This window comes from Massilia sp. CFBP9026 (genome assembly GCF_034045165.1).
GTDB classification, from domain to species: domain Bacteria; phylum Pseudomonadota; class Gammaproteobacteria; order Burkholderiales; family Burkholderiaceae_D; genus Telluria; species Telluria arenae.
Map to the genome: position 1 here is coordinate 398,126 of NZ_JAXCWH010000006.1, position 43,842 is coordinate 441,967.

A 43,842-nucleotide genomic window follows, 5' to 3' on the forward strand; every position below is an offset into this window, starting at 1 on the left:
ACCAGGTCGAACGCAAGGGCCAGCAGGTGATCGCGCCGTCGCGCCTGGGCTTCGTGCTGGGCAGCGACAAGCCGCTGGACTCGGGCTTCAAGATCGAGCGCCAGGTCGTCACCGACCATGACAGCAGCTGGGAACAGCCGTGGGGCGAGCGCCGCACTGTGCGCAATCACTACCGCCAGATGCGGGTCGACGTGAAGAAGAACGACGGCCGCCGCCTGGCGATCGTGTTCCGCGTGTTCGACGACGGCCTGGGCTTCCGCTACGAATTCCCCAAGCTGCCGAACAACCGCGCCACGCACATCGCCGACGAGCTGACCGAGTTCGTGGTGGCCCAACCCGCCACCGCCTGGTGGCAGCAGGCCGGCGAAGTCTGGGCGCTGGAATACCCGATCCAGAAGTCGCCGTTGCGTGAAGTGGGCATGGCCAACACCCCGATGACGGTGCGCATGGAGAACGGCACCCACATCGCCTTCCACGAGGCGGCCCTGGTCGACTACGCCTCGATGTGGCTGCGCCGGGTCGAGGGCCAGCGCCTGCGCGCGCACCTGACCCCGTCGGCCACCGGCAACCCGGTGGTGCGCACCGGCGCCTTCACCACGCCATGGCGCACGATGCAGATCGCCGACGATGCGGCCGGCCTGTACATGTCCGACCTGGTGCTGAACCTGAATGAACCGAACAAGCTGGGCGACGTCTCGTGGGTCAAGCCGTCCAAATATGTCGGCGTGTGGTGGGACATGCACCTGGAAACCAAGTCGTGGGCCTCGGGTGCGAAACACGGCGCCACCACCGAATACACCAAGCGCTACATCGATTTCGCGGCCAAGCACGGCTTCCGCGGCGTGCTGGTCGAGGGCTGGAACCCGGGCTGGGACAGCGACTGGGCCGGCAATGGCCTGGACATGGACTTCACCAAGGCGCATCCGAGCTTCGACATCGCCGCCGTGACGGACTATGGCCGCAAGAAGGGCGTGCACCTGATCGGTCACCACGAGACCGGCGGCAACGTCGCGCACTACGAAAAGCAGATGGACGCGGCGTTCAAGCTGTATGCGAAACACGGCGTGGACAGCATCAAGACCGGCTACGTGACCGACGGCGGCGCGGCCCAGTTCATGGGCAAGAACGGCAAGGTCCATTTCGGCTACACCGACTCGCAAGAGGGCGTGCGCCACTACCAGAAGGTGGTCGAGGAGGCGGCGCGCTACAAGATCGCGATCAACACCCACGAACCGGTGAAGGACACCGGCCTGCGCCGCACGTATCCGAACTGGATCTCGCGCGAAGGCGCGCGTGGCGTCGAGTACAACGCCTGGGGCAATCCGGTCAACACGGTCGACCACGAGGCCAACCTGGTGTTCACCCGCATGCTGAGCGGTCCGCTCGACTACACGCCGGGCATCCTGAGCCTGGAAGGCAAGGACAAGCGGCCGTTCAATTCGACCCAGGCCAAGCAGCTCGCCAACTTCGTGGTGATCTATTCGCCGGTGCAGATGGCGGCCGACCTGATCGAGCACTACGAGCGCTATCCGGGCCCGTTCCAGTTCATCAAGGACGTGCCGGCCGACTGGGAAGACACCCGCGTGCCGCACGGCGCGGTGGGCGAGTACGTGACCATCGTGCGCAAGGACCGTCATTCGGATGCCTGGTACGTCGGCTCGGTGACCGATGGCACGAAGCGTACCCTGGACCTGAAGCTGGACTTCCTGGACGCCGGCAAGACCTATGTGGCCGAGATCTACCGCGACGGCGACAACGCCGACTACCGCGACGACAAGCGCCGCTTCGACATCGCGATCGAGAAGCGCAACGTCACCAGCGCCGACACCATCAACATGGTGCTGGCGCCGGGCGGTGGGCAGGCGATTCGCCTTGTGCCGCGGTAGGGTGGACGGGTTCCCCGTCCACGCGGTGATGGTTAGCGGTTCGGGTATCGAGCCGGATGATCCCGCCGTCAACCATCAGCGCTGAAGTAACGGAACGACGCGGGCGCGCATGGGCCGGAAGCACCGGCCCTGCGCGTTCGGCGGATTTGGCATATGCTGTTGGATTGTCCATACCGCGTTGACGCAATTCGAGTCCGTCGTCCCATGTCCACATCACCGTCTTCACCTTCCACGATTTCCCCCGCCGCTTCCGGCACCGTCATGCAAATCCTGTTCTCGGTGGCCTTCGTTCACCTGCTGAACGACTGCGTGCAGGCCGTGCTGCCGTCGATCTACCCGCTCCTGAAGCATGAATTCGACCTGACGTTCACCCAGGTCGGCCTGATCACCCTGACCTTCCAGTGCACCGCCTCGCTGCTGCAGCCCTGGATTGGCCTGTACACCGACAGGCGTCCGATTCCGTTCCTGCTGCCGGCCGGGATGTGCGTGACCCTGGTGGGCGTGGGCCTCCTGGCCTGGGCCGACAGCTTCGCGATGCTGCTCACCGCGGCGGCGATGATCGGCGTCGGTTCGTCGACCTTCCACCCCGAGGCCTCGCGCGTGGCGCGCCTGGCGTCCGGCGGGCGCTTCGGCTTTGCCCAGTCGCTGTTCCAGGTCGGCGGCAACGCCGGCTCGGCGCTCGGCCCGCTGCTGGCGGCGGCCATCGTGGTGGGACGCGGCCAGGGCGAGATCGCCTGGTTCATGCTGCTGGTGCTGGTCGCGGTGGCGGTGCTGGTTGGCGTGAGCCGCTGGTACAGCAACCACCTGACGAATATGATCAAGAAGGCCGCGCAGCACGCAGGTCCGGCGCTGCCGCGCAAGAAGGTGATCCAGGCCCTGGTGGTGCTGGCGCTGCTGGTGTTCTCCAAGTACATCTACATGGCCAGCCTGCAGACCTATTACACCTTCTTCCTGATCGAGAAATTCCACCTGCCGGTCGGCACCGCCCAGCTCTACCTGTTCCTGTTCCTGGCCTCGGTCGCGGCAGGCACCTTCGCCGGCGGCCCGATCGGCGACAAGATCGGCCGCAAGCGCGTGATCTGGTTCTCGATCCTGGGCGCGGCGCCGTTCACCATCATGCTGCCGTACGCGAACCTGTTCTGGACCGGCGTGCTGTCGGTCGTGATCGGGCTGGTGATGTCGTCGGCCTTCTCGGCCATCGTGGTCTTCGCCCAGGAGCTGGTGCCGGGCAAGGTCGGCCTGATCTCGGGCATCTTCTTCGGCCTGATGTTCGGCATCAGCGGCGTGGGCGCCGCGGCGATGGGCCATATCGCCGACATCCACGGCATCGACCAGGTGTACCGGATCGCGTCCTTCCTGCCACTGCTGGGCATCATGGCGGCGCTGCTGCCGAAGGTCGAAGGGGCGAAGCGCTAGCGCCGCGTGCATTCATAAGGATAGTCTCCATGGACTTGAACGATATCCAGCGCATCGCCGCCTTCGACGACAACGGCCAGGGCGGCAATCCGGCCGGGGTCTGGATCGGCGCCGCCTTGCCGCCGGCCGGCGAGATGGCCCGGATCGCGCACGAGGTCGGGTTTTCGGAAACCGCCTTCGCCACGCCGGAAGGCGAGGCTTGGCGGGTGCGCTATTTTTCACCGGAATCCGAGGTGCCCTTCTGCGGGCACGCGACCATCGCCCTCGGCGCCGCGCTGGCCCGCGCCCATGGCGACGGCCGCTATGCGCTGACCCTGACCGCGGCCAGCATCACGGTCGAGGGCCGGCGCGACGGCGAACGGGTGCATGCGGCGCTGCAGTCGCCGCCGACCCGCAGCAAGGCGGCCGACGCGGCGCTGGTCGATGCGGCGCTGGCGCTGTTCGGCTACACCCGGGCCGATCTCGACCCGCGCATTCCGCCGGCACTGGCCCACGGCGGCGCCGACCACCTGGTGCTGGCGCTGTCGAGCCGAGCGCTGCTGGCGGCGATGCGCTACGACCTGGATGCCGGCCGGGCGCTGATGCTGGAACACGGCCTGGTGACGGTCGTGCTGGCCTGGGCCGAGCATCCGCAGTTGTTCCATACCCGCAATCCCTTCGCCTCCGGCGGCGTCTATGAAGATCCGGCCACCGGCGCCGGCACCGCGGCACTGGCCGGCTACCTGCGCGACATCGGCTGGCTGCATGGCGGACGCATCGAGATCGTCCAGGGTGAAGACATGGGCGTGCGTTCGCGTTTGACGGCCGAAATCGGCGAGGAGGCGGGCGGCTCGATCCGCGTGTCAGGAACGGCGCGGTTGATGTAAAGCAATATTCCTTTAACTTATGGTAGTTGGTTGGACAAAACCGACAACTTTGTCATAAAACCACTAGTGTACTTACTAGCAAACAGAGGGCTAAAAGCACGCCTGCTCAACAGTTCGATTTTCCGTGAGCGGATTGATAATTTGATCCAGACCAACCCTGTTTCAATCTTATCAACCCAGGAGTACCGCCATGGAGCTGTTTCCAGCAGCTGTGTTCAACCCCTCGAAAGCGTCCCCACCGCGCACCGCGCGCGGTCCCGTCGCTGGAGGCGCGATCGAGCGTTTGCCGTTCACTATCCGCCGGGTAGAAACCGAAGCGGATTTACTCAAGGCCGTGCGCATCCGCCACGCCGCCTATGCCCGCCATGTCCCGGATTTCGCCCGCAGCCTGGCGCAACCCGAGGCAGCCGACTACGACGCCGACACCATCGTCCTGCTGGCCGAGTCCAAGCTGGACGGCACGCCGATCGGCAGCACCCGCATCCGCACCAACCTCTACCGCCCGCTGGGCGTGGAAGAGTCGATCGTCCTGCCCGACTGGCTGCAGGACAAGCGCCTGGTCGAGGCGACCCGCCTCGGGATCGACGAGGGTCGTGTCGGTCGCATGGTCAAGATTGCACTGATCAAGGCCTGCTTCATGTATTGCGAAGACAACGCCATCGACTATTCCGTGGCGACCGGCCGTCCACCCGTGGACAAGCAATACGATCAGCTGATGTTCGTCGACGTATTCCCTGAACTGGGCCTGGTGCCGCTGCGTCACGTGGGCAATATCCCGCATCGCGTGATGGCATTCGAGATCGCCACCTTCCAGCAGCGCTGGGCCGAGGCGCGCCATCCGATGCTCAACTTCTTCTTCAATACCCACCACCCGGACATCGACGTCGGTCCGATTGCGCCGCCATCGTTGGCGCTGCCGCAACGCCCCGTGCCGCCGGCCGTGCGGCCACGCGTCGAACTGGCGTTCGCTTGACGTTCTCCTGATCGTCATCCGGGATCGTCATCCGGGATCGCGGGGCGCAGCCTGAACGGGCTGCGCCCCTTCGCGTTTCTGCTCGGCCAATTCACGTTCGCGGGCCCGCGCCAGGTCGTGGTCCAGGAAATAGGTGAGGAAGGTCCGGATGGCGGCGATCGCCGCCAGCCGTCCCAGCTCGTCCCAGCCGGGCGCGATCGTGGTGCCGACGATGTCGGCGGCAAGCTGGAAGGTGAGGGCGACCACCAGCCAGTCGCCGAAGCCGATGAAGGCCGCGTGCACCCGCGCCGGCGTGGCCGCGCCGCGCAGGCATAGCGCCACCACCCGCGCCAGCGCCTCCAGGGCGCCGGCGGCCACGGTCAGCACCGCGAGCGCGTCGAGCGCCAGCGCGATCCAGCCGGCGGCCGCATGCACCAGCGCATCCATCCTGTCCCCCCGTCCGGAGCCAGTCATCATCCTAAGCACGTTCCAGGTATGCGCGGTACTGGACCTTGGTCGTAGCGCTGGGGCGTCAGTGCCAGGGCAAGGCCGGAGCGCACGACGTTTTTGACGAGATATGGCACAAAACGCGGCGCGGACTGTCTACACAGTTCCGGCAATGCGAGGCGCAGCAGTGAATGGCGCCGGCGCGGCCCCGATGTCCCAACCCCTAGCTCCGAGAGGTCAGTCATGAAGACGTTCACGCACAGCCCCCGCAGCCAACCCGTCCACCGCAGCCTAGCCATCGCCGCAGCGCTGCTCTGTTCACCGCTCGCCGCCGCGCAAGACGTGCTCCCGGTCGAGTTGCTCGAAGAACGCAACCTGGTGGGTCTGGGGGTGTTCGCGGTGCCCGACTATTACGGCTCCGGCGATTACCAGGCCGCCGTCGCCCCGGTACTGCACTACAACTTCGGCGAAGACCGCTACGTGCGGGTGCTGGGTCCCGAGATCCTGGCCAACCTGGTGCCGCGCAAGGATTGGCGCGCCGGGCCATTGATTCGCTGGCGCATGCGGCGCGACGACGACGTCGACGACGAGGTCGTCAAACGCATTCGCCCGGTCGCCACGGCCACCGAGATAGGCGCCTTCGTCGCCTATCACATGCCGCTGACGCAGGGCCAGCCGATGCACAAGCTGGTGTTCAGCGCCGACGTGGTCGGCAACACCAATAATGTGTACGACGGCGCCACCGGCAATATACGCGTCAACTACGTCCATCCCTTTCCGCAGCCGGTCGCCGGCCAGCAGCTGATCGGGAGCATCGGCTTTGGCCTGTTCTTCGCCAGTAAGGACTTCAACCGCAAGTATTTCGGCATCAGGGATACCGACGAGGTCCTGTTCCCGGAGCGGGGCGGCCTGATCTACGACCCCGACCCATCGGTCACGTCGATCAAGATTCCCTTCAGCCTGACGACCCAGCTGAACCCGGAATGGCTGATGACGTTCGGTGGGCGTTATGAGCGGCTGCTGGACGACGCCAAGGACAGCCCGGTGGTGGAGGGGCGCGGGGACGCCGACCAGTGGACGGTGGGGATTGCGTTCTCCTACCTGTTCTGACAGGGGCGGGCCGGCGTCGCCTATCTGGCAAACAGGAAGGTCACGCTCAGGCGCACGCCCCAGTCGCGCGGCCCGCCGGGCGGGCTGTCGGCCCAGTAGCGCAGGCCGCCGCCGATCGACATCGGCTGGCGGCCGAACTTGATCAGCTTGCTGGCGGTGAGATTGACCGGCACCGACCACTGCTCCTGTTTCCAGTCGTAGCTCGATTCGGTGTTGATGCCGAAGGTCCAGGCATCTTTGGTGGTATAGCTGAGGAAGGGCTGGAGGAAGGTCGCGCTGACGTTCGGCCGGTCGTCATGGCCGGCGAACGACCAGATGTGGTTCGCCAGCGCCCATAGGTCCACGGTCCGTGCTGGCGGAGCACGACCCCGGTCGGGCCGATTCCCCACTGGCGTGCGCTGAGCGCGCTCTCGCTGCCGGTGGGCAGCAGGAAGGCCGGCCCGGCGCCCCAGACGATGCCGTTGGCGCCGGGGCGCGAAGGCGAGATGAAGAAACTCTGCGTGACGTCGCCGATGCCGTGCTGGTGGCCGGCGCCGGGAGTCAGTTCGTGCTGGCTGATTACCGGCAGGATGGTGCGGCTGATCAGGGTCCAGTCGGGATTGAGCGTGACCGGCACCACCGGCTGCACGTTCAGGGTGAACCTGTGGCCGTCGCGTGTGGGGCCGTAGCGGCGGTCGTCGTTGGCCTGCAGCGGCACGCTGATCATCGCGGCCACCGGATTGGCCAGCTTCTTGGCCAGCTCTTGCGCGTCCTGCGCGTGGACGGGCTGGCAGCAGAGCCAGGCCAGGCCGGCCGCCGCGGCGCAGGCGCGCCTGCTGTTCGTCGCCACGGGCTCACCCCGGAGGCGCGACCACGACATAGTTCACGCTGGTGCCCGCATATTGCGGCTGGTACCAGGTGCTGCCGCACTGCTGGTACGTAACGCCGGCCCGGACCACGGCAACGCAGGACGGCGGGATCGAATAGGCGATCGAACCGATCGCCGCTGCCGTCACCGCCACCGCGCCGGCCACCGCCAGCCCCGCGCCGGGGCGGTAGTAATCATGGTCGACGTCCACATTGATATTGCGGTTGACGTTGACGTTGCGGTTGACGTTGCCGTAGCCATTGACCGAGGTGCGGCTGACGTTGCGCGAGGCCTGGTAATTCCCGCCATAGGCGCCGCGATGCGCCTGGACGCTGCCGCTGCGGCTGACCGCCGCCGCCCCGCCGACGCGTCCCGCGCCACGCTGGGCGGCGGCCTCGTAGGCGATGACGACGACGGCCAGCGCGAGCAGCACACCGATGACGCGCCGGTGTCCTGGAGTGAGCGGCATGGTTTCTCCCCCGTTCATTTGATCGACGCGACCTTGCCGTCGGCCGTCTGCAGCGCGATCTTCATCGCGCCCGACGGCGGCCGGAAGGAAAAAGTGGCATCGGCGAAGCGCGGCGCGAGGTTCCAGCGCAGCCACGCCGTGTGGGTCGGTTCGCCCGGCTGGGCGATGGCCGTGACCGTCAGTTTGAGGGGCAGCGGCGTCTTGCCGGCCTGGATCCACACCTGCCAATCCACGCCTTCCTGGCGGTAGGCGTAGTGCTCGGCCTTCAGGCTGCCGACCGTCGCCGGACCGATGTAGTGCGCGGCGCGGATGTCGGACACCGGAGCTTGTTCCGTCCCCCAATAGAACAGGTCGGCCAGCGGCAGTTCGATGCCGTACTTCGCGCCCAGCGCATCGACGGTTTCGCGCAGGGTCGGCGGGGCCGCGACGGTGGCGTAGTACTTCAGGCGCGGGCCGTAGACGGTCACCGACTTGCCGTCATAGAAAATCTGGCGCTGCTTGCGGTCGTTGGCGATGTCGACCTGCAGCCGGTCGGGCCGGCGCACCTTGAGGTTCGCCGTGCTGTCGAACTGCAGTTTCATGCCGTCGTCCATCACGGTCTCGGTCGTGGCGCGGCCAAGGACCTCGAAAGAGGGCAGGGTGCGCAGGTAGGCGCCCATGGCGGACAGGGCCGAGATTGCTTCGGGTTCGATATCGGGCTGGGCGGCTTGTGCCGGCTGGTCGGTCGGGGCCGGCGCCGGCGGCGCATTCTGTGGCGCATCCTGTGGCGCCGCCAGGCAGGCCAGCGGCACGCAGGCCGCGGCGCAGAGGAGTCGGATCGGGACGGCCCGCATATGCCTTCCTTTCGTTTGCGAACAAACCACGCCGGGCCGTTCGATGCGCTGCGCGACCGGCCGCCATGGGTACCAGTGGGCCATCGGCGCGGCGGGCGCGCAATCGGACCTTGGCCCTACTGTCAATGCCAAACCGTTGTGAATTGGTCTTTTCTGGCCCAATAATTGCATGACGGCACTAGCGTTAAGCTGTATCCTTGCGCTTTAATGCCCGGCGTCCGTCGCGCAGCGTCACCTGTTCCATCCAAGATCGTCCATGCCCAACGTCAAACATCAGCTCCGTGCAACGCTGCCGGCCGCGCTCCACGCGGCTGTCGAGCTGATACTGAAGATCTTTGCCTATTACCTGATCCCGGTGGGGATCGGCATCGTTTCGCTGATCGCGCTGGTGTTCTGGCATGACGAATACCGCACCAGCGGCGACGTGCCGCTCGCGATGCACGTCACGATCGACCAGTCCGCAACGCTGGCTCCAGGCGATGCGCTGGCGCTGGCGCGCGCCACGCCGCTGACCAATGGCCACGACACCCACCTGTCCGAAGCGCCGGTATGGTTCGCCTTCGAGCCGATGCCGCGCGCCGGCGAGCAGGTGATCGAATTCCCGTCGCGCCACGCGCTCGACATCGCCTGCTGGGATGCGAGCAGCCTGAACCCGCTCGGCGCCGCCACCCGCAGCACCGACCACGGCGTGCTGCAGGCCGACAAGGCCGGCTTCGCGATGCGCCTGGCGCCGCTGCCGCGCCAGCTGCTGTGCCGCGCCACCTTCTCGGGCCCGGCGCGCCTGTCGGTGCTGCAATGGCCGGCCGATCAGTTCGCCTTATCGGTCAAGCAATACCACCGCAAGTCGGGCCTGCTCGACGGCGGCATGATCGTGCTGGCCCTGTTCATCATCATCACGGCCCTGATCAACCGCCAGCCGGTCTACGTGCTGTTCGCCGGCTGGCTAATCCTTAACCTGCGCGTGGGCGCGCTGTCGGCCGGCTGGGACATCCAGTGGCTGGGCCAGACCGTGCCGTCCGAATGGCTGCTGCGCAGCCGCGCCGTGACGATCACCCTGTACGGCATCGCCACGCTGACCCTGTACCAGGCGCTGCTCAAGGAGCACCTGGCCGAGATGCGCTACCTGCTGCCGATGCGCGTAATGCAGTGGCTGTGCATGCCGATGCTGGCCGCGGCCATGCTGCTGCCGTATGGCATGTACCTGCCGCTGCTGTGGGGCATCCTGGTGTGCTGCTTCTCGCTGATGACGATCGGCCTGTTCAAGATCATCGTGGAATCGCGCACCCGGGTCGCGGCCTGGTTCGCGGCCTCGTTCGCGGTGACGTTCCTGGCCTCGCTGGCCGAGGTCTTGTCGGCCGCGCTCGGCATGCGCGAACTGCTGGGCGTGATCAACAGCGTCACCGCGGCGCTCGCATCGAGCCTGCTGGCGGCGCTGGCCGTGGCCGAGCAGATGCGCATGGAAACCGAGAAGCGCCAGGAAGCCCAGGAAGAGCTCGAGCACGCGTACCAGGCGATGCCGGTCGGCCTGTTCACCCTCGATATGTACGGCCACTTCCTGAGCGTCAATCCGGCGCTGCAGAAAATGCTGGGCATGAGCGGCTTCACCCCGGGCCGCACCGCCTGGCGCCAGTTCTTCACTGAAGCCAGCTGGGCCAACCTGCACGAGCAGGTACACGCCAAGTCCGAGGCCGAGATGGAGCTGGCCAGCCGCGACGGCAACCAGCGCTTCCTGGTCAGCGCCACGCTGGCGCGCTCGCGCATCGAGGGCGTGCTGCAGGACACGACCGAAAAACACAAGGCCACCGAGCAGCTGCGCTTCATGGCCAATAACGATCCGCTGACCAAGGTCTACAACCGGCGCGGCATCGAACGTGAATTCTCGAGCGCCGCCGCCAGCCTGGCCGCGGGGCGGCCGATGGCGCTGGCCTATGTGGACCTCGACCGCTTCAAGCTGATCAACGACCTGTTCGGTCATGCGGCGGGCGACGAAGTGCTCAAGCAGGTATGCGAGCGGATGGGCACGATGCTGGCCGGCGGCCAGCAGATCGGGCGCGTGGGCGGCGACGAATTCGTGATCGTGATGCCCGAGACGGCGATCCCGCTGGCCTCGATCATCTGCCGCGGCATCGTCGACCGCCTCGGCAATACCCCGTACCGGGTGGGCGACAAGGCCTTCCATGTGCGCGCCTCGGTCGGCCTGATCGAGGTGGTGCCGGGCATGCCGATGAAGGATGCGGTATCGACCTCGGACCGCGCCTGCCGCGAAGCCAAGACCGGCCTGGGCGACGGCCTGGTGGTGTATGAACGCGGCGCCGATGCCTTCCGCCAGCGCGCGGCCGAACTGGACCTGGTCGAGCGCCTGTCCGGCCCGGACGCGACCGACAACCTGCTGCTCGAGATGCAGCCGATCATGTCGCTGCGCGCGCCGCACGAATCGCTGAACTTCGAGGTCTTGCTGCGCATGCGCGAGCCGGATGGCCGCGTGGTGCCGGCCGGCGCCGTGATCGCCGCCGCCGAGAAGAGCGGGCGCGCCAGCATGATCGACCGCTGGGTGCTGACCACGACCCTGGCCTGGATCGCCGAGCACACCGAAGACCTGGTCAATACCCGTTTCGTGTGCATGAACCTGTCGGGGGCCTCGCTCAACGACGAGCGCTTCGTGCAGGACACCTTCGACATCCTGGGCCGCTACGTGCACGTGGCGAGCCGCCTGTGCCTGGAAATCACCGAGAGCGTGGCGCTGCACGACCTGGACAACACGCGCCGCTTCATCGACCAGGTGCGCAGCTTTGGGGTGAAGGTGGCGCTGGACGACTTCGGCGCCGGTTATACCTCGTTCTCGTACCTGAAGGAACTGCCGGCCGACGTGCTGAAAATCGACGGCAACTTCATCGTCAACATCAACGCCCACCCGGCCAATGTGGCGATCGTCGAGGCGATCGTGAGCCTGGCCGTGAACCTGGGCATGAAGACGATCGCGGAATGGGCCGAGGACGCGGCCACCGTGCAGACGCTGCACGAGATCGGCGTCGACTACGTGCAGGGCTATGTGGTGGCGCGCTCGATGCCGCCCGAGCGTTTATTGGAAGGACGCTCGAGCGCCGGCTTCATCAAGGACGAAGAACTGCTGGAACTGCTGCGCGAGCTGGAGAATCCTCCGGCGCCGCACCTGGCGAGCGTCAGCCGGCTGCACTGAGCCGGCTGCACTAAGCTTATTCCAGACCCGCGAGGGTTTCCTTGCTGCCCACATCGCCGATCAGGAATTGCGCGCGCGCCGCCTTCAGGGTGGCGACGTCGCTGGCCAGCGGCGTGGCTTTCACCCGTGGCATCGGCGCGGCGCTGCGCTGCAGTGCGCGCGCGGGCGGCAGCACGTCTTCCCGGGCCGCCAGCGGATAGGCTGCGATCCTCGTCACCCCTTCGCTGGACGGCATGCTGGCCATGCGCACGGTGGCGGCGCCCGCTTCGCAAGGGCGGTCGGTGAAAGTGACGCGGCCGGCGCCGTCGATGCACTTGACAATGACGGTGTCGGAATAGGCGCTCGGCGCGGCGATCGCGGCGGCGGCCAGCAGGCAGATGCTCAGTTGACGCTTCATGGTTGGCTCCTGGACGGATCCGTATTCAGGAATTTCATTGTCTTCCTTGCATCAATACGCTTCTGTTCGCCACTTCACGTGGGCGTGTAGGCCTGCGCGCCGTCGTTTTTTACAGAACCGCCAGTCTTGGATAAAATGTCCAATATGACCAAGACATTGCCAAGCAAGGAAGAATCCGCGCTCATCGAGCAGGTGCGGCACATCGCCGAGGGCCTGGCCCAGACCTTCGCGCCTTTCTGCGAGGTCGTCGTGCACGACCTGCGCGACCCCGGCCACGCGGTGTTGGCTATCCACAACAATCTCTCCAGCCGTGCGGCCGGCGATCCGGCCACCGAGCTGGGACTGGCGCGCATTGCCGACAGCGCCTATCCGCAGGTGCTCGCCAACTACCCGAACCAGTTCCCGGACGGCCGCCCGGCCAAGAGCACCTCGATCGGCATCAAGGATGCCGACGGCAACTACGTCGCGGCCCTGTGCCTGAACGTCGACCTGACCCTGTTCCGTTCGATGCAGGGCATCCTGGAACAGTTCAATGCGTTGGGCGAGGCGCCGCTGGGCGAGTCGCTCGATCCGGCCAACGCCGACGGCATCCGGCGCCGCATCGACGCCTATGCAGCGCGGTTGGCGTCCTCGCCCCAGCTGCTCAAGGCGCACGAACGGCGCGCGCTGATGCGCGAACTGAAGGAGGGCGGTTTTCTCGAAGTGCGGCGCGCGATGGAAGTGGCGGCCTCGCACCTCGGCATTTCTCGGGCGACTGCCTACAACGACATCAAATAGAATTGAGCGGTACCGTTTATCAGAGGAGTCAGTCGTGAAGACAGCCGTGTACAGCGCCCGCCGCTACGACAAGACCATGCTGGCCCAGGCCAACGCCGACGCCGGCCATGAATTGCGCTTCCTCGAAGACCGGCTAAGCCGCGAGACCGCGATCCTGGCCGAGGGCTGCGCGGCGGTCTGCGTCTTCGTCAACGATACCGTCGACGCCGAGGTGCTGGGCATCCTGGCAGGGCAGGGCACGCGCCTGGTGGCGACCCGCTCGACCGGCTACAACCACGTCGATGCCCACGCCGCGCGTGAACTCGGCATCGCGGTGGTGCGCGTCACCGACTATTCTCCCAACTCGGTCGCCGAGTTCGCGGTCGGGCTGTTGCTGGCGGTGAACCGCAAGATCGCCCGCGCCAGCGTGCGCACGCGTGAAGGCAACTTCGACCTCGACGGCCTGATGGGTTTCGACTTGCATGGCAAGACGGTCGGCGTGATCGGCACCGGCAAGATCGGCACCATCTTCGCCCGCATCATGGCCGGTTTCGGCTGCACCCTGGTCGGCTATGACCGTTATCCGACGCCGGCCTTCGAGGCCCTGGGCGGACGCTATATCGGCGTCGACGAGCTGCTGGCCTGCAGCGACGTGGTGTCCTTGCACTGCCCGCTGCTGGAAGAGACCCACCACATCGTCAATGCGGCGGCGCTGGCGCGGGTCAAGCGCGGCTGCGTGCTGGTCAATACCAGCCGCGGTGGCCTGGTCGACACCGAGGCGGCGGTGCAGGCGCTCAAGAGCGGCCAGCTGGGCGGCCTGGCGATCGACGTCTACGAGCAGGAAGCAAGCCTGTTCTTCCAGGACCTATCGTCGACCATCATCACCGATGACGTGATCCAGCGCCTGGTGTCGTTCCCGAACGTGATCGTGACCGGCCACCAGGCCTTTTTCACGGTGGAGGCGATCGGGCAGATCATGCGTACGACCATCGACAGCATCGGGGCCTTCGAGCGGGGCGAGGAACTGGTCAATCGGATTCCGGATTGATGCAAGGTGCATGACTTGGTCCGTGGGCTGGACAGGCGATGCTCGCCTGCGGTACGGTTCTCGGCATTGCCAGTGACCAGGAAAGCCAGATGCACGTAGAGCGAATTCGTTTCGACCGGGTGTTCGATGTCCGGGAGCGCGTCAAGGAATTCAGTTTCGAGGAGGGCGGCTGGCCTGTCTACGGCGTCAGCGCCCTCGGCTTGGGCATTCCACGTGAAGGCGCGACCTATGCCGTCGCTTTTCAGGAGCGTGGCAACTGGGGAACGGTGGTCGGCTGGCGTGAACTGTCCACGTCGAAGGTAGTCCTGCGGCGTAGCTCGCTGGCGGCCATTACACAGCCACTGCCTTTCGTGGCCCCGCTACTACCTGGTGTGTTCGCCGTTGTGGATAATCCTGGCGCCTCGAAAGCCTATCTCTCCCTGGCGGCGCTGGTGTTGCTAGGCGCTTTTGCCTATACCGTGCGGGCCGTAGCGCGTAACCGGCGGGCCGCCAGGGTCTTGCGGGATGCCGATGTATTCACCGGTACGGAGGTCATGCCATGAATGCCCGACTGGAAGACTTCGCGTGCATCGTGCTAGTGACGTTCGACCGCGTGTTCGACGTGCAGGGAGGCACCTTCAGCTTCGAAAGCGGCGGCAGGAAGGAGTATGGCGTCAACTTCTCCGACGGCACGGTTCCGCGCGACGGCTCGCGCTATGCGATCGCCCTGGTCGAACAGGGCAACTGGCAAAAGGTCGTGGGTTGGCGCGACCTCTCCACCCCGGACGTCGTGCTTGCCGAATCGGCCTGGGACGTCGCACTGGCGCAGGCATGGATCGTGTACTGGTTCGGGCCGTTCTTCGTTTTCGGCGCGCTGCTGTTCTTTGGCGGCTGGGCGGCGCTCGCGGTCTTGCTGCTGTTCCTGTGGGCGGCGGTGTACTTCGTGCGGCAGGCGCGCGAGCGCAACCGGCTGGTCGACCAGGCGTTGCGCGACATTCCGCCGGCCGCGCCGCCGGGCAATGGACCCAGGATCGGGAAGACCGGGAAAACGTGGCTTACCGGCGTGCTGAACATTGTCCGCTGGTGGCCATAGCAAGGAGGTGACCCGGCATCGCTGCGGTTTGACGCTTCATCCAGAATTGGATAATATGTCCAATATTGGATGAATCGTTAAACCGACCGCAGTGAACTGAAAGGATAGCGCCATGACCGCAGCATCGCTCCCCACTTACGAAGACGTCGCCCAGGCCGCCGAGCGCATCCTGGGCGCTGCCCACCGCACGCCGGTGCTGACCTCGCGCACCGTCAACGAGGAATTCGGCGCCGAGGTGTTCTTCAAGTGCGAGAACATGCAACGCATGGGCGCTTTCAAGTTCCGCGGCGGTTATAACGCGCTGGCGAAGTTCAGCCCCGAGCAGCGCCGCGCCGGCGTCGTCGCTTTCTCGTCCGGCAACCATGCGCAGGCGATCGCGCTGTCGGCGAAGATCCTGGGCATGCCGGCCACGATCGTGATGCCGCAGGATGCGCCGGCCGCGAAAGTCGCCGCCACGCGCGGCTATGGCGCCACGGTGGTGACCTATGACCGCTATACCGAAGACCGCGAGCAGATCGGCCGCGAGCTGGCCGACAAGCACGGCCTGACCCTGATTCCACCCTACGACCACGCGGACGTGATCGCGGGGCAGGGCACGGCGGCCAAGGAGCTGTTCGAGGAAGTCGGTCCGCTGGACGCCTTCTTCGTGTGCCTGGGCGGCGGCGGCCTGCTGTCCGGCTCCGCGCTGGCCACGCGCGCGCTGTCGCCGGGCAGCATGCTGTACGGCGTTGAGCCGGAAGCCGGCAACGACGGCCAGCAATCGTTCCGCACCGGCGAGATCGTCCACATCGACACGCCGCGCACCATCGCCGACGGCGCGCAGACCCAGCACCTGGGCCAGTTGACTTTCCCGATCATTCGGCGCGATGTGAACGACATCCTCACCGTCAGCGACGAGGAGCTGGTGGCTTGCATGCGCTTCTTTGCCGAGCGCATGAAGATCGTGGTGGAGCCGACCGGTTGCCTGGGGTTTGCCGCTGCGCGCCGGATGAAGGATCAGCTGAAAGGGAAGAAGATTGGGGTGCTGATCAGTGGCGGGAATATCGATCTGGGGCGGTTTGCGAGCTTGATCGGCGATTGATCGACTTCTGGGAAGCGGTCATGCGCCTGGCTGCAAATCAGGCCCTACAAAAAAAGAGGGAGCATCTCTGCTCCCTTGGCGATCAGTAGTGGTAGCGGCAGGACAGGATAATCAACTCTTCATCCTGTACTTCGTAGACGAGGCGATTTGTCTCATCTATTCGCCGCGACCAGCACCCACTGAGGCTGTGTTTCAAGGCCTCGGGCTTGCCTATTCCCGCAAAGGGGTCTCTCTGAACATCCTTGATTAAATCATTGATGCGCTTGAGCGTCTTCTTGTCCTGCGTCTGCCAGTAAATATAGCTTTCCCAGCCCTCATCCGTGAACTTCAAGTGGCGCATGTTTTGATTCCTCAGCGTCGGATATGTCGAGTAATTCCCGATGCTGTGCTCGACCAGAGCGGGCCTGTGCAATCGACTTGGCGAGGTGGGCTGCGTTCGCCGGCGAGCTTAACAGGTGCACAGTCTCCATGAGACTGCTGTAGTGATCGAATGACATGACGACTGCATCAGGCGCGTCGCGGCGCGAGATGACGGTGACGTCAGCATCTTCAACTACCTGGTCGATAACAGTCCGAAGACTGTTTCGGGCATCGGAAAAGTTGATGATTCTCATGTATCACTCCATTCGCTCAATAGTCGTAGTCATTAGCAATAGTCGCAGGCGTAAGCAATGATCGCGGGCGTTAGCAGTTGTCGCAGGCGTTAGCAATGGTCGTGGTTAGCATTAATCGCTGGCGTGAGCAATAATCGCGGGCGTCAGCCGTTGTCGCAGGCGTTAGCAGTAGTTGTAAGCGTGTTATCGAAAGGATATACATGTACGATAAGCCGTACATGTATCAGTATAGCGCGGTTCACCGGTTCGGCAAGCGAAATGAGCAGATCACGCCGCCAACGGCAACGCCACCTGCAGCATGAACCCACCCCCTTCGCGGTTACGCACTTCCAGCCCCGCATTATGCCGGGTCAGCACCCGCTCCACGATCGCCAATCCGAGCCCGGCGCCATTCGCCTGGCCGCGCGCGCTGTCGAGCCGCGTAAAGGGCTTCATCAGCTGCGCGATCTGGTCCGCCGGCACCCCGACCCCATGGTCGCCGATCTCGATCACGGCGCGCCGGCCGTGGCCGGTGGCCTTCACGCGCAGCACGATGTCGATGTCGGTGCAAGAGGTGCCCGGCGTATTGCCGTAGCGGCGCGCGTTCTCGATGATGTTGTTGATCACGCGCCGCAGGTCGGTCGCGTTACCCATCACGTGCACGCCCGGCATCAGGTCGGTCTTGACGTGCAGGTCGGGGATGCGGGCCGCTTCGCGGCCGACGTCGGACAGCATCTCGGACAGGTTCACCGGCACGAAGGTTGCCGCCTCGGTCGGCTTGGCGTAGTCCAGGAACTGGCCGATGATGGCGTCCATCTGCGCGATGTCCGACTGCATGCCTTCGCGCGCGTCCGTCGACAGGTTCGCCATCTCGACTTCGAGCCCCATGCGCGCCAGCGGCGTGCGCAGGTCGTGCGAGATGCCGGCCAGGATCACGGCGCGGTCCTTTTCCACCTGCGCCAGGTCTTCCACCATTTGATTGAAGCTTCGATTTGCCTCGATGATCTCCTGCGAGCCCTTCTCGGGCAGGCGCACCGGGCGCTCGCCCTTGGCGATGGCGCGCGCGGCGGCCGTCAGGCGCGCCAGCGGGCGGTTCACCAGGCTCGAGATCAGCGCCGCGCCGACCACCGACAGAAGGCCCACCAGCACGGCCCAGCCCAGCCACTGCACGCGGGTGAGGCCGGCCAGGCGCTCGCGCTCGAGCATCAGCCAGTATTTGTCGTCCTCGATATTGAAGCTGATGTAGAAGCCCGGCACGCCGTTCACGCCGCTCGAGAAGCGCGTGTCGGCGCCCAGGCGTTCGCGCACGATGGCCGCGATCTCGGGCATCAGGGGATTGTGCGGCGGCGGGTCGATCACGTCCGTGTCTTCAAGCGTGAAGATGCGGATGCCTTCGTTCGACACCAGTTCGAGCAGCAGCTCGCGCCGCAGGTCGGGCGCGGAGTGGGTCAGCGCGGCCTTGGTGATCGTCACCACCGACACCACCAGCTCCGCCGTCTGCTGCACCTGCTTGTCGCGCTGGAACACGCTGATCATGCCGATCCAGGCCAGCATCGAAGCCGCGGTGAGCACCGACATCAGGAAGAAGGTGCGCCAGAACAGGCCGCTCTTGAACCAGGCGAAGCGCAGGGCGCGCCGCGCTTGGGCGATTGGGGTGAACACTAGCGCGGCTGGCCTTCAGGAATGAACACATAGCCCAGGCCCCACACGGTCTGGATGTACAGCGGGCTCGATGGATCGGGCTCGATCAGCTTGCGCAGGCGCGAGATCTGGACGTCGAGCGAGCGGTCGAACACTTCGTATTCGCGGCCGCGGGCCAGTTCCATCAGCTTCTCGCGCGACAGCGGCTGGCGCGCATGGCGCGCGAACACCTTGAGTACCGAGAATTCGCCGGTGGTCAGCGGCACCGTTTCGCCATTCTTCTTGAGCGTGCGCGTGCCCAGGTCGAGCACGAAGTCGCCGAACTCGAAGGTCTGCGGGGTTTCGGACGGCGCGCCCGGGATCTCGTCCGGGCCCTTGCGGCGCAGGACGGCGCCGATGCGGGCCACCAGTTCGCGCGGGTTGAACGGCTTGGGCAGGTAGTCGTCGGCGCCCATCTCGAGGCCGACGATGCGGTCGACGTCCTCGCCCTTGGCGGTCAGCATGATGATCGGGGTCTGGTCGCCGGCGCCGCGCAGGCGGCGGCAGATCGACAGGCCGTCTTCGCCGGGCAGCATCAGGTCGAGCACCAGCAGGTCGTAACGCTCGCGCAGCCACAATTTGTTCATCGCCGGCGCGCTTTCGGCGGTCACGACCTGGAATCCCTGTTCGGTCAGGTAACGGCGCAGCAGGTCGCGCAGGCGTACGTCGTCGTCCACGACCATGATCTTGGCGGAGTGGCCCGCTGACGCGCCCGTACCCGCATTATTGTTCGAAGTCGTTGAAGTCATAGAGCTGTCCAGAATTGTCAGATGAATGTCGCTATGGTAACTTCTTATGGCTGGAGCAGAAGCACGACTCAGCTCAGCCATTACAATGTGTTACAAACTTTACCCAATTAGTCTTACTCCACTTTCGGTATGCACCTACACTGGCGACAAGTGATCAACACAGCTTATCCGTTTATCAGGCATCGCGGAAGAGGAACACCATGAACCACGCGCACAACGACAAACCAGCAGGATTCGGCGCCAATGGCGGCCGGCTCGCCCGGCTTGCGCGCCTTGGTGTCATCGCCTGTGTACTGGCAGGCACTGGAGCCAGCGCATTGGCGCAAAACCAGGAGCGCGATCCACGCCGCGATGAAGCGGCGATGCGCGACCGTTACCAGATGCAGGCCCAGCAGGATCCGCGCGTCTACGAGATGCGTGACCAGGACCGTCGCGCCATGGAGGCGCAATCCGACGCGGCGCGCGAAGAGCGCCGTCGCGGCCGGCTGTCGCCGGACGAGCGGCGCGACCTGCGGCGCCAGATCAAGGAAGGTTCGGAACTCTATCCGAACACCCGCCGCCGCTGAAATGCGGTCGGCAATGTAAAACGACGGCGCCGATGGCGCCGTTGTCGTTTCTGGAATTTGACATTTCCCAAGTCGCCGCGCTGGCGTATCTGGCGCGTTTTTGCTGGATTTCGCCGCAAATGCCGTCTGTCGCAACCGTGTCGGCCCCGTAACAAATTTTCTTTTTAGAAATCTAGTTGCCATATGTTCATTTAGCTTGCGCAACATGCTATGTTTACGTCCACCTTACTGTTGGCAGGGTATTTGTCGCCAACATACTTCCCTAAGTGGAGCGTGAACGTGTCCGACCTTGCCGTACCACCCGACGCCGTGTCTGTCGCGTCCACCGCCGTCCGCTTCGAATCCACCGGGCCCGAACACTGCATCGCCAGGCACGACGATGGCGTGTATGCCGATCCCGAAGTGCTCGGCACCACGCTGGCGGCGGCGGTCGACGGCATCCTGCGCTCTAATCACTACCTGGCCGGCCTCGATTACCCGGTCCTGGTCAAGGCCCTGTACGGCCATGGGCCGGACCTGCCGCGCGATGCGTCCGGGCGGGCCGTGGTGCGCATCGCGGCCGACATCGTACCGTTCACGCCGCAGCGCCAGGCCCTGTACCGCTCGGTCAAGATCGCCGACGGCCAGGCCGAATACTATTTCGAACCGGTGTTCGAGCGCGACGAGGAAGGCAATGAGCGCCCGACCCGGCTCGACGCCGACGAGTTCGTCGCCGACATGTGGGTGAAGGGCATCCGCTTCGGCGCCGAGGTCGAGGCCATTCGCAGCCACATCGCGAGCGGCGCGGCCGGTCGCTACGTGGTGGCGCGCCGCCTCGAGCCCTTGCCCGGCGTGGATGCCGGCGTCGAGGAAGTCGCCAACGAGCTGCATCGCAGCGATGCGCCGCGCCAGCTCGCCAACGGCAAGCTCGACCTGATGAGCTTCCAGAACCGTTTCCCGCAGGTGGCGGCCGGCACGCGCCTGCTGCGCAAGGTGCCGCGTACCAGCGGCAGCCCGGGCTTCGACCTGAACGGCATCCCGATCGCGCCCGAGGTGGCGAAGGACCTCGACCTGGCCACCTATGCGGCCGACGGCACGGCGGTCGACCTGGCGCCGGAAGGCGAGTTCCTGGTGGCGCGCCAGGACGGCTTTTTGAGCGTCGACCCCAAGAGCAGCCGCATCGCCATCACCGACAAGATCGTCAGCCGCGACGGCGTCAGCGCCAAGACCACCGGCAACCTGCACCTGGCGGGCGACTACGAGGAATTCGGCGAAGTGCAGGAGCAGCGCATCATCGAGGCCGAGAGCATCACCGTGCACGGCGACGTGTATGGCCACCTGGTCTCGCGCGGCGGCGCCATCCTCCTGCGCCACAACCTGGTCGGCGGCAGCGCGCGCAACCTCGATGGTGGGGTGCGGGTGCTGGGCGTCGCCTCCCAGGCGACGATCCAGGCGCCCAAAGGCGAGATCCGGCTCGAGCGCGCCGAGAACTGCGTGATCTCGGGCGCGCGCATCCGGATCGAGACCGCGATCAACTGCGAGATCATCGGCGACGAGGTCGAGGTGGCGCATGCCGAGGGCAGCGCCATTGCCGGGCGGCGCGTGGCGATCGGCCGCGCCGCGCCGTGGAAGCAGGGCGAGATGCTGGTCTGGCTGCTGCGCCCGGATTGCGCACGCGTCGACGCGGCGATGGCGCAGGTGCGCGAGCGCATGGACCAGTTCGCCCAGCTGGCGGCGCAGCGCCGCAGCGCGATGGAAGCGCTCACCGGCCAACCTGAGATGCGCAAATACCTGTTGATCGCGCCGCGCCTGCGCAAGGGTGAGCTGGTGCTCACGCCGGAACAGGAACCGCAATTCCGGCGCCTGGCGGCCAGCGTGGCGCCGGCGCTCAAGGAACTGGGCCGGCTGTCGCAAGAAGCCAAGTCGCTCGACGCCGAGCGCCAGGGCGGCATGGAACTATTGAAACGGTTCGAGGCCCAGCGCTTCGAGCGGGTCGGGTCGGCCGGGGTGGCGATCGGGATGCTGGCGGGCGAGGTGCAGGTGCTGGCGCTGCCCTACGAACCGGACTTCGGCTGCGTCTGGGACATGACGGCGCGCGACGTCAAGCTGCGCCTGCGCGACACCAAGGGCAGGGAAGTGCTGTATGCGGGCTGCGAGGGCGCGTGGTCGTGGGACACGTCCACGGCGGCTGTGGAGGCGCCGGCCGCGTCCTGAATGTGACCCGTGGCGCGGGGTAGGTCCAAGGCTGGAGTTGACTACAGTCAACATCGGCGCCGGGGACGCGGCATACGATGGTGATCGCACCCATAAAGGATCCGCCATGGTCACCTTGCCCAGCATGCCCCACGCTTCAGTCCCGCGCGCTTCTGTTTCCCGGTACCCGGCGCCGCGCAGTAGCGCCTCGCGGGAATTCCTCAGCTTCATGCTCGACGGGCAGGAATACGGGCTCGATTGCGCGCGCGTGCAGGAACTCAAGCTGCTGGGATCCCTCGAGCGCTTCGCCACCGACGGCGAAATCATCGGCGGCGTGGCGCTGTCGCACGGGGTGATCATGCCGGTGGTCGACATGCGCGCGGCCACGGGGCCGGGCCGATCGGCGCCGGATACCGACGTGATCATCCTGCGCCTGTCGAGCGGGATCGTCGGCATGGTGGTGGAGAGCGTGACCGGCATCGTGCACGTGCGGCCTGAAGCCGTGCAGCCCCTGCCGGGCGCGCCAGGCGCGGGCTACCTGATCGGCATCGCCCGCATCGATGGACGCAAGGTGGTGTTGATCGACATCGATCGGCTGATGTCGCTGTCGCCGAGGCGGCCGCTGCGGGCCGCCTGACCTTACGCCGTCAACGCCTCCAGCTGCTCCTGGAGCTCCAGCCACTCAACCTCGAGCGCTTCCAGGTCGCGCACCGCGAAGGCCTGGTCGGCCACCAGCGTCTTGAGGCGATCCTTGTTCTCGGCTTCGTAGATCGCCGGGTCGAGCAGCTCGGCGTCGATCGTCGCTTTCTTCGCACTCAGCTTGGCCATCTGCTCGTCGATGCGCTTGACCCGGTTTTCCAGGGGCTTGCGCTGGGCCGCCATGCGCTGGCGCTCTTCGGCTTCGACGCGCTTCTGTTCCTTGCGCTCGGCCGGCGACACGGTGACGACAGGCGCAGGTGCGCTGGCCTTGGCGGCCGGCTGGGCTGCCTTGGCTGCCTGGCCGGGCAGGGCGTCGCCGCCCTTGCCCAGCTTGGTCTTGAACAGCCAGTCCTTGTAGTCGTCCAGGTCGCCGTCGAACGGCTGCAGGCGGCCGTCGGCCACGATGATGAACTGGTCGGTGGTGGCGCGCAGCAGGTGGCGGTCGTGCGAAACCACGACCAGCGTGCCCTCGAACTGGGCCAGCGCCATCGTCAGCGCTTCGCGCGTTTCCAGGTCCAGGTGGTTGGTCGGTTCATCGAGCAGCAGCAGGTTGGGGCGCTGCCACACGATCAGGGCCAGCGCCAGGCGCGCCTTTTCGCCGCCCGAGAACGGCTTGATCGGGCTGGTCACCATCTCGCCCGGGAAGTTGAAGCTGCCCAGGAAGTTGCGCAGCTCCTGCTCGCGCACCGTCGGCGCGATCTTCGCCAGGTGCCACAGGGGCGATTCGTCGTGGCGCAGCATCTCGACCTGGTGCTGGGCGAAGTAGCCGATCGACAGGCCCTTGCCGATCGTCGCTTCGCCGGTCAGCGGTTTCAACTCGCCCGCCACGGTCTTGATCAGGGTCGACTTGCCGGCGCCGTTCACGCCCAAGAGGCCAATGCGCTGGCCGATCGTGAGCGAGAAATCGATGTGGTTGACGATGGTCTTGGCGCCGACCTTGTCGCCGTGCTCGTCGAGCAGCGGATAGCCGGCGTCCACGCCGTCGAGCACCAGCAGGGGATTCGGCGCGGCCAGTGGCTCGCGGAACTCGAACGAGAATTCGGCGGCGGCGCGCAGCGGCGCCAGTTCTTCCATCCGCGACAGCGCCTTGATCCGGCTCTGCGCCTGGCGCGCCTTGGTGGCCTGGGCCTTGAAACGGTTGATGAAGGATTCGAGGTGGGCGCGCTGGCGATTCTGCTTCTCGATGGCCGACGCCTGCAGCACCATCTGGGCGGCGCGCTGGCGCTCGAAGCTCGAGTAGTTGCCGCCGTAGCGTTTCAGCTTGCGGTCGTCGATGTGCACGATCACGTTCACGATCTCGTCGAGGAAGTCGCGGTCGTGCGAGATGATGATCAGGGTGCCCGGATAGCGCTTGAGCCAGTCCTCGAGCCAGATGATCGCGTCCAGGTCCAGGTGGTTGGTCGGTTCATCGAGCAGCAGCAGGTCGGAAGGGCACATCAGCGCCTGCGCCAGGTTCAGGCGCATGCGCCAGCCGCCCGAGAAGCTGGCCACCGGCTGGTTCATCTGGGCCAGCGAAAAGCCCAGGCCCAGCAGCAGCTGTTCGCCGCGCGACTGCACGGTGTAGGCATCGGCGTCGGCCAGCATCCCGTGCAGTTCGCCCAGGCGCATGCCGTGGGCGTCGGCGTCTGGGTGCGATTCCAGTTCTTCCAGCTCGGCCTGGAGCTTGCGCAGGCCGACGTCGCCGTCGATCGCGTAATCGAGCGCGGCGCGCTCGAGCGGCGGGGTCTCTTGCGCCACATAGGCCATGCGCCACTTGGCGGGGAAGTCGATCTGCCCCTGGTCCGGATGCAGCTCGTTACGCAGCATGCCGAACAGGCTCGATTTGCCGGCGCCGTTGGCGCCGATCAGGCCGATCTTGTCGCCCGGGTTGAGGGTCAGGTCGGCGTCGACGAGCAGCGGCTTGGTGCCGCGCATCAGGCTGACGTTCTGGATTCGGATCATGGTGGGGACTATCGTAAATTCGGATTACATCGTTGGCTTCAGAACGTCGTCCCCGCGAAGGCGGGGACCCAAGTTAGCCTGCATCTCCACTACCATGAAACCTTGGTGGCAGCGCATGCAACTTGGGTCCCCGCCTGCGCGGGGACGACGTTTCAGCGCCGGCGCAATGAGTCAGCACCGGCGATTCTCGCATTTTATTACTGCGCGGTCTGCAACTGCTCGGCCGTCAGCAGGAACACCGCATCGTCGCCGATGCTGGTGGTCAGCCAGGTCAGGCCCAGGTGGCCGAACGCCGCTTCGGCGAACTCGCGCTCGTTGCCGATCTCGACCACCAGGATGCCTTCCGGCGTCAGGCGTTCGGCGGCGCCGGCGATGATCTTGCGCACCAGATCCATGCCGTCTTCGCCGCCCGCGAGCGCGATCTGCGGCTCGTTCAGGTATTCCGGCGGCAGGGTGCGCATCGATTCCGAGTTCACGTACGGCGGATTGGTGATGATCAGGTCGTACTTCTTGAACGGCACGTTCTCGTACAGGTCGGACTCGATCGGGTTCACCCGGCCTTCCAGCTTGTATTCGCGGATGTTGTGCTCGGCCACGGCCAGCGCGTCCTTCGAGATGTCGACCGCATCGACCACGGCGTTCTCGAAGGTGTCGGCCATCATGATCGCCAGGCAACCGCTGCCGGTGCACAGTTCGAGCACATTCTCGACGCCTTCCGGATTGGTCAGCCATGGGCTGAATTGCTGCGGGATCAGTTCGGCGATGAAGGAGCGCGGCACCAGCACGCGTTCGTCGACGTAGAAGCGGTATTCGCCCAGCCAGGCTTCCTTGGTGATGTAGGCGGCCGGCACGCGTTCGGTGACGCGGCGCTCGATCACGGCCAGCACCTGCAGCACTTCGTCCGGCAGCAGGCGGGCGTCGAGGAAGGGCTCGAGGCGGTCCAGCGGCAGTTTCAGGGTGTGCAGGATCAGGTAGGCGGCTTCGTCGAAGGCCTCGGCGCTGCCGTGGCCGAAGAACAGGCGGGCAGAGTTGAAGCGGGTGATGGCATAGCGCAGCAGGTCGCGCGGCGTACTGAAGGTGGTGTTGGTCATGGTCTTGTTCTCGTATTAGTTCAGCGCCCCGATCAGGCAGCCAGCAGGCATTGCAGCGTGCGGCGGTAGATATTCTTCAGGGGATCGATGTAGCGCAGCTCGATGTGTTCATCGATCTTGTGGATGCTGGCGTTCGGTGGCCCGAATTCTATCACCTGAGGGCAGATGCGGGCGATGAAGCGGCCATCGGAGGTCCCGCCGGTGGTCGATAATTCGGCCTGCACGCCCAGCTCTTCCTTGATGGCGCCGCAGATGGTGTCCGACAGGGTCCCCTTCTCGGTCAGGAAAGGCTGGCCCGACAGCGTCCACTCCAGGTCGTAATCCAGGCCGTGGCGGTCGAGGATGGCGTGCACCCGCGCTTCCAGGCCCTCGGCCGTGCTGGCGGTCGAGAAGCGGAAGTTGAAATCGATCGTCAACTGGCCGGGGATCACATTGTTGGCGCCGGTGCCGGCCGCCATATTCGAGATCTGCCAGCTGGTCGGCGCATAGTACTCATTGCCTTCGTCCCAGACCTCGGCCGTCAGCTCGGCCAGCGCCGGCGCGGCCTGGTGGATCGGGTTTCGCGCCAGCTGCGGATAGGCGATATGGCCCTGGATGCCCTTGATGACCAGGTGGCCCGACAGCGAACCGCGGCGGCCGTTCTTGATCGTGTCGCCCAGCACGTGGTTCGAGGTCGGCTCGCCGACCAGGCAGTAGTCGAGCGTCTCGCCGCGTTCTTCCAGCAGGTCGACGACGACCGCGGTGCCGTCGACGGCCGGGCCTTCCTCGTCGCTGGTGATCAGGAAGGCGATCGAGCCCCGGTGGTCGGGGTGGTCGGCGATGAATTCCTCGCAGGCGATCACCATGGCCGCGATCGAGGTCTTCATGTCGGAGGCGCCGCGTCCATACAGCTTGCCGTCGCGCTGGGTCGGCACGAAGGGCGCCGACTCCCAGTGGTGCAGCGGGCCGGCCGGGACCACGTCGGTATGACCTGCGAACACGAACAGGGGCGCTTCAGTACCCTTGCGCGCCCACAGATTGGTTACGCCGTTCGACTCGATCGTCTCACAGCGAAAGCCCAGCGGCGCCAGCAGCTCGATCAGGCGCTGCTGGCAGCCCTTGTCGTGCGGCGTGATCGAATCGAGCGCGATCAGCTCTTCGGTCAGCAGCAGGGTGCGCGAAGGCTTCACTTGGCGCTCGCGAACTTGCTGGTGTAGGCGTCGCTCGAGAAACCGACCGAGACCGGGCCGACGCCCTGCAGGACCGGGCGCTTGATGACGGATGGGTTTTCCAGCATCAGCTCGGTCGCGCTGTCCGCATCATTGACTTGCGCCTTGCGCTCGTCGGAGAGGTTACGCCAGGTCATCCCTTTGCGGTTGACCAGGGTTTCCCAGTCGAGGTCCTTCAGCCAGCCCTGCACCAGTTCGCGGCTCAGGCCTTGTTTCTTGAAGTCATGAAAGGTGAAGTCGTGGCCGTTGTCCGCCAGCCAGGTGCGGGCCTTCTTGACGGTGTCGCAGTTGGGAATTCCGTAGAGAGTCGTAGTCATGGGCAATCTTGGCCGCCGGGGCGGCGTGGTCGTTCGAAAAGGCGTGAGGATAGTGTATGCGTGCCGGGACGCACAAGGTCATTCAGGGCCGATTGTACACAGATGAGGCGCACGGGTGCGCCGCCTGGCGCTGGGTCAGGAATTGAGCGTGAATTCGGTGAACGAGGCGCCCTGCGGCTCGCTCGGCTTCTTTTGCTCTTCCTGCTGGACCTGGCTGTCCGGCCCATTGTTGAGCAGCCAAAGCAGGTTGGTGGCCGAATCGGCATTGGCCAGCGCCTCATCCTGCGTTATCAGGCCGTCCTTGACCAGCTTGAACAGCGCGCCTTCGAACGATTGCGAGCCGGGCGACAGGCTCTTGTCCATCGCTTCCTTGATCTGGCCGATCTCGCCTTTTTCGATCAGGTCGGCGATGTAGCGCGTGTTGAGCATCACTTCGACCGCCGCCTGGCGCGCACCACCCGCCGCGGACTTCACCAGCCGCTGCGAGACGATGGCCTTGACGCTCGACGCCAGGTCTTGCAGCAGGGCGCCGCGGTTTTCCATTGGGTAGAAGCTGATGATGCGGTTCAGCGCGTTGTAGCTGTTGTTGGCGTGCAGGGTGGCCAGCACCAGATGGCCCGACTGGGCATAGGCCAGCGCCGCGGCCATCGTCTCGCGGTCGCGGATCTCGCCGATCAGGATGCAGTCAGGCGCCTGGCGCATCGAGTTCTTCAGCGCGATGCCGAAGCTGCTGGCGTCGCTGCCGATCTCGCGCTGGTTGACGATCGATTTCTTGTTTTTGAAGAGGTATTCGATCGGGTCTTCGAGCGTCAGGATGTGGCCTGCGCGGTGCTCGTTGCGATGGTCGAGCATGGCGGCGATGGTGGTCGACTTGCCGGAGCCGGTGGCGCCGACCACCAGCAGCAGGCCGCGCTTTTCCATGATCAGTTCAGACAGCACGGGCGGCAGTCCCAGCCCGCCCAGTGGCGGGATGTCGGCCGGCACGAAGCGGAACACGGCCGAGATCGAGCCGCGCTGGCGGAAGGCCGACAGGCGGAAGCGCCCCAGGTTGGGGACCGACACGCCCATATTCAGTTCGTTGTCGCGTTCGAGTTCGAGCAGCTGTTCCGGGGTGGCGACCTCGGACAGCAGCGACAGGATGTTCTCGGGTTCGAGACGATGCTGGTTGATGGGGATGAGGGCGCCGTTGATCTTGATGTGCACCGGGGAGTTCACGGCGAAGAACATGTCGGAAGCGTTCTTCTCTTTCATCAGCTGGAACAGGCGGTCCATGGCCATCGCATCGTCTCCGTTTGTTTCGGGGTGTTACAAGGCAGGTTGGACGCGTGGACGGCTCTGTCGTCTACGCGTCCAACCTGCCGGGCACTCGCGGATATTACACGCCGCGCAGCAGCTCGTTGATCCCGGTCTTCGAACGCGTCTGCGCATCCACGCGCTTGACGATCACCGCGCAGTAGAGGCTGTACTTGCCATCGGCCGACGGCAGGCTGCCCGACACCACAACCGAACCCGACGGCACGCGGCCGTAGCTCACTTCGCCGGTTTCGCGGTTGTAGATCTTGGTCGACTGGCCGATGTACACGCCCATCGAGATCACCGAGTTCTCTTCAACGATCACGCCTTCGACGATTTCCGAACGCGCGCCGATGAAGCAGTTGTCTTCGATGATGGTCGGATTGGCCTGCATCGGTTCCAGCACGCCGCCGATGCCGACGCCGCCCGACAGGTGGACATTCTTGCCGATCTGGGCGCACGAGCCGACGGTGGCCCAGGTGTCGACCATCGTGCCTTCATCGACGTAGGCGCCGATGTTGACGTAGGACGGCATCAGGACCACGTTCTTGCCGATGAAGCTGCCGCGGCGGGCGACGGCCGGCGGCACCACACGGAAACCGCCGCGCGCGAAGTCTTCTGGGGTGTAGTCGGCGAACTTGGTCGGCACCTTGTCGTAGAACTGGATGTCGCCGGATGCGACCGGCACGTTGTTCTCGAGGCGGAACGACAGCAGCACGGCCTTCTTGATCCACTGGTTCACGACCCAGGTGCCGGTGTCCTTTTGCGCCACGCGCAGGCTGCCGTCATCGAGGCCGGCGAGGACGTGGGCAACAGCGTCGCGCACTTCGGCGCTGGCGTTGTTCGGGCTGATGTCGGCGCGCTGTTCCCAGGCGGTGTCGATGATAGTTTGCAGTTGTTGGGTCATGATGCTGGTCTTTATTGAAATGAAAACAGGAATTCGTGGGGCTCTTACTTGAGGCCCTGGCAGAACTGGACGATGCGATTGGCCGCTTCCAGTCCTTCGTCGACGCCGGCCACCAGGGCCATGCGGATACGGTCGCGCCCCGGATTCTGGCCGTGCGCTTCGCGCGCCAGGTAGCTGCCCGGGAGGACCGTCACATTATAGTCGGCGTACAGGCGCCGCGCGAAGTCGGTGTCCGACAGGCCGCTGCGCCGCACGTCGGCCCACAGGTAGAAGCCGGCATCGGGCAGCTCGACGTCCATCACGTCCTTCAGCAGCGGCGTGATGAGGGCGAATTTTTCCTTGTACAGCGCGCGGTTCTCAATCACGTGATGTTCGTCGTTCCAGGCCGCGATCGAGGCTGCCTGCACCGGCGGCGACATCGCGCCGCCGCAATAGGTGCGGTAGAGCAGAAATTTCTTCATCGCGACAGGATCGCCGGCCACGAAACCGGAACGCATGCCCGGCACGTTCGAGCGCTTCGACAGGCTCGAGAACACGATCAGGTTGCGGTACGGTTGATCGCCGCCGCTGCGGCCCAGCTGGTGCGCCGCTTCCAGCGCGCCCAGCGGCGGGGTAGAGCCGGTATAGATCTCCGAATAGCATTCGTCTGCCGCAATCAAGAAGCCCCAGCGGTCGGCCAGCTCGAACAGCTGGCGCCAGTCGTCCAGGCCCAGGGTAGCCCCGGTCGGGTTGCCGGGCGAGCAGACGTAGAGCAGCTGCACGCGCGGCCACACGTCCTCGGGCACGCTGCCGTAATCCGGCGCGAAGTTGCGCGCGGGTTCGGAGTTGACGAAGTACGGCGTGGCGCCGGCCAGGTAGGCCGCGCCTTCGTAGATCTGGTAGAACGGGTTGGGGCACATCGCCAGCGCATCCGACTTCGAGGCGTCGATCATGCACTGGGCGATCGCGAACAGCGCCTCGCGCGAACCGTTCACCGGCAGCACCATGGTGGCCGGGTCCAGCGCCGGGATGCCGTAGCGGCGTTCCAGCCAGCCGGCGATGGCCGCGCGCAGGGGCTCGCCGCCCACCGTGCTCGGATAGTTGGCCAGGCCGGCCACCGAATGCGTCAGCGCCTTTTCGATGAAGGCCGGCGTCGGATGCTTCGGCTCGCCGATGCCCAGGCTGATCGCGGAATAGGCCGGGTTCGGAGTGACGCCGGCAAACAGCTGGCGCAGCTTTTCGAACGGGTAAGGATGGAGCTTGTCGAGATGAGGATTCACGGCAGTCTTGGGCGCACAGCGGTGTGCGCTTTTCGATAATTTTTTATTATAGCTCTATGAATGGAAGAACGTTCGAGCGTACGGCAAGTGATTTGCGGTAACATTAATCACTACGAAACAGCGAATTCATCCGGAGAGCCATCCGCCGTGCCGATCAGTTACGCGCGCAGCCTGACAGGACATGAACGCACTCCCGGCGCCAACCGGCACCTGGGCGTGGCGCTGGCGTTCGTCGCCGGGGCGATCAATGCCGGCGGCTTTCTCGCGGTGCGCGAATACACCTCGCACATGACCGGCATCGTCTCCAGCGCGGCCGACCACCTGGTGCTGGGCGATACCGACCTGGTGCTGGCCGCGCTTGGCGCGCTGCTCAGCTTCCTGCTCGGCGCGGCCTGCACCGCCATCCTCGTCAACTACATCCGGCGCCGCGGCCTGCATAGCGGCTTCGCGCTGCCCCTGTTGCTCGAAGCCGTTCTTCTGCTGGTGTTCGGCATCCTCGGCGCGCGCCTGGCCGGGATCGACGCCTTCTTCATTCCGCTCACGGTGATGCTGCTGTGCTTCATGATGGGGCTGCAGAACGCGGTGATGACCAAGGTCTCGCATGCCGAGATCCGCACCACCCACATGACCGGCATCGTCACCGACATCGGCATCGAGCTGGGCAAGATGGCCTACTGGAACGCCGACGGCCCGCTGCGCCAGCCGAAAGTCACGGCCAACCTCGGGCGCCTGATGCTGATGCTGTCCCTGCTGGGCGCGTTCTTCCTGGGCGGCGTGGTGGGGGCGCTGGGGTTCAAGCACCTGGGCTATCTGTCCACGGTGCCGCTGGCCGCCTTCCTGTGCGTGCTGGCGATCGTGCCGGTGGTCGACGATGCCGTGCGCGTGCTCGGCGGGCACGGCGGGGCGGGGCACGACGCCTGATCCGCCTGAGCCGCCTGAACCGCCTCATCAGGTCCGACCGGAACCGTTAGCGTGACCCGGGTGCCGGCCGGGCCGCTGTCGATGCGCAGCCGGGCGCCGATCTGGGTGGCGCGCTCGCGCATGCCTTGCAGGCCGAAGTGGCCGGCCTTGTCCATGGCACACCCGCCCGCGCCATCGTCGCTGACGGTCAGCGCCAGGCCGCGCTGGCTGGTGTCGGCGCTGAGGCGGACGGCGCCGGGCGTGTGCCGCAGCGCGTTGAGCAGGGCTTCGCGCACGATCGCATGCACGTCGCGGCGCAGGCGCACCGGCAGGCGCTCGACCGATCCCGGCATCGCCGACAGGGCCAGGCGCCCGCTGCCGCCGGGGAGGATCAGGTCCACGTCGCGCAGCAAGCCCTGCCAGAACGCGTCGACGTTGGCGAAGCCCTGGCGCAGGCCCTGGACTTCGTCGCGGCCTTCTTCCAGCACCTGTTCCGCGCTCTCCAGCACCCGCTCGAACTCGGCGCGCGCCGGGCTGTCGGGCGGCAGCCCGGTCAGCACCGAGTGCATCCGCAGCAGCATGCCCTGCACGCCTTGCAGGAAGGTGTCGTGCAGCGAGCGGGCGATCGATTCGCGCTCGCGCATGCGCGCCATCAGCTCGCCTTCGATGCGCTCGGCCAGCCGGCGGGTGCGCAGCCGGTAGGCCCAGGCGAGCATGGCCAGGCACGCCAGCACGCAGGCAGCGAGGAACCACCAGGTCTGGAACCAGCGCGGCGGGATATGGAAGGCCAGTGCCGTCACCGGGCCCGCCACGCCGCTCTCGTTGATGGCCATTACCTCGAAGGTATGCATGCCGGGCCGCAGCCGCTGGAAGAAGGCGCTGCGCCGGGTGCCGGCTTCTTCCCAGTCCTGGACGCCGGCCAGCCGATAGCGGAAGCTCACTTTTTGCGGCATGCGCAAGCTGGGCGCCGTGTAGTCGATCTGCACGTTCTCGGTGCCCTGGTCGAGTGCCACTCCCGTGCCGGCGCCATACTGGCGCGCGCCGCTCGAGACGGCCAGCACCTCGACCGCGGGCGTCGCCGGATTGGGGGAGGTCTTGCGTGGATCGATCCAGGCCAGGCCGCGCTCGCCGGCGAACCACAGCGTGCCGTCGCTGGCGATCGCGGCCGTGCGCGCCAGCATGCGCGACACGCCGCCGCCCAGGTAGCCGTCGGCGGCATCGAACAAGCGGCCGCGCAGCGCGACGCCGGGATCGTTCATCGAGCGCGTCCAGTCTTCCGGCGTGACGCGGTAGATGCCGCGCTCGGCGTTGATCCAGCGTACGCCGGCGGCGTCGGTGACGATGCCGCTGGCCGCGCCGATGCCGTCCGGCGCGGTGACGGCGAGGCGGCGGAAGCGGCTGCCTTCCAGCACCTGCATGCCGTCCTGGCCCGCCACCAGCAAGGGCTTGCCCGGCACGATGACACTGAACTTGCCGACCTCCAGCCCGTCCGCTGCGCCGTACTCGCGCACCGCGTCGCCATCGACGATGCGCAGGCGGTTGCCGGACAGCCCCAGGTAGCTGCGGCCGGCGGCGTCGAACGCCACTTCCTGCGGGTGGTCTTCCTTGACCGGTGGCCTGGTCCAGGCGCCGTCGCGGTAATGCCAGGCGCCCATGCGCCCGGTCCAGAACCAGACTTCGTCGTTGCCGGCCGCGAGTTGCCGCGGCCGGATAATGTCGGCGGCCGCGCTGACCGCGGGCGGCAGCGGGATGCGCTCGACGCCCGCCCGGCCATGCCGCTCGATGCCGTAGCGGCCCCCGAGCACCAGCGTGCCGTCCGGCGCACGGTCGAGCACGTGGGTGGCGATGGCGTCGGGCAGCTCGCTCACCCTGCCGTTCTCGATGCGCACCAGGCCGGCCGTATCGTCCAGCCGCTGGACCCGCACTGCGACGATCCCGCCGTCCGGGTGCCGGGCGGGATGGGAGATGCCGCGGTCGAGCAGTTGCGGCACCATGTGCACGGCGTGGTCGCGCAGCCGCTCCAGGCCCGAGGGCGTGCCGACCCAGATGCTCCCGTCGCCGTCTTCCATCAGCGCCAGCACCGACAGGCTGGTCATCTGCCATGACTGGTCGAGCCGCTCGGCGGCGCCGACCGGCGTGAAGCGTTCGCCGTGCTGCCATTCGGCCGGGCGCAGCACGCAGACGCCGACCGGGCAGTTGCCGGACCAGACGTTGCCGTCGCGGTCGAACAGCGACTGGTAGGTGTTGGCGCTGCCGGGCTGGACGGGCACGCGGCGCGGCGAGGGCGGCGCTATCCGCTCGAACTCCTTGCCGAGCACCAGCCATACGCTGCCGTCCCGCGCCTCGAGCAGCATCGCATCGCCGCGCACCGCGCGCAGCCTGTGAAACCGCTGGGCGCCGGCCTCGCGCAGATAGAGCGCCGCGCCGTCGGTGGCCCAGACCCGGCCGGCGCCGTCGGCCAGCACGTATTCGGCGCGGGTGGCGTCGTAGCCCAGCTCCGGGCCGATGCGCACCACGCGATCGCCGTCGACCCGGAACAGGCCGCGCCAGCCGGCGATCCAGGGCGCGCCGTCGGCGCCAACGGAGATGGCGAATACGCTGCCCGTCTGTTCGGGTGTGAGCAGGTGCTGGTAGCGCCCCTTGCGCAGCACACTGAGGCCCCCGCTGCCGTGGCCGATCCACAGTTCGCCGCCGGGCCCGGGCCGCAGCGCGCTGATGCTGGTGGTCTGCAGGCGGCTGCCGTCGGCCGTTTCGAACGGCAGGAAGCGCAGGCCGTCGAAGCGCAGCAGTCCGGCGTAGCGGCTGCCAACCCACAGCCAGCCGTCCTGGCTGCGCGCCAGCGCATCGACATAGCGCGGCGCGCCTTCCAGCTCGCCCCAGCGCTCATGCCGATAGCCGTCCAGCGCGATGGTCGGGTCGAGGGCGAGGGCGGCCGGGGCGACGGCGCACGATAGTACGAGAAGCGTCGCGCGCAGCCATGCCTGGAATCGGGAAATGATACTCATTCGTGAATTGTTGCAGCTAAACCATTCCCGGTCTAGTCGATTCAGGCCACCTGTTCGCGCCAAGCCCCCGGATTCATGCCGCTCCATTCGCGAAACGCGTGGGTGAACGCGCTCTGTTCCTGGAAGCCGAGCAGGAAGGCGATGTCGACCAGGCCCAGTTCGCGCCGGCGCAGGTAGTCCTGGGCCAGGCCGTAGCGCACCGCATCGAGCACCTGCTGGAAGCTCGAACCGGCGTCGGCCAGCTTGCGCTGCAGGGTGCGGGTCGACAGCCCCAGTTCGGCCGCCACCGGCGCCAGCCGCGCCTCGCCGCTGCTCAGGCGCGGCAGCAGCGCGGCCCGCACCCGCGCCACGATCGGGTCGACCCGGGGAGCGCGTTCTTCGAGCAGCCGTTCAGCGTGATGCAGCAGCAGCGGATACAGGCTGGTATCGGCGTTCGGTACCGGCATCGCCAGCAGGGCGGCATCGACGGCGGCGCAGTTCAGTGGCGCGCCGAACTCCGGCGCGATGCCCAGCACGCGCAGGTATTCGGCGCTGCCGTGGCCCGGGTCGGCATGCCGGACCCGCAGCGCCAGCGGCATCAGGGGGCGCCCGGCCAGCCAGCTGCCGAACACGCGGATGCCCGCGAACACGCTTTCCACCAGGTGCCGGGTGGCGTCGGGATAGTGGCTGATCCATTCGTAATGCGCCTGGGCGCCGTGGAGCGCCAGGCCGCTGCGGCCCAGGTCGTGGGCCAGCGATTCGTAGCGCTGGGTCAGCTCCAGCGCATGGCCGAAGCTGCTGCAGGCCAGGAGCAGCATGCCGTAGGCGCTATAGGTGGCCGGGCGCGCCTTCTCGCCCACGTGCAGGCCGAAGAACGGGTCGTTCGCCAGGCGCGCGCCGGCTTCGAGCAGGCCGATGTAGCGTCGTGCGGACAGGCTCTCGGGCAGTGGATCAAGTGCGTCGGGCGCCAGGCCGGCGGCATCGGCCAATGCAGGAAGGGTAAGGCCGCGTTCGAGGGCGGTTTCCAGCAGGGGCTGCAGGTAGGAACCGGTCACGCGCGCGTCCATGGCGGGTGGTGGCGTGATTGAGCAAGGCTGTGTCATGAAAGCGCAATACGATTGGCGGGAGCGTCTTTAACGTGTTACCTGAGGTGATACCTGTAGTGATACCGATCTGGCAAAAAGAACAACTTGCAGTATAACGGAAAGTCATTGATGCGGCGTTGGAACGGTTGGGGTGACGAGTCGATTACGGTGCAGCTGGAAGGGGAGGCCAGAGCCTTTCTCGGCGCACGGCTGGGCCGGGGGACGGCTCCGCAGGACGCGACCTTCGAACAAGCCTGCGCCGGCCTGCCGCCGGGCCGCCTGCCGCCCCATCCGCTGATCGACGCCAGCAGCGCCACGCGCGCGCGCCACGCCCTCGGCCAGAGCCTGCCGGACTGGCTGCGCCTGCGCCACGGCCGCCTGGGCAATGTGCCCGACGGCGTGGCCTTTCCTGAATCCGGCGCCCAGGTGCGCGAGCTCTTGGGCTTCGCCGCCCGCCACGATGCGGTGGTCATCCCCTACGGCGGCGGCACCAGCGTGGCCGGCCACCTCGACGTGGGCCACAGCTCCAACGGCGGCTTGCGCCCGACCCTCTCCATCGACATGGGCCGCATGCGCGCCATGATCTCGCTCGACCGCGAGGCGCAGCTGGCCTGCTTCGGCGCCGGCGTGTCCGGCGCCGATCTCGAAGCCCAGTTGCGCGCCCACGGCTACACCCTGGGCCACTATCCACAGTCGTTCGAATACTCCACGCTCGGCGGCTGGATCGCCACCCGCTCGTCGGGGCAGCAGTCGCTGCGCTACGGCCGCATCGAGCAGATGTTCGCGGGCGGGCGCATCGAGACCCCGTCCGGCACCCTCGACATCCCGACCTTCCCGGCATCGAGCAGCGGCATCGACCTGCGCGAGATGGTGCTCGGCTCCGAAGGCCGCATGGGCGTGCTGACCCATGCCGCGGTGCGCATCAACCGCCTGCCCGAGCACGAAGCCTTCCACGCGCTGTTCTTCCCCGACTGGGAACACGCGCTGCAGGCGGCGCGGACGCTGGCCCAGGCGCGCCTGGGATTGTCGATGCTGCGCCTGTCGAACGCCGGCGAGACGGTCACCATGCTGGCGCTGGCCGGCCACGCGCGCCAGGTGCGACTGCTGGAGCGCTACCTGGGCTGGCGCGGTTGCGGCCAGGCTAAATGCATGCTGCTGGTGGGCGCCAGCGGCGCCAGGGGCCAGGCGCGCGAGGCGCTGCGCGCGGCGGTGGCCCTGGCGCGGCGCCAGCGCGGGGTGCACGTCGGGCGCGCGCTGGGCGAGCGCTGGCGCCGCAACCGCTTCCGCAGCGTCTACCTGCGCAATGCGGCCTGGGAGCAGGGCTATGCGATCGACACGGTCGAGACGGCGCTCGACTGGCCGCACGTGACGTCGGCGGTGACGGCGATCGAGCAGGCCGCGGCGGCCGCGCTGGAAGCCTTCGGCGAGCGCGTGCACGCCTATACCCACCTGTCGCACCTGTATCCGCAGGGCGCCAGCGTGTATTCGACCTTCGTCTACCGGCTGGCGGGCGACTACCAGGCCGACCTGGCGCGCTGGCGCCAGCTCAAGGACCGGGTCTCGAGCGCGATCGTCGGCTGCGGCGGCACCATCAGCCACCAGCACGGCGTGGGCGTCGACCACGCGCCATGGCTGGCGGCCGAGAAGGGCGAGCTGGGACTCGGCGCCATGGGTGCGCTGTTCCGGCACTTCGACCCCGAATGCCGGATGAATCCGGGCAAGCTGGTGACGCCATGAATCATACCTCTCAAGCCAACGTCTTCCCGCCAGGGCGCGACTGGGACCTGCTGGTGATCGGCGGCGGCATCACCGGCGCCGGCATCCTGCTCGAAGCCGCGCGGCGCGGCCTCAAGACCCTGCTGGTCGAGCAGAAGGATTTCGCCTGGGGCACCTCGAGCCGTTCGTCGAAACTGGTGCACGGCGGCCTGCGCTACCTGGCTTCCGGCAACCTGCGCCTGACGCGCGATGCCGTGCGCGAGCGCGAATCGCTGTTGCGCGCCGCGCCCGGCCTGGTCGAGCCGCAGGGCTTCGCCTTTGCCGACCATGGCACCGACGTCAAGCGGCGGCTGGGCTTTCTCGCCATGCTGCGCGTGTACGACATGCTGGCCGGCCGGCGCGAGCCGCACTGGGAGCGCCCGGAATCGTTCCGCATGCTGGCCCCGAATATCGGAGAAGCCAACCTGGCCGGCGGCATCCGCTACACCGACGCCAAGACCGACGACGCGCGCCTGGTGCTGCGCGTGATCGACGAGGCGCGCGCCCACGGCGCGGTCGCCTGCAACTACGTGACGGTGCAGGCGCTGGTGCGCGACGGCGGCAAGGTGCACGGCGCCATGCTGCGCGACGAACGCAGCAAGGCCGAGACGGCGGTGCGCGCGCGGGTGGTGATCAACGCCACCGGCGCCTGGTCCGATCTGCTCGGCGGCGCGGCAGGCAGCGAGGCAGGGAGCGATAAGCCCAATCGCGCGCCGCGCCTGCGGCCGCTGCGCGGCAGCCACCTGGTGCTGCCGGCCTGGCGCCTGCCGCTGGCGCAGGCGGTCAGCCTGCTGCACCCGGCCGACAGCCGCCCCGTATTCGCCTTCCCGTGGGAGGGAGTGACCCTGGTCGGCACCACCGATGTCGACCACGAGGAAGGGGTGAACACCGAGGCGCGCATCACGCGCCATGAATTCGACTACCTGATGGCGGCCCTGCATGCCCAGTTCCCGCAGCTCGGGCTGGGCGACCAGGATGTCGTCGCCACCTTCGCCGGCGTGCGGCCGGTGATCGACGGCGGCCAGCATGGCGCGCCGTCGTCCGAGAAGCGCGACCACTTCGTGTGGTCGGAGCCGGGCCTGGTCTCGGTGGCCGGCGGCAAGCTGACCACCTTCCGTTCGATCGCCCTCGACGTGCTGCGCCACGTGTCGCAGCAGCTGCCCGGCTGGCAGCTGCGTCCCGAGCGCGGGCCGGTGTTCGCGCGGGTCTCGGTGCCCGCACGCCACGACCTGCCGTCCGGTGTGCTGCGCCGGCTGGCCGGCCGCTATGGCGCCCAGGCCAAGCCGCTGCTGCTCGCGGCGCGCCAGGGCGAGCTGGAATGCATCCCGGGCACGCAGACGCTGTGGGCCGAGCTGCGCTGGGCCGCACGTTGCGAGCAGGTCTTCCTGCTGGACGACCTGCTGCTGCGCCGCACCCGGCTCGGCATCCAGCTGCCTAACGGCGGCATCGACCAGATGGCGCGCATCCGCGCCATGTGCCAGCAGGAGCTCGGCTGGGACGATGCGCACTGGGAATCGCAGGAGCGGCGCTACCTGGCCGAGTGGCGCAAGCAGTACGGCGTTCCGCCTGCCGCCTGACTGGGCCCGATGTCCGTTAGTCCGCGCGATCCGCTGCTGCTGGCCATCGACAACGGCACGCAAAGCGTGCGCGCCCTGCTGTTCGACTTGCGCGGCGAACTGGTGGTCAAGGCGCAGGTGGCGCTGGATGCCTACCGTTCGCCGCAGCCGGGCTGGCATGAGCACGACGTCGACGCCTACTGGCAGGCGTTGTGCCAGGCTTGCCGCCAGCTATGGACGCAGCCCGGCGCCGAGCGCGCCCGCCTGGCCGGCGTCGCGGTCACGGCCCAGCGCGGCACCGTGGTTAACCTGGATCGCGAAGGCCGCCCGCTGCGGCCCGCCATCACCTGGCTCGACCAGCGCCGCACCGAGGAAGTCCCGCCGATTGGAGCGCTGTGGCGTACGGCCTTTCGCGTGGCGGGCGTGGCCGGTACGATGCGGCACCTGGTCGGCGAGGCCGAGATCAACTGGATCCGCGCCCACCAGCCCGAGGTCTGGGAGGCCACCGACAAGTTCCTGCTGCTGTCGGGCTACCTGAACTGGCGCCTGGGCGGCCGCTTCATCGATTCGAGCGGCTCGCAGGTGGCCTATATTCCCTTCGACTACCGGCGCCGGCGCTGGGCCGGACCGCGTGCCTGGCAGTGGCAGGCGCTGGCCGTGAAGCCTTCCATGCTGCCCGAGCTGGCCCCTCCCGGCGCGCGTCTGGGCAGCATCACCGCGAAGGCGGCGTTCGATACCGGCATCCCGGAGGGCTTGCCGCTGCTGGCGGCGGCCGCCGACAAGGCCTGCGAAGTGATCGGCGCCGGCTGCTGCGCGCCGCACGTGGCCTGCCTCAGCTACGGCACCACGGCCACCATCAACATCACCTCGCAGCGTTACATCGAGGCGGTGCGTTTCGTGCCGCCGTATCCGAGCGCGCTGCCAGATGCGTACAGCATCGAGCAGCAGGTGTATCGCGGCTACTGGATGGTCAACTGGTTCAAGGAGCAGTTCGGCCACCACGAGCAATCGCGCGCATTGCTGGAAGACGTGGCGCCGGAGCACCTGTTCGACGAACTGGCCAGCAGTGTGCCGCCGGGATCGATGGGGCTGATGCTGCAGCCTTACTGGACGCCGGGCATCCGATTGCCAGGGCGTGAGGCCAAGGGCGCGATCGTGGGATTTGGCGACGTCCACACCCGCGCCCACGTGTATCGCGCCATCCTGGAAGGGCTGGCGTATGCACTGCGCGAAGGGAAGGAGCGGATCGAGCGGCGCGGTGGCGTGCGCATTACCGAGCTGCGGGTGTCGGGCGGCGGCTCGCAGAGCGATGCGGCGATGCAGCTCACGGCCGATATCTTCGGCCTGCCGACGGCGCGGCCGCATGTGTGTGAGACGTCGGGGCTGGGGGCGGCGATCGATGCCGCCGTGGGGCTTGGGCTGTATCCTGATTTCGCAAGTGCGGTTGCGGGCATGACGCGGGTAGGCAAAGTGTTCGAGCCGATTTCGGGCAACCGGGCGGTTTACGAGCGCCTGTACAAGGACGTGTATCTGCGGATGTACCGGCGGCTGCGCCCGATGTACCGCGACATCGCGCGAATTACGGGCTATCCTCGCGGCGCCTGATTCGTCAGGGGATGTGCTCGGCGCCAGGCGGCGGAACTACCCAGGCGTGCATGCGTTCTTCGTACACCGAGACCGTCGGCGCCGGAAAGAGGGGATCGGCGAAGGCGCCGATCGGGATGGCGATGGTTTCCTCGGCGCCTTCGGTCTGGAAGTAGACGGTCGCGCCGCAGACCGGGCAAAAGTGGAAATGCGCGCGCGAACCTTCGTCGCCCGTCAGCGTGAAACTGGTCGACGTTCCGGCAATGACTATTTGATCGCGCGGAAATCTGGCCTGCGCCGCGAACACACTGCCGCTGCGGCGCTGGCAATTCAGGCAATGACAGATAGAGATGCGGAGCGGGTCGCCGCTGACCTTGGCCGTCAGCTGGCCACAGCTGCACTGGGCCATCTTATCCATATCCGAAATCATGGCATTTTCTTGTCAAGGATAGCGGTCGCCACTGGTTCGTCAACACGATGATCCACTTGCCGGCGCATGCATGGCGCCGGGCGTCATTCCGAGTGATTCCTGCATGCCGAGTGATTCAGGTATTTCTCCGTCACCGCAGTGACGACCCCTTCGTTCACGGTCAATTCCTGCTCCAGGGCCAGGACCGGTTGGCCGCCGAACGCGCGGCAAGGTACCCCGAGGCGTGTCTTGAAGGTGCCGGACAACCAGTCGGCCAAAGCCGGCTCCTCGAGCCCGGGATAGACCTCATCCAAAGGAATCTTCCTGCCGCACGTCTCGAATCCGGTGAGCCACAGCTTCCCCGCCTTTTGTTCGAATACCCCGACAGGCCCACCCATCGCCGAGCATTGGCTTCCCTCGTTCACCTTCAGATCCAGCAAGCGCATGGACTCGGGCACCGGCATCCAGCAGCACTCGGACGGGACGATGTGGCCCTTGTTCGAGCCGAGGATGAATCTGTCGACCAGCGGTGGTGTCGCCGGTGCCGGCAAGGCAAATCCGGCGCAGAGCAGGGCCATTGAAAAATGCCGGGATAGGCGGAGAGCGCGGGGATGTTTCATCGTCGAGGATCTTCGAAAGGCGCCTGGCCGGCGGCTAGTTGAGCAGTCCGCCACGCACCTGCTCCCACGCCGCCCCCGCCTGCGCCGCCACCACCTGATTACGCCCGCGCGCCTTGGCCTCGTACATCGCGCGGTCGGCCGAGATGAAGAACGAGCGGATATCGTCGAACAGGGTCGGCACGATGCACGCCACGCCCACGCTGACCGTCACCACCCCGGATCCCTCGGAGCGCGGATTCGGAATGGCCAGGCGCTCGATGTGGGCGCGGATCGACTCGCCCAGCCGCGCCGCCGCGCTGGAGCCGGTATCGGCCAGCAGCACCACGAATTCCTCGCCGCCGTAGCGCGCGGCCAGGTCGGTCGGGCGCATCGCATGCGATTGCAGCGCTTCGGCGATGGCCTGCAGGCAGGCGTCGCCGGCGGCGTGGCCCAGGCTGTCGTTGTAGCCCTTGAAATGGTCGACGTCGAGCACGATCAGCGACAACGGCTGTCCGCTGCGGATGGCGCGCTGCCATTCCTTGTCCAGGAAGGCGTCGAAGTGGCGGCGGTTGGCGATGCGCGTCAGCGGATCGACCAGTGCGGCGCGCTGCAGCGCGGTCTCGGACTGCTTGTGGTGGGTGATGTCGTGCAGCAGGGCGACGAACAGCGCCTCGCCGCCGGCCATCGGCGACAGGCTCAGGTCCATCGCGCGCAAGGTGCCGTCCGACTGGCGCACCAGCACCTCGCGCGTGCCGCGGCAGCGCGCGGTCGCTTCGGCGTCGAGCGGCTGGGCGAAGTAGTCGGCGTAGTCGTAGGCGGCGGGCGGCTCGACCAGGTCGGCCAGCAGCTCGCCTTCCAGCACTTCCTTGGGCTGGGACAGGAAGCGTTCGCAGGCCGGGTTGGCATACACCACGCGGCCTTCGCAATCGACCAGCATCAGGCCTTCGTCCATGCCGTCGACGATCAGCTGCAGGCGCTCGGCCTGCTGCTTCTGGCTTTCGCTGCTGCTGCGCAGCCGCAGCTGGGCGCGCACGCGGGCGCAGACTTCGGCCATGCGCACCGGCTTGGCGATGTAGTCGGCGGCGCCGGTGTCGAAGCCGGCGACGATGTCCTCGGTCTCGCCGCAGGCGCTGACGAAGATGATGGGGATGTGGGCGGTATCGGGCTGGCGCTTCAGGCGGCGGCAGATTTCCAGGCCGTCGAGGTCGGGCAGGATGACATCGAGCAGGATCAGGTCGGGCTGGACGCGGGTGGCGATGTCGAGCGCGCGCTTGCCGGAACTGGCGACGAAGGTCTGGTAGCCCTGCTGGCGCATCATGTCCTGCAGCAGCCCGAGGCTATCGGGGGCGTCGTCGACAATCAGAATCGCGGATTGGCGCGCCGGTGCGGCGAGCGCTAGGGCAGGATGCATCATCGGTGGCGGGCAGACCTCATCAGTGACGAGAAATCATACTCTTTTACACGGAGATTTTGGATAATTAACCTTGCCTAAAATCCACTACCCAATGACATTGTTGCACTATCGCAACTGACCCGCCATTGGCCCGGCGTTGTTTGTGAAATGATACCGGTATCGACTGACAGTCGACGAAGAAGGCGCAGTACACGTTAGCTGTGGATGAGCATTGAACTGCTGAGCTGACGCGCGGTCCAATCCTGATCGCCATCGCTCGGAGCGCGCCATGAAAGCGCCGAAGTTTGAGGAGTTATTCGCGCAGCTAGCGCTGCTGAACCAGCCGCAGCGTCAGCAGGTGCTCGCCGCCCTGCATCCGGCAGCCGGGATCGACCGGGTGGTCGCCCTTATCGACGAGATCCGCTCAAAGGGACGCTGCTGCCCGGATTGCGCCTGCGAGCATTGCCACCGCCATGGCCAGGCCAATGACTTGCAACGCTATCGCTGTTGCGCATGCGGCCGCACTTTTAATGACCTGACCGGCACGCCGCTGGCGCGGCTCAGGCACAAGGGCAAATGGCTCGAGTATCTGGGAACGGTGCTCGATTCCCGCACGGTCCGCTCTGCGGCCAAGCGGGTCGGCGTGCACCACAACACGACGTTTCGCTGGCGCCATCGCTTTCTGGACCGGGTCAAGGACGACCGTCCCGAGCGCCTGATCGGTAT

At 66.6% G+C, this 43,842-nt stretch carries 41 protein-coding genes (1 of these 41 running past the window's edge); 19 read left to right on the forward strand and 22 right to left on the reverse strand.

The window, feature by feature from the left end; all coding sequences use genetic code 11:
- The 4 genes from SOM28_RS17280 to SOM28_RS17295 all read left to right on the forward strand — a co-directional run.
- Positions 1–1,886, forward strand: the 3' portion of a protein-coding gene (locus tag SOM28_RS17280; RefSeq protein WP_320468844.1) for a glycoside hydrolase family 97 protein. The gene continues 169 nt to the left of window position 1, outside the view; only the last 1,886 of its 2,055 coding nucleotides appear in the window; the start codon falls outside the window, past its left edge; it ends in the stop codon at positions 1,884–1,886.
- A 261-nt stretch (positions 1,887–2,147) separates the two neighbouring features.
- Complete coding sequence (locus tag SOM28_RS17285; RefSeq protein WP_320468845.1) at positions 2,148–3,302, forward strand: MFS transporter; 1,155 nt, start codon at positions 2,148–2,150, stop codon at positions 3,300–3,302.
- Positions 3,303–3,331: 29 nt separating this feature from the next.
- Positions 3,332–4,168, forward strand: coding sequence for a PhzF family phenazine biosynthesis protein (locus SOM28_RS17290; RefSeq protein WP_320468846.1), 837 nt, complete (start codon positions 3,332–3,334; stop codon positions 4,166–4,168).
- 190 nt (positions 4,169–4,358) lie between these two features.
- Positions 4,359–5,141: a hypothetical protein gene (locus SOM28_RS17295; protein WP_123067916.1), complete on the forward strand. Its 783-nt coding sequence runs from the start codon at positions 4,359–4,361 to the stop codon at positions 5,139–5,141.
- 27 nt (positions 5,142–5,168) lie between these two features.
- On the opposite strand, the gene SOM28_RS17300 is transcribed toward SOM28_RS17295, so the two are convergent.
- Positions 5,169–5,597, reverse strand: a complete 429-nt coding sequence (locus SOM28_RS17300) for a DUF1622 domain-containing protein (RefSeq protein ID WP_320468847.1) — start codon at positions 5,595–5,597, stop codon at positions 5,169–5,171.
- A gap of 213 nt (positions 5,598–5,810) precedes the next feature.
- On the opposite strand from SOM28_RS17300, the gene SOM28_RS17305 reads away from it, so the two are divergent.
- On the forward strand, positions 5,811–6,677 hold the full coding sequence (locus SOM28_RS17305) for a MipA/OmpV family protein (RefSeq protein ID WP_320468848.1): 867 nt from the start codon (positions 5,811–5,813) through the stop codon (positions 6,675–6,677).
- 20 nt (positions 6,678–6,697) lie between these two features.
- Here the strand turns inward: SOM28_RS17305 and SOM28_RS17310 are convergent, their stop codons facing one another.
- Genes SOM28_RS17310 through SOM28_RS17325 form a run of 4 tightly spaced genes read right to left on the reverse strand, consistent with a single transcriptional unit; the run spans position 6,698 to position 8,826 of the window.
- Positions 6,698–6,850 carry a hypothetical protein gene (locus SOM28_RS17310; RefSeq protein WP_320468849.1) on the reverse strand — a complete coding sequence of 51 codons (153 nt, stop codon included), beginning with the start codon at positions 6,848–6,850 and terminating at the stop codon, positions 6,698–6,700.
- Entirely contained in the window at positions 6,820–7,506 is a 687-nt protein-coding gene (locus SOM28_RS17315) for a hypothetical protein (RefSeq protein ID WP_320468850.1), read from the reverse strand. The genes SOM28_RS17310 and SOM28_RS17315 overlap by 31 nt, the downstream gene beginning before the upstream one ends.
- Before the next feature lie 4 nt (positions 7,507–7,510).
- Entirely contained in the window at positions 7,511–7,993 is a 483-nt protein-coding gene (locus SOM28_RS17320) for a hypothetical protein (protein WP_123067913.1), read from the reverse strand.
- 14 nt (positions 7,994–8,007) lie between these two features.
- A complete protein-coding gene (locus tag SOM28_RS17325; RefSeq protein ID WP_183407310.1) occupies positions 8,008–8,826 on the reverse strand; it encodes a DUF2092 domain-containing protein in 819 nt (272 codons plus the stop codon).
- A gap of 256 nt (positions 8,827–9,082) precedes the next feature.
- Here SOM28_RS17325 and SOM28_RS17330 point away from each other — a divergent pair, with 256 nt between their 5' ends.
- The gene (locus tag SOM28_RS17330) at positions 9,083–12,022 is read left to right on the forward strand and encodes a putative bifunctional diguanylate cyclase/phosphodiesterase (protein ID WP_320468851.1); all 2,940 of its coding nucleotides are present in this window, start codon (positions 9,083–9,085) and stop codon (positions 12,020–12,022) included.
- 16 nt (positions 12,023–12,038) lie between these two features.
- On the opposite strand, the gene SOM28_RS17335 is transcribed toward SOM28_RS17330, so the two are convergent.
- Positions 12,039–12,419, reverse strand: coding sequence for a DUF4124 domain-containing protein (locus tag SOM28_RS17335; protein WP_320468852.1), 381 nt, complete (start codon positions 12,417–12,419; stop codon positions 12,039–12,041).
- Positions 12,420–12,554: 135 nt separating this feature from the next.
- On the opposite strand from SOM28_RS17335, the gene SOM28_RS17340 reads away from it, so the two are divergent.
- The 5 genes from SOM28_RS17340 (at position 12,555) to SOM28_RS17360 (ending at position 16,376) form a co-directional block, all read left to right on the forward strand.
- Positions 12,555–13,196, forward strand: coding sequence for a helix-turn-helix transcriptional regulator (locus SOM28_RS17340; protein ID WP_123067909.1), 642 nt, complete (start codon positions 12,555–12,557; stop codon positions 13,194–13,196).
- Positions 13,197–13,230: 34 nt separating this feature from the next.
- The gene (locus tag SOM28_RS17345) at positions 13,231–14,223 is read left to right on the forward strand and encodes a 2-hydroxyacid dehydrogenase (RefSeq protein WP_320468853.1); all 993 of its coding nucleotides are present in this window, start codon (positions 13,231–13,233) and stop codon (positions 14,221–14,223) included.
- 38 nt (positions 14,224–14,261) lie between these two features.
- Positions 14,262–14,765: a hypothetical protein gene (locus tag SOM28_RS17350; protein ID WP_123067907.1), complete on the forward strand. Its 504-nt coding sequence runs from the start codon at positions 14,262–14,264 to the stop codon at positions 14,763–14,765.
- The gene (locus SOM28_RS17355; protein ID WP_123067906.1) at positions 14,762–15,295 is read left to right on the forward strand and encodes a hypothetical protein; all 534 of its coding nucleotides are present in this window, start codon (positions 14,762–14,764) and stop codon (positions 15,293–15,295) included. The genes SOM28_RS17350 and SOM28_RS17355 overlap by 4 nt, the downstream gene beginning before the upstream one ends.
- A 112-nt stretch (positions 15,296–15,407) precedes the next feature.
- Positions 15,408–16,376, forward strand: a complete 969-nt coding sequence (locus SOM28_RS17360; protein ID WP_123067905.1) for a threo-3-hydroxy-L-aspartate ammonia-lyase — start codon at positions 15,408–15,410, stop codon at positions 16,374–16,376.
- Between the two features lie 82 nt (positions 16,377–16,458).
- Here the strand turns inward: SOM28_RS17360 and SOM28_RS17365 are convergent, their stop codons facing one another.
- The 4 genes from SOM28_RS17365 to ompR form a co-directional block, all read right to left on the reverse strand.
- A complete protein-coding gene (locus SOM28_RS17365; protein ID WP_123067904.1) occupies positions 16,459–16,716 on the reverse strand; it encodes a Txe/YoeB family addiction module toxin in 258 nt (85 codons plus the stop codon).
- Positions 16,691–16,990 (reverse strand): type II toxin-antitoxin system Phd/YefM family antitoxin, encoded by a 300-nt coding sequence (locus SOM28_RS17370; protein ID WP_123067903.1) that lies wholly within the window; start codon positions 16,988–16,990, stop codon positions 16,691–16,693. Before SOM28_RS17370 ends, SOM28_RS17365 begins: the two co-directional genes overlap by 26 nt.
- A gap of 267 nt (positions 16,991–17,257) precedes the next feature.
- A complete protein-coding gene (locus tag SOM28_RS17375) occupies positions 17,258–18,631 on the reverse strand; it encodes a sensor histidine kinase (RefSeq protein ID WP_123067902.1) in 1,374 nt (457 codons plus the stop codon).
- Complete coding sequence (gene ompR, locus SOM28_RS17380; RefSeq protein WP_123067901.1) at positions 18,631–19,398, reverse strand: osmolarity response regulator transcription factor OmpR; 768 nt, start codon at positions 19,396–19,398, stop codon at positions 18,631–18,633. The genes SOM28_RS17375 and ompR overlap by 1 nt, the downstream gene beginning before the upstream one ends.
- A 200-nt stretch (positions 19,399–19,598) precedes the next feature.
- On the opposite strand from ompR, the gene SOM28_RS17385 reads away from it, so the two are divergent.
- The 3 genes from SOM28_RS17385 (at position 19,599) to SOM28_RS17395 (ending at position 22,773) form a co-directional block, all read left to right on the forward strand.
- Positions 19,599–19,964, forward strand: coding sequence for a hypothetical protein (locus tag SOM28_RS17385; protein WP_147934806.1), 366 nt, complete (start codon positions 19,599–19,601; stop codon positions 19,962–19,964).
- A 279-nt stretch (positions 19,965–20,243) separates the two neighbouring features.
- Positions 20,244–22,157: a flagellar assembly protein A gene (locus tag SOM28_RS17390; RefSeq protein WP_320468854.1), complete on the forward strand. Its 1,914-nt coding sequence runs from the start codon at positions 20,244–20,246 to the stop codon at positions 22,155–22,157.
- A 124-nt stretch (positions 22,158–22,281) separates the two neighbouring features.
- Complete coding sequence (locus tag SOM28_RS17395; protein WP_320468855.1) at positions 22,282–22,773, forward strand: chemotaxis protein CheW; 492 nt, start codon at positions 22,282–22,284, stop codon at positions 22,771–22,773.
- Between the two features lie 2 nt (positions 22,774–22,775).
- Here the strand turns inward: SOM28_RS17395 and SOM28_RS17400 are convergent, their stop codons facing one another.
- The 7 genes from SOM28_RS17400 to dapC all read right to left on the reverse strand — a co-directional run bounded on the left by SOM28_RS17400 (position 22,776) and on the right by dapC (position 30,851).
- Entirely contained in the window at positions 22,776–24,776 is a 2,001-nt protein-coding gene (locus SOM28_RS17400; protein ID WP_320468856.1) for an ATP-binding cassette domain-containing protein, read from the reverse strand.
- A gap of 197 nt (positions 24,777–24,973) precedes the next feature.
- Positions 24,974–25,867: a 50S ribosomal protein L3 N(5)-glutamine methyltransferase gene (prmB, locus tag SOM28_RS17405; RefSeq protein ID WP_320468857.1), complete on the reverse strand. Its 894-nt coding sequence runs from the start codon at positions 25,865–25,867 to the stop codon at positions 24,974–24,976.
- Between the two features lie 32 nt (positions 25,868–25,899).
- Positions 25,900–27,036 carry a succinyl-diaminopimelate desuccinylase gene (gene dapE, locus SOM28_RS17410; RefSeq protein ID WP_123072112.1) on the reverse strand — a complete coding sequence of 379 codons (1,137 nt, stop codon included), beginning with the start codon at positions 27,034–27,036 and terminating at the stop codon, positions 25,900–25,902.
- Entirely contained in the window at positions 27,033–27,392 is a 360-nt protein-coding gene (locus tag SOM28_RS17415) for an ArsC family reductase (RefSeq protein WP_123072113.1), read from the reverse strand. The genes dapE and SOM28_RS17415 overlap by 4 nt, the downstream gene beginning before the upstream one ends.
- Before the next feature lie 135 nt (positions 27,393–27,527).
- Positions 27,528–28,670 (reverse strand): PilT/PilU family type 4a pilus ATPase, encoded by a 1,143-nt coding sequence (locus SOM28_RS17420; RefSeq protein ID WP_320468858.1) that lies wholly within the window; start codon positions 28,668–28,670, stop codon positions 27,528–27,530.
- 97 nt (positions 28,671–28,767) lie between these two features.
- On the reverse strand, positions 28,768–29,592 hold the full coding sequence (dapD, locus tag SOM28_RS17425; RefSeq protein WP_320468859.1) for a 2,3,4,5-tetrahydropyridine-2,6-dicarboxylate N-succinyltransferase: 825 nt from the start codon (positions 29,590–29,592) through the stop codon (positions 28,768–28,770).
- A gap of 44 nt (positions 29,593–29,636) precedes the next feature.
- Positions 29,637–30,851 (reverse strand): succinyldiaminopimelate transaminase, encoded by a 1,215-nt coding sequence (gene dapC / locus SOM28_RS17430; protein WP_320468860.1) that lies wholly within the window; start codon positions 30,849–30,851, stop codon positions 29,637–29,639.
- Positions 30,852–30,998: 147 nt separating this feature from the next.
- Here dapC and SOM28_RS17435 point away from each other — a divergent pair, with 147 nt between their 5' ends.
- On the forward strand, positions 30,999–31,772 hold the full coding sequence (locus SOM28_RS17435; RefSeq protein WP_320468861.1) for a YoaK family protein: 774 nt from the start codon (positions 30,999–31,001) through the stop codon (positions 31,770–31,772).
- Here SOM28_RS17435 and SOM28_RS17440 read toward each other — a convergent pair.
- Both SOM28_RS17440 and SOM28_RS17445 read right to left on the reverse strand, forming a co-directional pair.
- The gene (locus SOM28_RS17440; RefSeq protein ID WP_320468862.1) at positions 31,658–34,756 is read right to left on the reverse strand and encodes a sensor histidine kinase; all 3,099 of its coding nucleotides are present in this window, start codon (positions 34,754–34,756) and stop codon (positions 31,658–31,660) included. The genes SOM28_RS17435 and SOM28_RS17440 overlap by 115 nt on opposite strands.
- 41 nt (positions 34,757–34,797) lie before the next feature.
- Positions 34,798–35,802 (reverse strand): AraC family transcriptional regulator, encoded by a 1,005-nt coding sequence (locus tag SOM28_RS17445; protein ID WP_320468863.1) that lies wholly within the window; start codon positions 35,800–35,802, stop codon positions 34,798–34,800.
- A 147-nt stretch (positions 35,803–35,949) separates the two neighbouring features.
- Between SOM28_RS17445 and SOM28_RS17450 the strand changes: the two genes are divergently transcribed.
- The 3 genes from SOM28_RS17450 to SOM28_RS17460 are packed head-to-tail and all read left to right on the forward strand — an operon-like array spanning position 35,950 to position 40,736.
- Complete coding sequence (locus SOM28_RS17450) at positions 35,950–37,557, forward strand: FAD-binding oxidoreductase (protein ID WP_320468864.1); 1,608 nt, start codon at positions 35,950–35,952, stop codon at positions 37,555–37,557.
- Entirely contained in the window at positions 37,554–39,152 is a 1,599-nt protein-coding gene (locus tag SOM28_RS17455) for a glycerol-3-phosphate dehydrogenase/oxidase (RefSeq protein ID WP_320468865.1), read from the forward strand. Before SOM28_RS17450 ends, SOM28_RS17455 begins: the two co-directional genes overlap by 4 nt.
- Positions 39,153–39,161: 9 nt before the next feature.
- Positions 39,162–40,736, forward strand: coding sequence for an FGGY-family carbohydrate kinase (locus tag SOM28_RS17460; RefSeq protein ID WP_320468866.1), 1,575 nt, complete (start codon positions 39,162–39,164; stop codon positions 40,734–40,736).
- 4 nt (positions 40,737–40,740) lie between these two features.
- Here the strand turns inward: SOM28_RS17460 and SOM28_RS17465 are convergent, their stop codons facing one another.
- From SOM28_RS17465 to SOM28_RS17475, 3 genes are all read right to left on the reverse strand, one after another.
- Entirely contained in the window at positions 40,741–41,145 is a 405-nt protein-coding gene (locus SOM28_RS17465; protein WP_320468867.1) for a GFA family protein, read from the reverse strand.
- An 83-nt stretch (positions 41,146–41,228) separates the two neighbouring features.
- Positions 41,229–41,702 carry a hypothetical protein gene (locus SOM28_RS17470; RefSeq protein WP_320468868.1) on the reverse strand — a complete coding sequence of 158 codons (474 nt, stop codon included), beginning with the start codon at positions 41,700–41,702 and terminating at the stop codon, positions 41,229–41,231.
- Between the two features lie 76 nt (positions 41,703–41,778).
- Positions 41,779–43,137 carry a diguanylate cyclase gene (locus tag SOM28_RS17475; protein WP_320468869.1) on the reverse strand — a complete coding sequence of 453 codons (1,359 nt, stop codon included), beginning with the start codon at positions 43,135–43,137 and terminating at the stop codon, positions 41,779–41,781.
- Positions 43,138–43,405: 268 nt separating this feature from the next.
- Between SOM28_RS17475 and SOM28_RS17480 the strand changes: the two genes are divergently transcribed.
- The coding region (locus SOM28_RS17480) for an IS1/IS1595 family N-terminal zinc-binding domain-containing protein (protein ID WP_414675178.1) at positions 43,406–43,842 on the forward strand (437 nt) is incomplete at its 3' end.

Bases quoted from the DNA above. Each gene is read 5' to 3' on its own strand.
- SOM28_RS17320 (WP_123067913.1), bottom strand. From the start codon at position 7,993: ATGCCGCTCACTCCAGGACACCGGCGCGTCATCGGTGTGCTGCTCGCG.
- SOM28_RS17365 (WP_123067904.1), bottom strand. From the start codon at position 16,716: ATGCGCCACTTGAAGTTCACGGATGAGGGCTGGGAAAGCTATATTTAC.
- dapD (WP_320468859.1), bottom strand. From the start codon at position 29,592: ATGACCCAACAACTGCAAACTATCATCGACACCGCCTGGGAACAGCGC.
- SOM28_RS17355 (WP_123067906.1), top strand. From the start codon at position 14,762: ATGAATGCCCGACTGGAAGACTTCGCGTGCATCGTGCTAGTGACGTTC.
- SOM28_RS17460 (WP_320468866.1), top strand. From the start codon at position 39,162: ATGTCCGTTAGTCCGCGCGATCCGCTGCTGCTGGCCATCGACAACGGC.
- SOM28_RS17470 (WP_320468868.1), bottom strand. From the start codon at position 41,702: ATGGCCCTGCTCTGCGCCGGATTTGCCTTGCCGGCACCGGCGACACCA.
- ompR (WP_123067901.1), bottom strand. From the start codon at position 19,398: ATGACTTCAACGACTTCGAACAATAATGCGGGTACGGGCGCGTCAGCG.
- SOM28_RS17330 (WP_320468851.1), top strand. From the start codon at position 9,083: ATGCCCAACGTCAAACATCAGCTCCGTGCAACGCTGCCGGCCGCGCTC.
- prmB (WP_320468857.1), bottom strand. From the start codon at position 25,867: ATGACCAACACCACCTTCAGTACGCCGCGCGACCTGCTGCGCTATGCC.
- SOM28_RS17420 (WP_320468858.1), bottom strand. From the start codon at position 28,670: ATGGCCATGGACCGCCTGTTCCAGCTGATGAAAGAGAAGAACGCTTCC.
- SOM28_RS17350 (WP_123067907.1), top strand. From the start codon at position 14,262: ATGCTCGCCTGCGGTACGGTTCTCGGCATTGCCAGTGACCAGGAAAGC.
- SOM28_RS17465 (WP_320468867.1), bottom strand. From the start codon at position 41,145: ATGATTTCGGATATGGATAAGATGGCCCAGTGCAGCTGTGGCCAGCTG.
- SOM28_RS17335 (WP_320468852.1), bottom strand. From the start codon at position 12,419: ATGAAGCGTCAACTGAGCATCTGCCTGCTGGCCGCCGCCGCGATCGCC.
- SOM28_RS17340 (WP_123067909.1), top strand. From the start codon at position 12,555: ATGTCCAATATGACCAAGACATTGCCAAGCAAGGAAGAATCCGCGCTC.
- SOM28_RS17440 (WP_320468862.1), bottom strand. From the start codon at position 34,756: ATGAGTATCATTTCCCGATTCCAGGCATGGCTGCGCGCGACGCTTCTC.
- SOM28_RS17370 (WP_123067903.1), bottom strand. From the start codon at position 16,990: ATGAGAATCATCAACTTTTCCGATGCCCGAAACAGTCTTCGGACTGTT.
- SOM28_RS17475 (WP_320468869.1), bottom strand. From the start codon at position 43,137: ATGATGCATCCTGCCCTAGCGCTCGCCGCACCGGCGCGCCAATCCGCG.
- SOM28_RS17305 (WP_320468848.1), top strand. From the start codon at position 5,811: ATGAAGACGTTCACGCACAGCCCCCGCAGCCAACCCGTCCACCGCAGC.
- SOM28_RS17400 (WP_320468856.1), bottom strand. From the start codon at position 24,776: ATGATCCGAATCCAGAACGTCAGCCTGATGCGCGGCACCAAGCCGCTG.
- SOM28_RS17445 (WP_320468863.1), bottom strand. From the start codon at position 35,802: ATGGACGCGCGCGTGACCGGTTCCTACCTGCAGCCCCTGCTGGAAACC.
- SOM28_RS17395 (WP_320468855.1), top strand. From the start codon at position 22,282: ATGCCCCACGCTTCAGTCCCGCGCGCTTCTGTTTCCCGGTACCCGGCG.
- SOM28_RS17300 (WP_320468847.1), bottom strand. From the start codon at position 5,597: ATGATGACTGGCTCCGGACGGGGGGACAGGATGGATGCGCTGGTGCAT.
- SOM28_RS17415 (WP_123072113.1), bottom strand. From the start codon at position 27,392: ATGACTACGACTCTCTACGGAATTCCCAACTGCGACACCGTCAAGAAG.
- SOM28_RS17360 (WP_123067905.1), top strand. From the start codon at position 15,408: ATGACCGCAGCATCGCTCCCCACTTACGAAGACGTCGCCCAGGCCGCC.
- SOM28_RS17455 (WP_320468865.1), top strand. From the start codon at position 37,554: ATGAATCATACCTCTCAAGCCAACGTCTTCCCGCCAGGGCGCGACTGG.
- SOM28_RS17450 (WP_320468864.1), top strand. From the start codon at position 35,950: ATGCGGCGTTGGAACGGTTGGGGTGACGAGTCGATTACGGTGCAGCTG.
- SOM28_RS17325 (WP_183407310.1), bottom strand. From the start codon at position 8,826: ATGCGGGCCGTCCCGATCCGACTCCTCTGCGCCGCGGCCTGCGTGCCG.
- SOM28_RS17295 (WP_123067916.1), top strand. From the start codon at position 4,359: ATGGAGCTGTTTCCAGCAGCTGTGTTCAACCCCTCGAAAGCGTCCCCA.
- SOM28_RS17285 (WP_320468845.1), top strand. From the start codon at position 2,148: ATGCAAATCCTGTTCTCGGTGGCCTTCGTTCACCTGCTGAACGACTGC.
- SOM28_RS17290 (WP_320468846.1), top strand. From the start codon at position 3,332: ATGGACTTGAACGATATCCAGCGCATCGCCGCCTTCGACGACAACGGC.
- SOM28_RS17385 (WP_147934806.1), top strand. From the start codon at position 19,599: ATGAACCACGCGCACAACGACAAACCAGCAGGATTCGGCGCCAATGGC.